This window comes from Nonomuraea sp. NPDC049607, from assembly GCF_040675375.1.
Classification (GTDB): Bacteria; Actinomycetota; Actinomycetes; order Streptosporangiales; family Streptosporangiaceae; genus Nonomuraea.
This window is the reverse complement of sequence record NZ_JBFAOV010000048.1, coordinates 1-53,082: the sequence shown is the minus strand read 5'-3', so window position 1 is coordinate 53,082 and position 53,082 is coordinate 1. Positions and strand designations below refer to the sequence as shown.

The window sequence follows — 53,082 nt, the reverse complement described above, 5'->3', positions numbered from 1 at the left end:
CGGGCTGCGGCTCTCATTCTGGGTGCGTCCACACTCAAGAATCATGGAACTGACCACGCCTCGGCTGCTGCTGCGTGACTTCCGTACCAGTGATCACGCAGCCGTGCACGCGTTCGCCGGCGACCCAGAGGTGACCCCCTGCACCGACTGGCCCGGGATGCACGCGTCGCACGAGAAACACCAGGTCGCAGACTGATCACCGGGCCATTAGCGGGCCGTTAAGAGGGGTGACGAGGGGTCAACCACGGTCACTCAGGACCAGCCTTCCGCCCAGCTCAGTGCCCCAGCGGGCCCTGATCGATGCAGTTCCCAAGCTGACAGCGCGGGTTCGATTCCCGTCACCCGCTCGAGGACTTGGAGGGGATGCGCCCATCTCGACCTGGAGTGCAGCAAGTCGCCTGGGTGGCGTACCACCAAACCGGCTCCTCCGATCACCGAAAAATCGAAAGCTCACCGCCCGGCAGACAGACGAAGCGCAAATCATCAGGCCCGCAGGTGCTCCACGCCTCGTATTGGGAATCGGGTTTCACGTTCAGGTGCATCCCGGTGTCGAAGACCAACCGCAGCGCACCGGACTTGAAGGCAACCGATGACACGAGCGTCGCGCCGAAGAGCACCAGGGCCGGGGCCACCTCCTGACGCTCAGGGGCCAGCTGGACCGGCTCCGCGTCCGGAGCACTCAGCGGGCCTCTGGTGAGCGTCGCTGCGGACTCGATGTTCACCTGGGCATCGCCGTCGAGGAGCAACGTCAGCTGATAGCTCACCCGGACTTGGACCACCTGCATCCCTCGGCACGGCAAAATCCACCGGTCCTCCAGCTCAGTCAGATCCGCCGATGTGGTCACAATGCCGTCCGTGCGCATGATCGCTTCCCGAATCAGCGGGTCGGCAGCCGCATAATCCTTCCTCAGGTGGTTCACCGAGACCACCATCCGAAGCGTCTCGTCGCCGTGCGGAAGCACATAGGCGAGGACTTTGTACTCCTGACCGTCCTCTCCGGTGACGTTCTTCCAGTCCTTGTCACCGTTCTCTTCCATCACAGCAAGCTCGTCGTAACGTGCGACACGTCGCCAACGGTCCAGGTGCTCCTCCGCGATCCTCGCCGCGGTCTTCTCGCTCAGCTTCACCAGTTCATCCTGTCGCTCGTGCCATTAGCGTGCCATTAGAGAGGGTGACGAAGGGTCAACCACTGTCACTCACGACCGGCCGAAAGCCCAGCTCAGCCGCTCTACGACACGTGATCAATGCACTTCCCAAGCTGACAGCGCGGGTTCGATTCCCGTCACCCGCTCCACCTCCTCAGCACTCCGCCTCTTCGAGGGCTCCCCCGGCAGACGCCACCCACCCGTTGCCCGGTTACCGGGTGGGGCTGCCGATGCCCACCCCTGACCGGCCTCGCTTCGCTCGGACTGTCTTCCTGAGGCTTCGCCAGATGGCGAGGGGCTACCGCCCCTCGAACTCCCCACCGCGCGGCCTGCGTCCTCGCTTCCTCCACGAGCTTGCTCAGAGGTTGACGATGGGCCCGGCACGCTCCGTCGCAATGCCTTGTCGATCAATGCATGTAGTCCGCGAGAGTGGCCTGACTGCGCAGTGACCAGTCAGGTGCACCAAGCAGAGGGTCGCCGAGTCGGGACTCCGACGCACCCGACCAGGACCCACGGAAGCTACGCCCTGATCGGAAAGACGCCCATGAATGCTTGCATCCTGTAACCCGGATGCCGCCCACGGCCATCTCACCTGCGCATGGCCGTCGCGTACACCTGAGGAGGGCCTTTGCCCGAGTACCGGTTCAACTCTCCCCCTGGATGGCCGGTTCCACCCAGCGGGTGGAAGCCGCCGCAGGGATGACAGCCGGATCCGTCGTGGCCACCAGCTCCCGTCGACTGGGAGCACTGGGTTCTCGAGGAGATGCCCACAGGACCTCCGGACACACCGCAGCTGGCCGAACGCAGGAGCGGCGGCCTGTTCGGCAGCAAGAAGCGACTCGAACAGGAGAACGCCCAGCTACGGCAATGGGTGGAGCGCCTGGGCAACCCGACATCGACAGGCCCCCAGTAGCTTGGCGTCCGTGGAGGAAGAACATCCGGGCAGACAACCCGTGCAGTGGCCAGAGCGACGCAAGGACGTGCTCGAATCACTGCGAGCCCTGAGTGACCGCGATTACCAGGACCAACACTGGCGATCCGGGAAAGGACGGCCGGACCTCACCGCTGCCGTGCACTGGCTCATCGACGACACCTTCATCGACCAACACGGCGCACGAGCCCTGATCCCCCATCTCTTCTTCGATCAACGAGAAGCCGACCTCGTGCAGACGGTGGTCGGCGCCCTCTTGCACGTACTCGACGACCTCGGCCCAACCGCTCCGGACAACGCGTATCTCGACCATCCTGAATGGACCAACGTCCAGAACTCGGCTGGCGCCGCCTACCTCGCCTTGTCCTCCGACCAGCACGGCTCGAGCCGAAACTCCGCGCAACGCCCTTGCACATAGGAGCGTCAGGCAGGGGAGGTGCGCGCGGGCCGCAACAAATCTACAGTGGCGGAGCTTCACACCCTACGTACTGAGGTCTTCGCGTGGACAACCTGATCGGAATGCTGTATCAGACAATCCCCCTAACGCTGGGTGGAGTCATCTTCGTCGCCTTCTTCTTGGCGTTTCGACGCACGCAGCGGCACGCCCACTATCTCCTGTGGCCGGCAGCCGCCTGGTTCCTGGCTGCGCTGGACGAGTGGTACATGAGTACCTACCAGCCGGAGATGAACATTCGAATCGACGCACCACCCTGCTTAGCGCTGATGGCCATCAGCACGTTGACTTGCGTTCCGATGTCCTTCATTCGTCGGCGGGCGTAGTCAATTCGCACCACAGGCCCGGCAGGGCAGGATCGGCAAGCAGGCAGACAGACACACAGGCGGTGAAGCGGGTTGGTGATCGGGAGCTACCGGGAGCTGTTCTCCGCGCTCCGTAAGCAGCCACTTAGGTTTCTGCCTCGGGCGGATTTCACCAGCGTCGTTGCGTTTGTCGCAGGCTGTGATCAGGGAAACGCCGGCACCCTGCTCACCGGCTTCAGGGAATGGCTGGTGACCCGTGTCGGGTGTGGGGACAACCTGGTCTGGTGGAGCCTCGTTCTGCGTCTGACCGAGCCGGAGGGCCCGAAGAGCACGCGCGACATGGACGCCGACACTGACGTCCGCGCCGTCGAGACGCTGCTGCAATGCCTGGATGACTTTCTGGCATTAAGCGAGGAGCACGACGGACTGCGCAGGATCTACGCCGCTCACCAGGCATGGCTCGACGCTCGTGTGGCGAATCGCACGAGGCCCAGACGGTGTGTCTTGGACGGCTCGGTGATGGTGGCATCCGCGGAAGACTCCACTGCGGGAAGCTCCGGCGGAGGGTCCTCCACGCCGCCGGCGGGGATGCTCCTGCTCCCAGATGATCGCAGGGTTCGCTGTATGGGTCGTGGGTGGCGGAGGGGGAAGTCGGATCACCTCCGCCGCCATCGCCCTGGACGAGCCGAGCAGACCAGGGCCACGGGGACAAGGTCGTTCCTCCTGTCGGGGCTGCACGTTTGTCTCCGTGACCCCAGGTACCCGCCGTCGTCCCAACGCGGGTGAACGATCGCGCTGTGGCTTGTCGCCGTACGGGGTTGAGGGCGATCGAAGGGCTGGGCTGCTTGACGTCGGCGAGTGGGCCGGGGCGTCTCATGGCCGCTCGGCGATCAGCAGAGCCCACCTGGCTCCCGGCGGCGCCTTCACCACCAGTTGGCGGGGCATCGCTTCCTGCCTGGGGAAACCGCCGACCTTCACCACATTGAATCCGGTCGAGCACTTGCGGGGGAATGATGAAGAATCGATCGAGAGCTCCAGCTGCCCGACAGCTCCGACGCAGTCGACGGCCACCTGGTAGTTGTTTCCCACCTTTACTGACGTCCGCCATTCGCCATCCTCCTCGCCGACGTGGTGCAGAATTATCCGTTGCTTCACCACTTCGGTCAGATCGGTTAAGGATGACCTCGGGCTCGCTAATCGTGACCCGGCGGGTTTGGCCGGCGTCCTCGTATCAGCGACACTGTGCATCGAGCAGCCTGCCGCGAGCGTCGCGGCCAAGACTGTTGCCGCGAATCTGTGTATCTGTTCTTTTCGTATTGTGCCCACCAGGTGATCGTATGAGCTCCGTCCCCAGCTCGCGTGCGCCGCAAGCGGAGGTGTATGCCACCGTAAAGCAGCCCGCGATCGCCATTTATGGGCTTGGCCTTCCGCCGTCTGGGGGTGCTCGACGATCTGGATTGCCGCCTGCCCGTACCTTCGGGCGCATCTCCGAACCCCTGGCGTGCCATCAGCCGGATTCACGATCACACCCTCGTCCCAGGAGCGTAGGCATGAGCGCCATGCACGACTACTACCGCGCACCCGATCGCGCCACAGCCACCTGGCGGCCGGGCCAGTTACGGGCACCGGCCAAGCCCCTACCGGACGCTCCAGTGTTCGATGTCGTGGAGACCAAGTGGATCGATCCCACTGGATGCCTCGGCGACCTCGTGGCCGCCATCAGAGAGGTCCCCTACTCCAACGACCTGGTCGAGACCATCACCTTGTACCCTCCGCCGGAAGGGGCGCCAAAGACCGAGGACGAATGGCTGGCGCTGCCGGAGGGCTCTCTCTACCGCGACGGACCCGAGATCCAGGAACTGTCGATGAGCGCACGGGACACACTCGCCGAGGTCGATGACGCCCGGCTACCCGAAGTGGCCCAGAAATGGCTGAATGAACATCCCTTCGGCCTCGACGATGAGCACGCGCTCGACCTGGTCAGAGAGTTCGTCGCGCTGGCGTGGAGAGCCAAGGAGAGCGACCAACTGCTCTACTGCTGGTGGATCCCCGGCTAGTCGACATCCCGAACAGTGGATCTGGAAACGCCCGGCAGGCCAAGATTCCTGTAATTCCCGGGGTGACAGCAGGATCGAGTGCTCTCATGGATGAGCATGAGGGCTCTGACGCACCCAACGAAAAGATGCGGCTCAGACGAGGCAACCTCCGAACCGCCTCCGTCGGATTTCGGGAACTCCACGAAAGCCCCGTGGGATGGGGATCGCTCTGGTCCCTGTGGCCACGCCTTGCCATGGCGTCGTAGACGCCCTCCTGTTCGCCGGTGGCCTCTTCGTAGGCTCCGGCGGCCACGTAGCTCAACGCCTCCCACTCCGGCCACTCACCGGTCCACTCCCGCATGGAGCGCTCTGCCAGTCGTCGGACCTCGGGCACGTCGGCGAGATTGTCGGGATCGGTTACAACGAGGTCGAAGGTGTCGCGGCCGAGCCCGATCAGCCATGCCTGGAAGTACCAGAAGCCATCGGTGGAGCAGTCGCCTCCGAAGATCAGGTTGGCCGCTTCCCACATGTCGTAGGTGTCGGATCGTCGTCGTATCTGGTTGAGAAGGATCTGGAAGTCGACGATCCGGGACAGCGGACTCCGCGCAAGGTGGACGCCGAGCCACCGTAGGCGCTCATCAGGATCACTGGTCACCTCCCGGGACCGCTGAAGGAAGAGCCAGAACTCGTCGACGTCCATGACGCCGCATGGTGCCAGGCTCGGCTGACAACACGGTGTGGAGAAGTCGTGCACATGATGTGTGGGTGTGTCGGTAGATCTGGTCGCGTCTCGCCGGCAGCCACAAACTGCATCCATGCTTCCCGTGATGAAGGAGCCCCTCTGGGCCAAGTGGACAGTCATCATGGCGGTACTCGGATGGCTTGCGCTGACCGTCGCGTCGTACCTGTCGTTGCCGATGTTCCAGACGATCTGGTGGTTCAGCAAGCTGGTGACCACAGCAGCCTGGTTGTGGGCCGCTCTATGGTCCTTCACTGCGGTGATGGCCAACCTGTCGCTCAAGGCGCATGCCCGGTCCTTCGTCATGCTGACGATCACGGTGTTCCTGGGAGCGGTCATCTTCAGGGCCGACTGGCAGACCCTCTACATCGACAGTCAGTTCTGGCTGCACGGGGACGAGTTCGCCGCTCTTGTGGCGGAGAACGAGAACGGCCGACCACTCACGGTGCCATGGTGGATGGAGTACCTGTCGATGGATGGCCAGGTGCGGCAGCAAGGAGAAGTCCTTTACCTGCCGGTGTTCGAGGACTGGCGCGCGGAGAGCGGCCGCGGGATCGCCCATCTACCGGCCCCACCGACCCCGAAGACCATCGTCCAGACCGCCGCCGGTGACCTGGGCTTCCCCGTACGAGATCTGGGCGACGGCTGGTGGTGGGTGGAGTAGGTCAGACGCGGCAGCACGCCGCGAAGCGGTGCTTGTGGCTGCTACTTCTCCGTACCGTCGAGGGGCGCGGCCTGCGTCCTCGTCGGCCTTGCCCAGGGTTTGGCGATGGCCCGTCACGCTCCATCGCGACGCCTGGCCGATCAATGCTCGAAATCACTTCGCAGGTAGCCGTGGAAGAGCGAGAAGGAGCTGTATTTTGATCGTTCTTCCTGGTCGAGGAACAGGTAGCCGGCGCGCACGTGGCCGGAGAAGTGGTCGTTTCCAAGAAGGAAGGTCACGCCGTCCGGATCGTCGTCGTTCGTGCGCTCGATGTCCACCACGAGCCCGTCCGGCATCATCGCGGGCAGGTTGATCTGGCGCACATCCTGGAACAGCAGCTCGATGTGCGGCGTATTCGGCTCGAACTCCGTCCGTAGAACGAGCCCGCTGTGCGTGGGCACGTAGCTCCAGATCCGGAAACGGCGGTTCGGGAAGCGCAGGGGGAAGGAGAGCCGGCCCGGATAGCGTTCGTGACTCACAACGGAAGCGCACCACGTCCGGGAAAGCCGAAGCAAGAGTCACCGCGTGATCGTCGCGATTCCAGGCTGACGGCGCGGGTTCGGTTCCTGTCGCTCGCTTCGAGAACGAGAAGCCAGGTCAAGGGGTGGTCCTCGACCTGGCTTCGATCGTTTCCACTGGCTCTCGTGGACGCCGACTCAGGTCAGCTCTTGTTGCCGCTCTTCCAACTCGGGTCATCGATCGCGACGCATGGTCCGACCTGCCCCTTGATCATCGATCCCGTCAGTCGCCACAACGTGTTCTGCTTACGCGTCTCGTTGGTTTCCTTGTCGTTGCCGGCGAACTCCAGCACCAGCGTCTGGTCCTTGCCGATGTTCCGGGGATCGATGTCGAGGCCGCCGTCGCGCATGCGGGCGGCCGCGTCGGCGCCCGGTCCCAGGGCCGTCACCGCGCCCACCGTCTTCCCTCTGCCGGTCTTGCACTCCTTGCCGGGCGGGAGGTAGGTGATGTCGGCCGTGACGCCTGCCGCGCCCAGGTCCTGCTCCAGCTGGTCGGCGTCCTTGAACTCGTTGATCTCCACTCGCACTGTGCCGTCGGCGTTCGTGCTCACGGCGTACGCGGAGGTCTCCGTCCCCGTCAGCATGGGGACGGCGAACGCGGCCGCCGCGGCGAGGAGGCCCACCACGCCTCCTGCGTACAGTCGTCGGGTGACGCGGCGGTGTCGCTCGGTGCGGTCCGCGATCTCGGCCTTCAGTTCCATCAGCAGGTGCTCCTCGAATGTCATCCTGATGCTCCACTCATGACGAAGGGCAGGTTCCGCAATGTCCGGCGAGCGCGGTGCAGGCGTACCTTGGCGGCGCTCTGCCGAATACCGAGGGCGAGCGCTGCCTCCGTGACCGTGAGCTGGTCGATCACGACCAGCTCCAGTACCGCGCGCTCCCCCTGCGGCAACTCGGCCATGGCCTCGAACACCTGCCTGGCGTTCCGCTCCGCGTCTATGCGCTCCTCAAGCCTGGTGACGTCGTCGGTGGCCAGCGTGCGCCGCCCGCTCACCCGATCCGTCAGCTGGTACTGCTTGTACGCCCTCCGCCGCTCGGCGGAGATCGTCTTGCGTGCCACGCCATAAAGCCAGGCGATCTCGGAGCCCAGCTCGCCTCGGTAGGTGTGGGCCGAGTCGAGCACTGCCACGAACACCTCGGCCACCAGGTCGGCGACAGTGTGCGGGTCGTCTACGCGGCGGGCGAGGAATCGGGTGACCGCATCGACATTCCGCCGGTAGAAGGCCTCGAAGGCCACAGGATCTGTGGCGATCTTCGCCTGTTTACGACGCACCGGTCATGCTCCCTTCATCGATTCGCCCCTGCTTGGTGAGAACCGACAAAAGGGTTACATCCGCAGGTCAGACGTCCTCATGACCTACCGGCCTTCTCGTGGACAGCCTGAGTGCCACGAGACGCCCCTTCACGAGGAGCCTGCCCTCCGGATACTCAGTGAAGGTCCAGCACGCCGACCTTCTCGCCGCCGCTCTCCTCGCCGGTGAGCTGGAATCCGAGCTTCCGGTAGAAGTCTTCGGGGCCGCCTTCTCCCGGCTCCCACGTGACGAACATCTGGCCGCCACCGCGACGCCTGACTTCGGCGGCCACGGCTCTGACGGCGAATCGTCCGACGCCCTGTCCCTGCGCCTCGGCGGACACGTTGAGGCGCCACAGGCCTGACCGGAAGTCGACCCCCTTGCCATTCCAGTCGATGTCGAAGAAGGCCATGAGGAACCCGACGGGACGATCACCGCCCAGGATGAGGCGAGGCCAGGCCACCTGTGGCTGCACGTAGGCCTCTGCGAGGGAGTTCGCCACCGGCGAGACGAAACGCTCCTGGTCGGGCCGGACCTTCACAGCGATGGCCAGCTCAACGTTCGCCGGGGTGATCGGCGCCAGCCGTAGCGACTCGTTCATGGGAGAACCATAGGGGCGAGACCGTCATATCGGACGTCCCGGACACCGAGGGGCTCGGCGCGCGGGGTCAGCCGTGCAGCAGCTCCGTGAGCGGCCCGCGCACGTCGGCGGGGTACAGGTTCAGCTGCTCGAACTCGGCGGCGCTCGCCCATCTGAGCTCGAAGGTGTTGTCCGGCCCGTGGTCCAGCGCCTCCTCGCCGGAGAGCGAGGGAACGCCGTTGACGTCCCGCATGAGGAAGTAGAAGGCGGGCCGGTCGGCGTGGAGGCCGGTGAGGAGCAGCCGGTCGATCTCTCCGGTGAGGGTCGTCTCCTCGTGGAGTTCACGCACGGCCGCGCTCTCCGGCGACTCGCCGTCCTCCACGTGGCCCCCTGGAAGAAGCGCGTAGTGGTGCCCTGGACACTGCGCCTCCCGACGGCCGCGGGCCTCGCAGATGCCGCAGGTGACGCCTGGTTCGCGCCGGAAGAACCGCTTGATGACCAGGACTCGTGTGCCGTCGACGACCACGGCGACCGCTCGGGGGATCGGCATGAGACGGATCATACGATTCGGGCCGGCGGACACGGGCGCGTTCAGGTGGGCAAGGTCGCGGCCAGGGGGGCGCCGATCTGGATGTCGAAGTACCCCACCAGATCGCCTCTGCCGAAGAAGTTCGTTCGCGCGTCGATGATCACGATGGTTCCGGCCACGATGCCGACGAAGCCCGTACCGGACCTCCGGGACTGTTCGATGCGCTCCGTGACCGGACGGCGGACCGCCTCGGTCAGGAAGGTGAGGCCGTGCGGGAACTCCTCGGTGAGGCGGTGTCGTTGCCGCCCGGACTTCAGCCGGCTGCCGATGCCGAACCGCGCCATGACGATCTGGTCGCCACGGAGGTTGACACGGAAGTCCCCGTTCGACTGAGGGCGGTTGCAGCTCGTCTGAGGGGGATAGAAGCAGTCGTAGCCACCGGCCAGAAGATCGTCTACGGCCGAGCTCATCGTGGTCGCGTAGTGCTCGGACCCGAACGGCCAGCGGCGCAGGGAGGCGTCCTGGGAGGTGACGACGAGTCCGTCGAGCGGGTCGTAGCTGTAGTCCGCGTACGTGTCCCGCCACCCTGTCCGGGGATAGTCGTCGTCCGGTCGCGGTATGGCTGTGCGGAGATCGCTGTCGAAGTCGTCGATCTCCTCCCGCACCTCGGTGCCGGGCCAGATCGCGGTCAGCGCCAGCGCGGCGGTGACGGCGATCGGGTTCCCCTCGTAGTCCGCCTGGGTGGTCGGGAACCACGCCCAGGCAAGCCGGTCATTGCGGTCGAGCAGGAAGTGCGCCGTCTGCGGGTGGACCGTGCCCTCCTCGTTACGACGCCCGATCCGGCACCACACGGCACGCCCGTCCGCATTGGCCCGGACCTGTGCGCAGAACCAGCCGACCTCCCTCAACGGCTTGGTGAGAGCCCAGGCCGTACCGCTGGCCCGGACCGGCTCGGCCCGCGAGTTCTCACTCGCCGCGTCGTGCTCGTAGACACCGGCGGGCGGCAGCGACGGCGACTCGTCCGATCCGGTGCAGCCCGTCAGCGCGAGCGGTCCGAGGCACGTGATCAGGAGAACGAGGACGAGCGCTCGATGTCGGCCTACGGACACGGAGAACGGTCGGAACACGGAGTTCATCGAAGCCCCTGATCCCGAAGTACGCAATTCGACCATCACGCACGGCGGTCCTGGTCTCAGCTGAAGTCCGCACAGCGGGTCGGGCCCGTGGTCGGAGACCTCGACGGCGACGTCCTGGCCGGTGGCGCGCACCCGGACGGTGACGGGCCGCGCGCCCTTCCTCCTGCGGGGACGGAGGGAGGGTTGGTGGGACCTCGGGCCGGCCCCGGCGCGGGGCTACGCTGGGCGCATGGGTCATGCGAAGACGTCGTTCGTCTGCCTGCCGTGCCGCGCCTCGTACAAGCAGCCTTATCCGCTTCCTGGCGACAAGGGCCGGTCGTGCCCGCGGTGCGGCGAGTCGCTGATCCATGTGGGTTCCGCCTTCGCGGCGCCGCGAAGGCGCGACACCGCGGCCTGGCGGGTGCTCTCGCTGTTGCTGCACGCGGGCGTCGGGTTCCACAAGAGTTGTTGCGGCGGGCCCGGCTACCGGCCACGCACGCTCGGCGAGGCTCGCGCGCGAATGGCACACGCACGGGCCGCCGGGGAGCCGTTCGCCACGGCCCTGGTACGCCGCGAGCTGCCTTGACGACGGCGACCGGACACCTGCGTGAGAGCGGAGACAGCTGAATGAGCATCGACGTCCGGGCGCTGCTGCCCTTCGCCGAGCGGGCCGCGACGATCGCCGGCGAGATCATCACGACCAGGGCCCCCGGCGTCGTCACCGCCAAGGGCGACCGCGACATGGCCACCGAGGTCGACTTCGCCGTCGAGCACGCCGTACGGGAGTTCCTGTCGCGCGAGACGCCCGAGGTGGGCTTCCTCGGCGAGGAGGAGGGCGCCGGCCGGGCGGGCGAGGGCCTGACGTGGGTGCTGGACCCTGTGGACGGCACGGCGAACTTCCTCCACGGCATCCCCCTGTGCGGCGTCTCCCTGGGCCTGATCGACGGGGACCTTCCCGTGCTCGGCGTCATCGGGCTGCCGTTCCTGAACGTCCGCTACTCGGCCGCCGAAGGCGTCGGGGCGACGGCCGACGGATCGCCCATCCAGGTCAGCGGCGCCCGGAACCTGCGGGACGCCATCGTCGCCATGGGCGACTACGCGGTGGGCGAGGACGCACCGGAACGGAACCGGCCCCGATTCGCCCTCACCGAGGAACTGGCCGCTCGCGTCCAGCGCGTCAGGATGCTCGGCTCAGCCGCGATCGACCTCGCCTGGGTGGCCGACGGCAAGGTCGACGCCAACATCATGCTCAGCAACAACCCGTGGGACACCGCGGCGGGCGTCGTCATCGCCCGCGAGGCCGGAGCCCTGGTGGTCGACCTGGACGGCAGCCCCCACACCATGAGCTCCCAGGCGACGATCGCGGTGAGCCCCGCCCTCGCCGCCGACCTCCTGAAGCTGCTCAGCACCGCCCTTCTCCACGGCGGGACTTCCGAATAGGTCCAGCTTCAGCCGCCTGCCCGAGCCCCGTGTTGCGCGTACAGCGCGCCGAGTCGCCGGCCGATCTCCTCACGCACCGGGTCGTGTCGCGGGCCGAGGGCGAACCGCTGGTCGGTCCAGCTGTCGGGCGGATACAGCCAGACCGGCCGGCCGACCAGGTGGGCCGGTTCCCATTCGTAGCGCGGCCAGACGTGAGCGTGCAGGAAAGGGTCGGTGTTGCCGAGGATCTCCAGGTTCACCCGCCGGAACGCCGGGTCCAGCGCGCCGCAGGCCCGCTCGACCGCCTCGCCGAGCAGCTCCATGTCCGACAGGAACGCCATCCGCCTGGCCCGGGGCAGGTCGGACAGTCGTTGCACGCCGGGCTCGTCCGTCAGGAGAACCGAGTATCCCGGCAGGAACTGGGTGTCGCCGATCACGGCGAAGCCGGCGTCCAGCCGCCTGAGCACCGTGGGATTCCCGCCCGCCAAGGCACTGCCGATCCTGTCCTGCCGCCATTCACCACTCATGCCGCCCGACCCTACAAGTGAACGATCAAGAGCCGCTCGGGCGGAAGCGGGCCCCGGGTCTCCTACGGCACGACGATGGAGCCGCTCCACTGCGTTCCGGCGTCCGAGTAGACCGAGGCCAGTTCGCCGTCGAAGTACGGCGAGAAGCTCCTGTCGTAGCGCAGGTCGAGGTCGGTGTCGGCGACGCTGATGGTGATCGTGTTGAGGTAGCCCGCGCGGCTGCTCTTGTCGTAGCGCAACAGCCAGGAGGAGCCGAGGGAGCCTTCACCGGCGAACGTGGAGTCCACGGTGTTGAGCTCCTCGGCCTTCAGGGCGGGTGCGCGTGCGACGGACATGCGTCCCTTGTAGCTTTCGAGCGTGTCGCCCGTTCGCGGGTGTGTGCCGTCGGGATGGGCGCCGGCCGGGAAGCCGAAGATGTCGACCGAGGAGTCGCGTGGCTGGTTCCAGGCCAGGCCCTGTGCGCCCACCTTGTCGACCAGCCTTCCGGTGTCGACCAGCCCGCCCGAGGAGGAGGGGACGACGCCGTTGTACACGGTGACGAAGGTGTAATCGCGGTCGTAGTCGTTGTACGACGAGAAATCGTAGTGAGTGAAGGCCGTCTTTCCGACGTAGAGGCCCGAGGGGGCCGTGCCGGCGGAGTACCCGGGGATGAAGACCCACTTGTCGAGGCCGCCGCCGGGTCCTTGTGTGTCGTACGCGCAGTGGCCGGCGGTGGCCACGAGGTTGCGGTACTGCGACTGTACGGCCGTGCCGGTGCACCAGTGCGGCTGGCCGTCGGCGCCGACGAAGAAGACCTTGCCCGTGCCGGCGGGCCCGTCGCCGGTGCCCCCGTCGTCGTCGGGTGGGAGTACCGGCGGGACGACGCCGGCTTTGCCGTCGGCGCTGTAAGGCCCGCCGAGAATGACCTTGTCGATGACGGTCTGGACACTGTAGGGGGTGGCGTTCGTCAGGTTGGCGCCGCTGTCGCCCAGCCAGAACTCGGCTACTTCGACGGCGGACGTCTGCGTGGTGGCCAGGAGATGGAAGTCCGTGCTGGCCGACGCGGCAACCGGCGCGGCCATGAGGCCGGAGGTCAGGAGGCCGACGGCTAACACGCCCAGTGTTGTCTTCATCTTGCCCTCTCCACTACTTAGGGGGCGACTTTTCGAACATACGATCGCCACCGAGGGCTGACGTTACCTGCCGGCCCCATGATGATCAACACTTTTAACAGCGGGCTGTCAAAACGTCCGCCGGAAGTAGGGACGCTCGTCAGGGTGTGTCCTGGAGGTGGGAGAGCATTGTGCGGGCCGGGTGGCCGAGGATGTGCTCCAGGTCGGGGGTCTGTCGTTCCAGGGAGCCGGCGCGGATCTGGGCGTTCAGCCAGGCCATCGGGCCGGGGGCGGCGTCAGGGACCTCGCGGTAGGGCACGCCCAGCGCCTCGGCGACCTCCGGATGGGTCCACAGCGGTCCGGTGAAGTCGTAGGCGCGGCCCTCGTGGCCTTCGCCGGTCAGCACGTTGGCCGCCGCCTCTGCCAGGTCGGACCGGAACGCGGTGTTCAGTCCGCGCCCTCCGGCGCTGCCCGTCAGCTCGCCGTCCGAGACCCTGGGGACGAACGCGTCGCCGTAGAACGGGTGGCGCAGGATCGTGTACGGCAGTCCGCTGCGCAGGAGGGCCTGCTCGGTGGCGTGGTGTGCCTCGGTCATGCCGGTGGCGACGGTGTCGGCGTCCAGGAAGCTGGTGTAGACGACGGCGCCGACGCCCACGTCCACGGCGGCGGCGAGGGCGGCCAGGTGGTGGCCGATCCTGCGTCCGGGGTCGAGCTCCGGCGAGGAGATCAGCAGCAGCCGGTCGGCCCCCTCGAACGCCGTACGCAGGCCCGCCGGGTCGTCGTAGTCCCCGCGCCGCGCCGGTACGCCCTCTGGCGCGCGGGCGGGGTCGCGGACGGCGGCGACGACGTCCGCCCTGGTACGCAGCCGGTCGACGACCAGCCGGCCGAGCGCGCCCGATGCGGCCGAGATCACGATCATGGAGCTCCCTCCGAGCAGGACAAGTGATCAAAGTGAACTGCCGGCACGCGACATGACGCCACTGCTTTTCGACGGGTCCGCGGACGACAGGCTCCAGCAAGGCATTCCTGGAGAAGGCTCCCGGCCCGGCACGGGTTAGCGTGATCGTGGACCCCTGGAGAGAACATGGACGAGCTCATCACGTACGGCAAATGGGCGTCGGTACGCGGCTCGCTCAAGACGACCGCCGACCGGTTCGCGAAGCTGATCTCCATCGTCGATCCCCAGGCCATGGCGACGAGGGAGTGGACGGTCGCCGAGACCGCGGCCCACGTCACCGCGATCGCCTCGCTCTACACCTCCGTGGTGCGCGGCGACGTGGCCTCGCCGTTCCCGGAGCTGGCGGAGGCGATACTCCAGGCCAACGTCGACACGGTCAGCGCGTTGAACGAGCTGGCGTTCGGGCATTTCGCCGAGCGTGACCCGCTCGTCCTGGCCGAGCGGCTGCGCGCCGACGTCCGGGAGATCCTGAGCGCCGGCGCGGAGGTCGATCCGGCGACGCCGGTCCCGTGGCTGGGCGACGCGCGGGTGCCCGTCGCGGGCGTGCTGGCCCACCTGCTGAACGAGCTGCTGCTGCACGGCTGGGACGTCGCCCGCGCGACCCGTACCCCCTGGTCGGTGCCCGCGCGGGACGCCGGCCTGTTCTTTGACCTGTTCCTCATCGGGATGATCAGGAACGACTACGGACGCCTGATGGACACCGGCTCGCCCGCCCCGCCCCGCCGGATCACCGTCGGGTTCCACTCCGCGCACACCGCGCCGGCGGCGCTGGTGCTCGACCGCGGACGGGTGTCGGTGGCGGAGGCGGGGGCGCGGGTGGACGCGCACGTGGGGTTCGACCCGGCGGCGCTGAACCTTTTACTGTTCGGCCGGATGTCCAGGACGCGGGCCGCGCTCACGGGCAAAGCGGCGGTCTGGGGGCGGCGTCCGTGGCTGCTGCCGGCCTTTCTGCGGTTCGTACGCCTGCCCACGACGACCGCGCCACGCGCACGTGTCGAGTCCATACAGGTGTGAACGCCACAAAGTATTCACGCAGTGGGCGCATACTGGAAGAGATGAAGCGAGCCAGCGGCGATTCTCGTCGTCACCTGCCCACAAGTCCCTTCAAACCGCCGCCTCCGGCGCCACCCGCCGAGCAGTTCGACATGAACGACCGGGTGAGCCATGACCGATACGGCCTCGGTGTCGTCATCGGGGTGGAGGACGATGTCGCCGTTCTGGTCGACTTCGGATCCCGGCAGGAGAGGATCACTACGCCGTTCAACAAGCTGTACAAACTCTGACAACCGGTCCGGACGCCCGTGTGCCATGACGGCCGCATGGGCGGGACCCGTCGTCGTGACATCCACCACACCAAGCAGGGCCGCGGTCTCGCGGCCGTGCTCGTCATGGTGCCCGTCATGGTGCCCGTCGTCATGAGCACCATCGGGCTCATGGCTCATGGGGTCACGATGGCGAAGTCGCGGCCCGGTGAGTCGAGCACGGCGACCAGCCGCTGCAGCGCCGTGATGTCCCCCTCACGCTCCACCCCCTCCACGCCCTTCCCCGCCAGCAGGCCGAGAAGCTGCGCCCGGGTCAGGCGGAGCGTCAGGTCCACGGGCTCCTCGGGCGGGTTCAGCCGCTGGACGAGCACGCCGTTCGACAGGGTGGTGCGGTGCAGCTCCCCCAGGTCCGTCAGGTGCCAGTCGATCGACAGGCTCTCGTGCCACGCCTTGGGGCCGTCCACGCGGATGGCGAGCGAGTCGAAGATCTGTTCCACGGTCAGGGCCGCGAGCAGGTCGGGCGCGGTGGTGGTGACCGGGGTGGGCACGATGCCGTCGGTCAGTTCCATGGCCCCGGTCAGGTACGAGTTCCGCCAGGTCCCGTTCTCCGCGCCCTGGCCGAGCCGGGTGTAGACCTCGGCCAGCAGGTCCCTGGCCGCCTTGTTGCCCTCGTCGGCGAAGACGGCGTGGTTCAGGAGCTGGACCGCGAAGCGCAGGTCGTTCTCCTCGACGTACCTGCGGGCGAAGGCGACGACGGCCGCGCCGCCGCCCATGCACTCGACGTACCGGATCGCGCTCTCCCTGGGCGGGTGCTCCCAGAGGTGGGCGGGGTTGCCGTCGTACCAGCCGAGGTAGCGCTGGTAGACGGCCTTGACGTTGTGGCTGACCGAGCCGTAGTAGCCGTGGGTGTGCCAGACCTGCTCCAGCGCGGGCGGCACGCGCATCTGCTCGGCGATCTCGGCGCCGGTCAGGCCCTTGTTGAGCAGGCGGAGGGTCTGGTCGTGCAGGTAGGCGTACAGGTCTCGCTGTTCCTGGAGGAACCGGACGATGTTGGCCTTTCCCCAGGTGGGCCAGTGGTGGGAGGCGAAGGCGACCTCGGCCCGGTCGGCGAGCAGCGTGAGGGTCTCCGACAGGTAGCGGGCCCAGATGCGGGCGTCGCGCACCTGGGCGCCGCGCAGCGTGAGGATGTTGTGCAGGTTGTGGGTGGCGTTCTCGGCCAGGCAGAGGGCGCCGCGGTCGGGGAACAGGAAGTTCATCTCGGCGGGGGCCTCGGTGCCGGGGGTGAGCTGGAAGACGAACCGCACGCCGTCGACGATCTCCTCCTGGCCGGTGCGGCTGACGTCCAGGGTGGGCGGGATGAGGGACGTGGTGCCGGTGGAGGAGGTCATGCCGAGGCCGCAGCCGATCTGGCCGTCCGGGGCGTGGGGCAGGGTGAGGCCGAACATGTAGCCGGCGCGGCGGTTCATGGCGGGGCCGGCGTAGACGTTCTCGGAGACCGCGTGGTCCATGAAACCGGCGGGGGCCAGGATCGGCACGTTCCCGTCGGTGACGCCGCGTACGCCGCCGAAGTGATCGATGTGGCTGTGGGTGTAGACGATCCCGGTGACCGGGCGGTCGCCGCGGTGGCGGCGGTAGAGCGCGAGCGCGATGGCGGCGCACTCGGTGGAGACCAGCGGATCGATGACGATGACACCGGTGTCGCCCTCGACCAGGGTCATGTTCGACAGGTCCAGGCCGCGTACCTGGTAGATGCCGTCGGCGACCTCGTACAGGCCCTGCTTGGCGCAGAGCTGGCTCTGCCGCCACAGGCTGGGGTGAGCCGTCTCGGGGCATTCGGCGTTGAGGAAGGCATAGGAGTCGTTGTCCCAGACGACCTGGCCGTTCCTCGACTTGACCACGGCGGGGGTCAGCTTCGCGATGAAGCCGCGATCCGCATCCTCGAAGTCGCCCGTGTCATGAAATGGAAGGTCTGCCATGTCTGCTCGCATGCCCCTGAATGGACGCTCGTAGCTCAATAACCAGCCCCAATAGCATGAAACTCGGGCAATAAGGGCAGGAAACGTCGGCACAGCGGCTCGGACGGTGTGATTGGGTGGATCCAGTCTGATCTCTTGGGGGTGGCCATGGAAGCGTGCGTGTTCGACCTCGACGGCGTGCTCGTCGACTCCGAGCCCGTCTGGGAGCAGGTGCGGCGCGCCTTCGTCGCCGACCACGGCGGCACCTGGCAGCCCGACACGCAGTCCAGGCTGATGGGCATGAGCACCGGCGAGTGGGCGGCCTACCTGCACGAGCTGGGGGTGCGCCTGACGCCCGACGAGATCGCCGAGGGCGTGGTCGACCAGATGGCCGAGCGCTACCAGGACGGCGTGCCGCTGCTGCCGGGCGCCCGCGAGGCCGTTCGCCGGCTGGCCGCACGGTTCACGCTCGGCCTGGCCAGCTCGTCGCCCCGGCGGCTGATCGACGTGGTGCTGGACGCGTCCGAGCTGCGCGAGTACTTCGTCACCACGGTCTCCACCGAGGAGGTCGCGCGTGGCAAGCCCGCCCCCGACGGCTACCTGGAGGCGGCCAGGCGGCTGGAGATCTACCCGAAGGACTGCGTGGCGGTCGAGGACTCCAGCAACGGGCTGCGTTCGGCGCACGCGGCCGGCATGCGGGTGATCGCCGTGCCGCATCCCGGCTACCCGCCCGACGACGACGCCCTCGCCCTCGCCTGGCAGGTCCTCCCCGACCTCGACGCGCTCACGGTGGAGGCGCTGGCGTGACGACCGACGGCATGAGCGTCCGCCTCCGGACGCCGGCCGATCTGGACGCCTGCGCCGCGGCCCTGAGGCTGGTCCACAACGCCGACCGCTACCCCGTCGACTGGCCGGCCGACCCCCACGGCTGGCTGACCCCGCAGGGCCTCCTGAGCGCCTGGGTGGCGGTCACGGAGGACCGGGTGCTCGGCCACGTCGGCCTGGCCGACACCCCCGGGGGCCCGGAGGTCACCCGGCTCTTCGTCGCGCCCGCCGCCCGGGGCCGCGGGCTGGCCCCCCTCCTGCTGGACACCGTAAGGAAGGCCGCCGACGGGCCCGTCCTGCTGGAGGTCTCCGACGAGGGCCGGGCGGCCGTCGCGCTCTACGAGCGGCTGGGCTGGCGCCGCGTCGGCAGCACCCGCGCGCGATGGCTCAACGCCGCGGGCGAACCCGCCCTGCTCCACCACTACGTCAGCCCGTGAAGCTATCCTTTGGAAATCGTGCGAGACATCACGGTTTTCAGTGGCAGCGCCCACCCCGAGTTGGCCGAGGAGATCTGCTCCCACCTCGGCACCCCGCTCCACCCCGTCAAGGTCGCCCGCTTTGCCAACGACGCGCTTGAGGTGCAGCTCCAGGCCAACTGCCGCGAGCGCGACGTGTTCCTCATCCAGCCCCTCGTGCCGCCGACCCAGGAGAACCTGGTCGAGCTGCTGCTCATGATCGACGCGGCCCGCGGCGCGTCCGCGGCCAGGACGACCGTCGTCCTGCCGCACTACGCCTACGCCCGGTCGGACAAGAAGGACGCGCCACGCATCTCCATCGGCGGCCGGCTGGTCGCCGACCTGATGGTGGCCGCGGGCGCGAACCGGGTGCTGGCCATGACGCTGCACTCGCCGCAGGTCCACGGCTTCTTCAGCGTGCCCGTCGACCACCTGCACGCGCTGCGCGAGCTGGCCGCGCACTTCCGCCGCCACGACCTGTCGAACACCGTCGTCGTCTCCCCCGACCTGGGCAACGCCAAGGAGGCCGCGCACTTCGCCCGGCTGCTCGGCACCGGCGTCGCGATGGGCGCCAAGCAGCGTTTCCCCGACGACCGCGTGGTGATCAGCTCGGTCATCGGCGAGGTCGCGGGCAAGGACGTGATCATCCTGGACGACGAGATCGCCAAGGGCAGCACGGTCATCGAGCTGCTGGGACGGCTGCGCGAGCAGGGCGTCAACTCCGTCCGCCTGGCGTGCACGCACGGGCTGTTCGCGGGCGGGGCGATCGAGCGGCTGAGCGCGTTCCCCGAGGTCATGGAGATCGTCTGCACGAACACCGTGCCGCCGCCCAAGCCGAGTGACAAGCTGACCGTGCTGTCGATCGCCCCCGCGCTGGCCGAGGCCATGCGCCGGATCCACGACGGCGAGTCGGTGAGCGCTCTGTTCAGCACCTCCTGACGGCTCGCCCGGTGATCTTCCGGGACGGCCGGGAATGGATCATAGTGGACATCATGCATGCGGCCACAGACGTCCTGCTCCGGCGGTTCCGTGACGGCGTGGGGGAGGTCGTGCCCCTGGTGTCGCTGTGGGCGCACGGCTCGCTCGGCGCCGGCGACTACCAGCCGGGGCGCAGCGACCTCGACCTGATCGCGGTCGTCGAGACGCCGGTCACGATGGAGCAGTGGCGCCGGATCAAGGCGCTGCACCGGGGGCTCGACCTGCCGCTCGCGGACCTGCTCCACTGTTCCTACCTGCCGGTGGAGGAGCTGGCGGACCCGCGGGTCGAGCACGTGACATGGGCCCACGAGGAGATCTTCCGCCGCCCGGTGACGGCGGTGACCCGCCGCGAGCTGCACACGGCTCCCCTCGTGCTGCACGGGCCGCCGCCCGCCGAGCTGCTGCCGTCCGTCTCCGACGCCGTCCTGGCCGACTTCGTCCGTACGGACCTGCGCGAGTTCTGGCTGGACAAGACCAGAGGGCGCCGGCGCTGGCTGCGGGAGGTCTGGGTGGATCTCGGCCTGCTGACCGTCGCCAGGGCGTCGGTCACGCTGCGGGAGGGCCGGTTGATCACCAAACGAGAGGCCCTCGACGTGCTGGCCGGGATGGGCGCGCCGGAGGTCGTGCTGGCCGACGTGCGCGCCCGCCGGTACGGCACGCCGCGTCCCGTGCTGAGCCGCTTCAGAAGGGGCACGCTGACCAGGGCCTTCGTCAGGTCCGCCCTCAGGAAGGTGCTGGCGGAAGGCCACGAAGGGACCTGAGCGCACCCCCGTCTCAGTGGGCAGGACGGCGGCCCCCGGCGGATCGCCGAGGGATAGTCTTGGCCCCGAGCTACCACCTGAACCGGGGAAAGGGCGGCATATGGGGGAGATCAGGCAGTCCTATCTGGTGGCCGCGGCGTCGGCGATGTCGCTGCTGCGCGACCCGGCCGTACGGGCGGCGTGGGAGAAGCCGAGCGCGCTGACCGAGTTCAGCGTCGCGGGCCTGGCCGGGCACCTGGCCCACCAGATCGTCAGGGTCGTCGACGTGCTCGACACCGGCGAGGAGCCCGGGGAGCCGATCCCGCTCATCGAGCACTACACGAGGTCGCCGTGGGTGCAGGCCGGCCTCGACCACGAGAGCAACGTCAGCATCCGGCGGGGCGGCCAGGCGGCCGCCGCGGACGGGCACGCCACGCTGGTCGACCACACGCAGGCGCTGCTGGACCGCCTCCTCGTCGAGCTGCCCGCCGAGCCGGCGGACCGGGTCGTGCGGCTGCCGTGGGCGGGCTGGTCGCTGCTGCTCGACGACTTCCTGCTCACCAGGGTGATGGAGCTGGTCGTGCACTCCGACGACCTGGCCGCCAGCGTGGGCATCGAGACGCCGGAGCTGCCGCCGGCGATCATCGAGCCCGTCGTGGAGCTGCTGGCCCGCCTGGCGGTGCACCGGCACGGCGCGACGGCGGTCATCCGCACCCTCAGCAGGGCCGAACGCGCGCCTGCCACGATAAGCGCCTTCTGACCTTCCCCCACGGGCCGTCCTACGACCCGCCGCCCACCATGCGCAGCGCCTCGGCCACCTCGCGCCCCGACAACGCGCTGTCCGGGTCGAGCAGCCACTGCGCCAGGAACCCCGTCAGCATGGCCTGGTAGAGCGAGCCCACCAGCCGGGCCCGTTCCGGGTCGCTCTCGGCCCGCACGTCCTGGAACAGCTCGGCGAGCCCCACGCGCGCGTCCGTGATCGCCGAGGCGAGCCGCTCCCGCACCTCGGGCAGATGATCGATCTGCCCGAGCAGCTCAAGCTGGGTGATCCAGAGCGGCCGCAGCCGGTCGAACGACTCCACCACCCGGTCCCACGCCCGCGCGAACCGCTCCAGCGGTGACGCGCCCTCCTTGACGTCGGCGGCGAGCGTCAGCGCCAGGTCGTCGCCCCATTCCTTCATCACCTCGAACAGCGCCTCGTTCATCAGCGCGTCCTTGGACCTGAAGTGGTAGCCGATGCCCGCGAGGCTCACACCCGACGCGTTGGCGATGTCGCGCGCGGTGGTACGCGAGTAGCCCTTCTCGATCAGGCAGCGCGTTCACGGCATGAAGAACGTCCTCATCTCCGGCGCGAGCATCGCCGGCACCTCGCTGGCCTACTGGCTGCGCCGCCACGGCTTCACCGTCACCGTCGTCGAGCGCGCCCCCGCCATCCGTACGGGCGGCTACAAGGTCGACGTCCGCGGCGCCGCCCTCGACGTGATCCGGCGCATGGGCCTGCTGGACGCGGTCACCGCCCGCGCCACCGGCATGCGCGTCGCCACCCACTACGACGGCAAGGGCAGGCCGGTGGCCACCATGGACGCCGACCTGTTCGGCGGCCGCGAGGGCGAAGACGCCGAGATCATGCGCGGCGACCTCAACGAGCTCCTGTACGACCTCACCCGCGACGACGCCGAATACCTCTTCGGCGACTCCGTCACCGCCGTCGCCGACGACGGCCTGGTCACCTTCGAGCACGCCGAGCCGCGCCGGTTCGACCTGGTCGTGGGCGCGGACGGCATGCGCTCCAACATCCGCAGGATCGCCTTCGGGGCGGACGACCAGTACGTCCGCGACCTGGGCTACTACGTCTCGATCTCCACCGTCCCCAACACGCTCGGCCTGGACCGCGAGGAGGCCGTGCACGCCGCCCCCGGCCGGACCGCCAACGTCTACAGCACCCGCCGGGACGGCGCCGCCAAGGCCCTGTTCATGTGGGCGTCGCAGCCGCTGTCCTACGACCACCGCGACGTCGGCCGCCAGAAGGACCTGCTGGCCGAGGCCATGACGGGCGTCGAGTGGGAGGTGCCCGCGCTGCTCGGCGCGGTGCGCGAGGCCGACGACTTCTCCTTCGACTCGGTCAGCCAGGTGCACATGGACCAGTGGTCGAAGGGCCGGGTCGTGCTGCTCGGGGACGCCGCGTACTGCGCCTCGCCGGCCTCGGGGCAGGGCACGAGCCTGGCGATCGTGGGGGCGTACGTGCTGGCCGGCGAGCTGGCCCGGGGTGGCGGCGCGGCGGGCTACGAGCGGGAGATGCGCGAGTTCGTCCGGGTCAACCAGGAGCTCGGCCCGGCGAACGTGCGGGGCATGGTGATCGGCTCACGCCTGGCGCTGTGGTTCCAGCTCAGGATGCTCAAGCTGATGCCGCACCTGCCGGGCAAGGACAAGGTCATCGAGCGCGTCGCCGGGGCGATCCACCGGGCGGCCACGGCGATCCGGCTCAAGAGCTACGTGGAATGAAGTGTTCCGTTCTGCTATAGTAAGAGCAGAACGTTCCGTTCCGAAAGAAGTGGGGTTCAACATGACCATCCTCGTCACCGGTGCCACCGGAACCGTCGGCCGCCTCGTCGTCGAGGAGCTCCTCCTGGCCGGGCAGCAGGTCCGCGCCCTGACCAGGAACCCCGCCAAGGCCGCCCTCCCCGAGGGCGTCGAGGTCGTCGGCGGGGACCTCGCCGAGCCCGCCTCCCTGGCCGCCGCCTTCGAGGGCGTCACCGCGGCGCATTTCATCAACTTCGCCGGCGACGACTACGCGCCGCTCCCCGACGGCGCCGGGCTCGCCGAGCTGGCCGTCAAGGCGGGCGTGCGCCGGGTCACCGTGCTCGGCGGGCGTGAGGACGGCGAGCTGGAACAGGCGCTCGCCGCCACCGACCTGGAGTGGACGCTGCTCCACCCGGTCGAGTTCATGTCCAACACGCTCCAGTGGTGGGCGCACACCATCAAGACCGAGGGCGTCATCAAGGAGCCGTTCGGCGACCGGCTGAGCGCGCTGGTGCACGAGCGCGACATCGCCGCGGTGGCCGCCAAGGTCCTGACCGAGAGCGGGCACGGCAGCCGGACGTACGTGCTGACCGGCCCGCGCGCGATCACCCTCAAGGAGAAGGTCGCCGTCCTGGGCGAGGCCATCGGCAAGGACGTCGAGTTCGTCGAGCTCACCGTGGACGAGGCGCGGGCCAAGTGGCGCGCCGACGGCATGGGCGAGCAGACCATCGAGTTCCTCGTCGGCGCGCTCGGCAACACGCCGGAGGTCGGCTACACGGTCGTCCCGACCGTCCGGGAGGTCACCGGCCGGGACGCGCGTGACTTCGCCGAGTGGGCGCGCGAGCACGCCGACGCGTTCCGCGGGTGACCTACCCGGAGACCGCCGCGTAGTGGCAGGCGGCCTGGGCGTCCGGCACGGCGGGAAGGATCTTCAGCACCTCCGACCGGCAGGCCGCGTCCACGCCCGCCTCCGCCGCCCTGCCCGAGGCCAGCACGTGGCAACGGGGGTGGAACCGGCAGCCACCCGGCACCCTGGTCGGGTCCGGCGGCTCACCGGTCAGCACGATCCGCTCGGGCGACTCCGGCAGCACCGACATCAGCGCCTGCGTGTACGGATGCCGCGGCGCCGTCAGCACCTGTTCGACCGGCCCGGACTCGACGATCCGTCCGAGGTACATGACCGCGACCCGGTCGGCGATGTTCCAGGCCAGGCCGAGGTCGTGGGTGACGACCAGGGCCGACAGGCCGAGATCGGCCCTGAGCTTGAGCATCAGCGCCAGGATCTCGCCGCGTACGGAGGCGTCGAGCGAGGCCACGGGCTCGTCGGCGATCAGCACCTTGGGGTTCAGGGCGAGCGCGCCGGCGATCACGACCCGCTGCCGCTGCCCGCCGGACAGCTCGTGCGGATAGCGCAGGAAGAAGCGCTCGGGCGGCCGCAGCCCGGCCCTGGACAGGGCGGAGGCGACCAGCTCCTCCTCGTCGGGCAGGCCGTGGATGCGCGGCCCCTCGGCGACCGCCTCGTAGACGGTCTGGCGGGGGTTGAGCGAGCCCATCGGGTCCTGGAGGACGAGCTGGACCTGACGGCGGTAGGCCTTGAGCGCCTTGGAGCCGTAGTTCAGCGGGGAGCCGTCGAAGCGGACCTCGCCGGACGTGGGGCGTTCGAGGCCGAGCAGCGTGCGGGCCAGGGTGGTCTTGCCGCAGCCCGACTCGCCGACCAGGGCCACGATCTCGCCCTGGCCGATCGCCAGGTTGACGCCGTCGACGGCGCGGGCGCTGCGGCCCCTTGAGGAGAACGCGACGTGCAGGTCACGGGCCTCCAGCAGCGCGCCCTTGCCCGTCGAGACGGTCTCGGCGGCGGTCTGCGTCTCGGTCATGAAGCCTCGACCTCCTCCTTGGAGCGTACGTGCACGCAGGCGGCGGCGTGGCGGGGGCCGGCGGGCCACAGCTCGACGTCGAGAAGCGCGCATTCCTCCAGCGCGACCGGGCAGCGCGGGTGGAACGCGCAGCCGGCCGGGAGCTGCATCGGGTCCGGCGGGTCGCCGCCGAGCCCCTTGGGGGCCAGCCGCGAGACCGGGTCGCCCACGGTCGGGAACGCGGCGGCCAGGGCCCGGCTGTAGGGGTGCCGGGCGTCGTGGAACACCTCGCGGGAGGGGCCGTGCTCGACCACGCGGCCGGCGTACATGACCGCGAGCTGGTCGCAGACGTCGGCCAGGACCGACAGGTCGTGCGAGATCATGATCAGGGAGATGCCGTGCTCGGCGATCAGCTCCTTGATCAACGTGAGGACCTGCGCCTGGACCATCACGTCGAGCGCGGTGGTCGGCTCGTCGGCGATGATCAGGCGCGGCGAGCAGGCCAGCGCCATCGCGATCATCACGCGCTGCCGCTGGCCGCCGGACAGCTCGTGCGGGTAGCTGCGGGCCCGCCAGGCGGGCAGGCCGACCTGTTCGAGCAGCTCGCCGACGCGCTTGCGGGCGCCGTCCGGCTTGGCCAGGCCGTGGACGAGCAGCGGCTCGGCGATCTGCTCGCCGATCCTGCGCACGGGGTTGAGCCCGTGCTGCGCGCCCTGGAACACGATCGAGGCCTCGGCCCAGCGCACGGCCCGCATGCGTCCCCACTTCATGGTGAGGACGTCGTCGCCGTCGAGCAGGATCCGGCCGCCGACACGCGTGCTCTTGGGCAGGAGCCTGAGCAGCGCCATGGCCAGCGTCGACTTGCCGGACCCCGACTCGCCGGCGACTCCGAGCGCCGCTCCGGAGTCGAGGGTCAGCGACACACCACGCACCGCGGGCACCTCGCCCGACGCGATGCGGTAGGTCACCGACAGGTCGTCCAGTTCGAGGAGACTCATGCCGCCCTCCTGAGCCTTGGGTTCAGCACGGCCTCCAGCGCCCGTCCCACCAGGGTGAACGCCATGACGACCACGAGGATGGCCAGACCGGGGAGGATGATGTACCACCACGCGCCCTCGTTGGCCGCGCCGTAGTCGTAGGAGCCGCGCAGCATGGTGCCCCACGACGTCTTGTTCGCGCTGGCGCCGAGGAAGGCCAGCGTGGACTCGGTGACGATCGCGCTGGCCACCTCCAGGGTGGTGCTGGCCAGCAGCAGCGGCGCCACGTTGGGCAGCACGTGCCGGGTGGTGATGTGCCAGTGGCCGCCGCCGAGCGCCTTGGAACGTTCGATGTAGGGCCTGGCCTCGACCGCGAAGGTCTGCGCCCTGATCAGCCGGGCCGTGGACGGCCAGGTGGTGACGCCGATCGCCATGATGATGGTGAACGTGCTGCCGCCGAGGATGGCCGCCAGCACCAGCGCGGTCACCAGCGAGGGCAGCACCAGGAACCAGTCGGTGACCCGCATCAGCGTGCCGCCGACCCAGCCGCCGAAGTGCCCGGCGGCGATGCCGATGACCATGCCGATCACGATGCTGAGCAGCGCGGCCAGGAAGCCGATGAGCAGCGAGGCACGCGACCCCCACCAGATCATCAGCAGGATCGACCGGCCCGACTCGTCGGTGCCGAAGGGGAAGTCCAGGCCGGGGGCCTGGAACTTCTCACCCGGCGCGTCGATGACGCTGGTCACGCCCTCGTCGATGAACAGCGGGGCGATCAGCGCGAGCACGACGGCGGCCAGCAGGACGACCGTCCCGATCACGCCCGCGCGATGCCGGCGGAAGTCGGTCCAGAAGTTGCCCAGCGCCTGCCGCCTGCGCGTGGCAGCGACACTCGTCATGCCGACCTCACCCTCGGGTCGAGAACGTGGTAGAGCACGTCGGCCAGTGTGTTCATGAGGATGACGGCCACGGTGATGAGCATGAACGTGCCCTGCATGAGCGTGAAGTCCGGCACCCGGACCGCCCGGTAGAACAGCTGCCCGAGGCCCGGCCAGGTGTAGATCGTCTCCACGGTGACCGCGCCGCCGACCACGAAGCCGATGCGCATGAAGACCAGCGTCACCGTGGGCAGCAGGGCGTTGGGCACCGCGTGGCGGCGGCGTACCTCGTCGTCGCGCAGGCCCTTGGCGCGGGCCACGGTGATGTAGTCCTGGCTGACCTCCTCCAGCAGCGACGACCGCATGACCAGGAGGTACTGGGCGTAGATCACCGCCACGAGGGTCAGGCACGGCAGCACCATGTGCGAGGCCACGTCGAGCAGGTACGCGAACCCGTCGGGCGCGTCGACGCTCTCGATGCCCCGGAACGGGAAGATGCCGGGGATCGGGCCGATGCCGACGCCGAGCACCATCATCAACAGCAGGCCGAGCCAGAACGTCGGCACCGACCACAGCACCAGCGACAGACCGGTGGAGAAGCGGTCGAACCGACTCCCCCGCTGCCAGCCCGCCCTGGTGCCCTGCCAGAGGCCGAGGCTGACCGCGATGACCAGACCGGTCCCGGCCAGCAGCAGCGTCGGGCCGATGCGCTCGCCGATGAGGTCGAGCACCGGCCGCTTGTACTCGTACGACGTGCCCAGGTCGAGCCTGAGCGTCTTGCCGACGAAGTCGATGAACTGGTCGAGCACCGGCTTGTCGAGACCGAGCCTGTGACGTTCCATGTCGAGCTGCGCCGGGGTCATGTTGCGGCCCTGCGCCAGGTTCCGCACCGGGTCGCCGGGCAGCAGGCGGAAGACGAAGAACGTCCCGGCGATCACCGCGGCGATGCTGAACAGCGCCCCGCCCGCCTTCGACAACGCGTACTTCAGCGTGCCGCGGCGAGCGGGGCGGTCCTCAGCAGGGCCCGCCGCCTGGACGGCGGCGGGCTCTGCCGCTTCGAGCGGTGTTGTCATTCGCGCTCGTCCGCGACGCTCTTACGCCGCCTGGTCAGGAAGAAGGCCGCCAGACCGATGACGACCACGCCGCCGACCACGCCGACGATGAGACCGGTGTTGGAGCCGGAGTCGCCGCCCGCGCCGGAGCCGCCGGCCGCGGACGCCTTGACGTCGGCCGTGTAGAACGGCCAGTAGCCGCTGCCGCCGTACAGCAGGCCCTTGTCCTCGGGGATCGGGGTGATGCTGGTGACCCGGTCCTTGCGGTAACCCTCAAGGTCGTTGGGGTAGTAGATCGCGATCACCGGGGCGTCGGTGTAGAGCCGCTGCTCCATCTGCTTGATGATCTCGGCGCGCTTCGGCCGGTCGAGCTCCTTGAGCTGCTCCTGGTAGAGCTTCTCGAAGGTCGGGTCGCAGTAGAACGACTCGGTGCCGCCGCCCTCGCCGCCCGGCGCCGGCCGGCGGCTGCACAGGTGGGTGGCCAGGATCTCCTCGGGGTCGGGGTTGACCGACCAGCCGCTGATCGCGATGTCGAACAGCGCCGTGACGCCGGTCTCCTCGCCGAACTTGCTGGAGTCGAGCTTCCTGGTGGTCAGCGTGATGCCGACCTCCTTGAAGAAGCCGGTCAGGTACTCGGCGAGCTTGTCCTCGACCGGCGTGTCGGTGTGGATGCTGAAACGGAACTCCAGCTTGCGCTTGCCGTCGGGCATCGTGCGGACGCCGTCGGCGCCCTTCTTGTAACCGGCGTCGTCGAGGATCTTGTTCGCCTTGGCCACGTCGTAGGTGACCTTCTCGTCGCCCGTGGCCTCCCAGAAGAAGTCCTTGAACATGGGCGGGATGATCGAGCCGTCGGCCGGCTTGGCCAGGCCGCCCTGCACCTCGTCGACCAGCTTCTGCTTGTCGATGGCGAAGTGGATCGCCTGACGCACCTTCGGGTCCTTCAGCGCCGGGTGGCCGTCGCCAATGGGCTTGTTGTCGGTGGTGGTGGCGCCGTGGTTGATCTGCAGGTACGCGGCCCGGCGGCCCTGGGTGTTCCACGCCTCGATGTTCGGGTCGTTCTCGATGGCCTGGAACTCCGGCGGCGTCATACGGCCGAGCAGGTCGATGTCGCCCTTCTTCAGCCCGGCGATGGCGGCCTGCGGGTTGTCGTAGAAGATGAACTGGAGCTCGTCGACCTTCGGCTTGCCCCGCCAGTAGTTGGGGTTGGCCTCCAGCTTGACGAACTGGTCCTTCTTCTGCTCGACCGCGATGTACGGGCCGCTGCCGACCGTCGGGTACGTCTCCGCGTCGTAGTTGGCCATGTCGGTGACCTTCTCCCACACATGCTTGGGCATGATCGGGATCGGGTTCTCCAGCATGGACGCCTGCGGGGCCTTGGTCTTGATGACCAGGTCCTGGCCGTTGGCGGTGACGCTCTCGAAGTTCTCCACGGCGGGGCCGTTGGCCGTCTTGGCCGCCTCGTCCGTCATGATCTTGTTGAACGTCCAGGCGGCGTCCTCGGCCGTGACCGGCTGGCCGTCGGACCACTTGGTGCTACGGATCTTGAACGTCCACGTGAGCCCGTCGTCGGACGTCGTCCACGACTCGGCCAGGTCAGGGCTGGGCTGGAGCGTCTTGGAGTCGGGGACCGTGAGGTAGCCGTACATCGTGCGGTGGATCGCGGTGGAGACCAGCCGGACCGCCAGGAACGGGTTCATCGAATCCATCGCCTGGGTGGCGCCGACGCGTAGGACCTTCTTCCCCGCCGCAGGTTCCTGGGCTTGGGCCGCCGTGGCGCCTTGGCCGGCCACCAACATCGCGACGCCTAGCACAGCCAGGCGTGCGAACCATTTCCTCATGATGCCTCACCTTCAGGCGGGGGATTCCTGTGTAGATGAAGGCACACCATAGAGAGACCGCGTGTCAACGCAGCACGGAGAATTGTTTCATTCTCGTTTCATTTTGCGGTGTAAATTTTCAGCAGCCCTGGCGCTACCGTGATCTGGTGCCTCGCCTGCCCGTTCTCCTCGCTGCCGTCGTGACCGTGGTGGCGGGGCTCGGCGTCCGGCTGCTGTGGGACGGGCCCGTGCCCAAGTACGCGGGCGACGCGCTCTACACCGTGCTGATCTACGCGCTCGTCGTCCTGGCCCTGCCGCGCGTGCGGCCCTGGGTCGCCGCGGTGGGGTCGGGCGGGCTGAGCTGGGCGATCGAGTTCGCCCAGCTCGGTGAGATCCCGGCAGTCCTGCGGCCACTGCTGGGCAGCACCTTCAACCCGCCCGACCTGCTCTGGTACGCCGTCGGCGCGGCCACCGCATGCGCCGCGCACACTCTGTGGAGCTCCCGGCGCCGATCCCCCTGAGGGGTCAGTGGCAGCCGCCCGAGCCGCAGCACGACCCGGCCTGCGGCAGCAGCTCCCGGCCCCCGCCCAGCTCGTAGCCGGCCTCGACCACGGCCGACTCGATGACGGCGGCGTCGATCGGGGCGCTGCTGGTCACGACCATCTCCTTGGCCGCGAGGTCGACCTCGACGGCCTGGACCCCGTCGACCTTGCCGACCTCGGCCCGCACCGAGCTGACGCAGTGGCCACAGGTCATGCCCTCGACCTGGTACGCGGTGATCACCATGTCCGAACTCCTCACTGTCCCGGCTTCCCGGCCACTATATACCCCTGGGGGGTAAGAACGCATACTTCCTGATCGCCCGGATAGAGGGAAGGGAAAACACGAAGGGGACCGTCATGTTGAACGGCAAGACCATCGCGTTCCTGGTCGCTCCGGAAGGGGTCGAGCAGGTGGAGCTCACCGAGCCGTGGAAGGCGGTCAAGCAGGCGGGCGGCACGCCCCGGCTGGTCTCCACGTCCTCGGGGAAGATCCAGGCGTTCAACCATCTGGACAAGGCCGACACCTTCACCGTGGACGCCACGGTGGACGACGCCGACCCCGGCGACTTCGACGCCCTGCTGCTCCCCGGCGGTGTCGCCAACCCCGACTTCCTGCGTACGGCGCCGCCGGCCGTGGAGTTCGCGCGGGCCTTCTTCGACGCCGGCAAACCGGTGGCCGCCATCTGCCACGCCCCCTGGACGCTGATCGAGGCGGACGTCGTCCGCGGGCGTACGCTCACGTCCTGGCCGAGCCTTCAGACCGACCTGCGCAACGCGGGCGCGACCTGGAAGGACCAGGAGGTCGTCGTCTGCACGGACGGCCCGAACACCCTGGTCACCAGCCGCAAACCGGACGACCTCAAGGCCTTCTGCCAGGCCGCGACGGACGCCTTCTCGGCCTGACCACGCGAGCCCGCCCCGATCCCGCCCGGGGCGGCGCGAGCCCGCCTGAGACCGCCTCAGCCGCGCAGCAGGGCTTCGGCGACGCCGCGCACAGAGGCCCTGAGCCGGTCGGCCCCGCCCTCGGCCATCACGTGCCGGGCGAGGTCGGCGTCGAAGGAGGCCAGGAGGGTGTGGGCGGCGAACGCGGCGTCGAGCCCCGGCGCCGCCGCCGCGACCAGCGCCGTCACGTGGGCGTGCCAGCGCAGATAGGTGGGATCGCGGTATTTGTCGGCCGCGCAGGCCCGTTCGTGCGCGGCGAACAGCGCCAGGTTGCGTTCGGCCAGCCCGGCCAGCTCGTCCAGGAACGCGAGCAGCCGATCCCGTGGCGGCGCCCCCGGGCCGAGCGGCGAGCCGGGCGACTCGATGGCCTCGGCCAGGGCGGCGGCCCGCTCGGCCAGCAGCTCCTGGAACAGGCCGGTCCTGCTGCCGAAGCGCCGGAACAGCGTGCCCTTGCCCACCCCCGCCGCCGCGGCCACCCGGTCGAGCGAGATGTGCTCGGCGCCGTGGGCGGCCAGGAGCTCTTCGGTGGCCCGCAGGATCGCCTCCCTGTTGCGGGTCGCGTCTGATCGCACCAACGCCCCTCCCTTGCAAGCGGACTGTTGGTCCCCATAGTATCCCGGCAACGAAGCGGACCGCCGGTCCGCATGGTTGCAGGAGGACTTCCCATGCACGCATTGGTGGTCGGCCCCGGGGCCGCAGGACGGCTCGCCGACGTTCCCGAACCCGTTCCGGAAGCCGGGCAGGCGCTCGTCGAGGTGCACAGGACGTCGGTCAACTTCAGCGAGCTGCGGCACATGGGCCGACTGCCGGAGGGCACGGTGCTCGGCTACGACGCCGCCGGGGTGGTGCTGCGGCCCGCCGCGGACGGCACGGGCCCGGCCGAGGGCGCGCGGGTGGCGGCGTTCGGGGCGGGAGCGTGGGCGGAGCGGGCGGCGTTCGACACCGGCGCGCTCGCCGTGGTGCCCGACGGGGTGGATTTGTCGACGGCCGCGGCCCTGCCGATGCCCGGCCTGACCGCCCTCCGCTCACTACGCGCCGCCGGCGTCTCCCCCGGGCCACGCGGACTCCCCACCGACGTCCCGCCGGAACCGCACGGACTCTCCGTCAGCCCGCCGTCGGAGCCGCGCGGACTCATGACCGGGGCGTCGGGATCGCGGGTGCTCGTGACCGGGGCGTCGGGGGCGGTGGGGAGGCTGGCGGTGCAGCTCGCCGGGCTGGCCGGGGCGCACGTCGTCGCCTCGGTGAGCACGCCGGACCGCGCCCGCGCCCTGGCCCTCGGCGCGGACGTGGAGGTCGTGACCGGCCTGGACGGCGTGACCCCCGTGGACGTCGTCATCGAGGTGGTCGGCGGCCCGACCCTGGTGGCGGCGTGGGGCCTGCTCGCACCTGGCGGCAACCTCCAGAGCATCGGCTGGGCCTCCGGGCAGCCGGCCGTCTTCCCGCCTGGCTCGACCTTCTCCCTCGGCCCCGCGCGTTCGATGAACTCGTTCGGCGACGTCGACTCCCCCGGCCCCGACCTGGCCTTCCTGCTCGGCCTCGTGGCGGCGGGCGACCTGTCCGTCGAGATCGGCCGGCGCCTGCCGTGGGAACGCCTGGAGGAGGCCGCCGCGGCCCAGCTCGACCGCACGGTCACCGGCAAGGTCGTGCTGGACGTCGTCCCGGCGGGCCACGTTCTTTCCTGACCACATCGAAACTCATCTGTCACGCCTTGTCCCTCGGGGAGAAATGGTCTAGACCTAGACCAAACAGAGCGTCCTCCGCGCCCCCCAGGGAGACCTCATGTCACTCGAAGAGGATTCCAGGCGACTCGCCGAGCTCGGCTACAAGCAGGAGCTGGCCCGGACCTGGAGCGGCTTCTCCAACTTCGCGATCTCCTTCTCCATCATCTCGATCCTCGCCGGCTGCTTCACGACCTTCGGGCAGGCGTGGAACAACGGCGGCCCCATCGCCATCTCGTGGGGCTGGCCGCTGATCTCCGTGTTCATCCTCATCATCGGTTTCTGCATGTCGGAGCTGGTCTCGGCGTTCCCGACGGCGGGCGGCATCTACTGGTGGGCCGCCACCATGGGCAAGCCGATCCACGGCTGGTTCACCGGCTGGCTCAACCTGATCGGCCTCATCGCGGTCACCGCGTCGGTCGACTACGGCTGCGCCACGTTCCTCAACATCACGATCAGCCGCCTGACCGGCGGCGCGTGGGAGGGCACGCTCCCCCAGGCGTTCCTGCTGTTCGTGATCATCCTCATCCTGCACGCGCTCATCAACATCTTCAGCCACCGGCTCATCTCGCTGCTGCAGAACATCAGCGTGTGGTGGCACGTCGCGGGCGCGGTCGTCATCGTCGCGATCCTGGTCTTCGCGCCGTCCGAGCACCAGTCGCTCGGCTTCGTGTTCGGCGGCACGATCAACAACTCCGGATTCGGCGACGGCGACGGCGGCCTGCCCTTCTGGCTGTACGTGCTCCCGCTCGGCTTCCTGCTCACCCAGTACACGATCACCGGCTTCGACGCCTGTGCCCACGTGTCGGAGGAGACGCAGGGCGCCGCCAGGACGGCCGCCCGCGGCCTGTGGCAGTCGATCTTCTACTCGGCGATCGGCGGCTGGGTCCTGCTGCTGGCCTTCCTGTTCGCCGCGACGAACGTGGACGAGATCAACAAGCAGTCCGGCTTCGTCGGCGCCATCTTCGAGACCGCGCTCTCCTCCCCGCTGGCCACCGCGATCTTCGCGATCTCCACGATCGGCCAGTTCTTCTGCGGGATGAGCTGCGTGACCTCGATGTCGCGCATGACGTACGCGTTCTCGCGCGACGGCGCGGTGCCCGGCTGGCGGCTGTGGTCGAAGGTGGACCGCAACCGCACCCCGGTCAACGCGATCCTCGCCGGCTGCCTCATCGCCGCCCTGATCACCCTCCCCGCCCTGTACGCCCCGGCCGGCTCGACGACCCCGGTCGCCTTCTACGCCGTCGTGTCGATCGCGGTCATCGGCCTCTACCTGGCGTTCCTCATCCCGATCTGGCTGCGCCTGCGCATGGGCGACGCCTTCAGGCCCGGCCCGTGGACGCTGGGCCGCAAGTACCGGGTGCTGGGCTGGATCGCCTGCGTCGAGATCGTCATCGTGTCGATCTACTTCATCATGCCGTTCTCCCCGGCCGGCGTGCCGGGCAACAAGGACTTCGCCTGGACGTCGGTCAACTACGCGCCGATCGCGGTCGGGGTCGTGCTGATCGGCATCTGGTTGTGGTGGAGCCTGTCGGCCAGGCACTGGTTCACCGGCCCGCGCCGCACGATCGACGAGGTCCCGATCTCCTGAACTCCCCCTGTCGGCGGGCACGGCTGATCCAGCCGTGCCCGCCTTTTTTCGACGCTTGACACTCATCGGCTAAAGAGTTTAGCTTTACGGCTATAAGGGTTAGCCGAGAGGGGTTGGACATGACGGAGTTCCTGACGGTCGAGGGCGGGCAGCTCGCTTACGACGTGACCGGCGAAGGGCCGCTGATGGTGCTGGCGCACGGCATGGGCGTCGGGCGGCAGTCGTTCAGGTTCCTGGTGCCCGAGCTGGTGGCGGCGGGCTTCCGGGTGGCGACCACCGATCTGCGCGGCCACGGCGAGTCCAGCCTCGACTGGCCCTCCTACACCCGCGCCGACGTCGCGGACGACCTCCTCGCGCTGGTCCGCCACCTGGGCGGCCCGGCGGTCCTGGTGGGCCACTCGTTCGCGGGCGGGGCCGTCACGATCGCCGCCGCGCAGGCGCCCGAGCTGGTCAGCGCCGTGGTGGAGATCGGCCCGTTCACCCGGGCGCAGAAGATCGACGGCGGCGGCCTGCTGCGCAACGCCCACCATCGCAAGGGCGCCATGCTGCTGCTCGGCGCGGCGTTCCTGCGCAACATCGGGATGTGGAAGAAGTACCTCGACCACGCCATGCCCGGCGCCAAGCCCGCCGACCACGCGGAGCACATCGCGGCGCTCGAAGCCGACCTGCGCCGGCCCGGCCGGATGGCCGTGGTCTCCAAGATGGGCCAGTCCGCCCCCACCGACGCCGGCGACAGGCTTCCCGACCTGACGCGTGACGTGCTGGTCGTGATGGGCACGCTCGACCCCGACTGGGCCGACCCGCGCGCCGAGGCGGAGGGCGTCGTGGCCGCCATGCCCGCCGGGCGCGGCCGGGTCGCCATGATCGAGGGCGCGGGCCACTACCCGCACACCCAGTTCCCGGCTCAGGTGGCCGCCGAGGTGCTGTCGTTCGTCAAGGGGCGCGTCCATGCCTAGGGCGGCGCTGTCCCCGGACGCGGTGGTCGACCTGGCGGTGTGCATCGTGGACGAGAGCGGCCCCGAGTCCCTGACGCTCTCGGCGCTGGCGGCTCGCGCCGGGGTCGCGACGCCGTCGCTGTACAAGCACGTGCGCAACCTGGCCGAGCTGCGCGAGCTGCTGTCGGTGCGGATCGCCGACGAGATCGCCGGCGAGCTGGGCCAGGCGGTGCTGGGCCGTTCCCGCGACGAGGCCGTCGGCGCGCTCATGGACGCCTGGCGCGCCTACGTCACCCGCCACCCGCACCGCTACGCGATGGTCATCCAGCAGCCGCACCCGGCCATGCGGGCGTCGGGCGAGCGCCTGGTGGACATCATGCTCGCGGCGCTGCGCGGCTACGGGCTGGCCGGCTCCGACGCGATCCACGCGGCCCGCTGCCTGCGCGCGGCGGCGCACGGGTTCGCGGTGCTGGAGGCGTCGGGCGCGTTCGGCCTGCCGGAACTGCTCGACGAGAGCTACGGCCTGCTCAAGCACATGATCGTGGCCGGGGTGAGCACCCCCCGCTGACGGGTCAGGACGCCTCGAAGGCGGCCGCCACGGCGGCCCGCACGTCGTGCATGGTGATGTCGCCCAGCTCGCGCTTGAGCGAGGTCATGTCCACGTCGGGCATGCCGCAGGCCACCGCCCAGTTCCAGGGCGTGAGGTCGCCGTCGACGTTGAGCGCGAACCCGTGGCTGGTGACGCCCCTGCTCTGGCGCATGCCGATCGAGATGATCTTGCGGCCGGTCGCGGACGTCCAGACGCCGGTCAGCAGCTCCGAGCCCGGCGGGGTGTCGCGCCGCTCGGCGGCCAGGCCGAGCTTGCCCAGCGCCTCCACCAGGCGCAGCTCCACCTCGCGCACGTAGTCGACGATGCCCTGGTCGTCGCCGAGCTTGACGATGAGATAGCCCACGAGCTGGCCGGGGCCGTGGTAGGTGAGCTGCCCGCCGCGCCCGGTCTCCAGCACGGGGATGCCGCGCGAGGGGTCGGGCAGGTGTTCGGCCGGGGTGCGCCGGCCGACGGTGTAGACCGGCGGGTGGCTGAGCAGCCAGAGCGTGTCCGGCCGTTCGTCCTGCTGGCGCTGCCCGACGAGGTCGGTCATGCGCTCCATCGCCGTGTCGTAGTCGACGAGATCGTCCTGGACGAGTGTCAGCGGCCTTGCCCTCATCCTTCGAGGATAAGACGCATCCCGGACACCAGCGCACGCAGCCCGAACTCGAAGTCGCCGTCGGGATCCTCCTCCGGCCGCGCGTCGAGCGGCACGGCGGCGCCGCGCTCGTCGATCGCCGAGCCGAGCGCGAACCTGCCGACCGAGATCAGGGCCCTGATCGCCTGCTCCCCGGTGAAGCCCGCCTCGGTCAGCGGCCTGATGAGCTCCGGGACCTCCGCCAGCCGGCGCGGAGTGGGCCGGGAGCCCGCGTGCACGAGCGCGCCGTCCCGGTACGACAGCAGCGTGCGGCGGATCACCCGCCCGCGGGACATGAGCCAGTTGTCCCATTCCTGGCCCGGCTCCGGCACGTCGAGACGCTCCAGGGTGTCGGCGAGCATCTCCTCGGCCATCTCGTCGAGCAGCTCCTGCTTGTTCTTGAAGTGCCAGTAGAGGGCCGGCTGCTTCACGCCCAGCTCCTCGGCCAGCCTGCGGGTGGTCAGCCCGTCGATGCCCACCTCGTTGAGCAGCCGCAGGGCCGCGCGTACCGCCGTCCGCCGTTCCACGCTTGACAACTTATCAAAGATAAGGCTTTATCAGTGATAAGCATTTATCGTTGATAAGGAGACGCGGATGGACGTCGTCATCGCCGGGGCCGGCCCGGCCGGGCTGATGCTGGCCTGTGAGCTGCGCCTGCACGGCGTGCGCACGCTCGTGCTCGAACGGCTCGCCGCGCCCACGGGGCTGTCCAGGGCGCTCAACCTGCACCCCCGCTCGGTCGACACCTTCGCCATGCGCGGGCTGCTCGACCGGCTCGAAGACGCGCCCCAGCTGGCGTTACAACACTTCGCCGGCATGCGGGTGCTCGACCTCACGGCCACACGGACCCCGCACCCGTACGGGCTGCTGGTCCCGCAGTCGCGGGTGGAGGAGATCCTGGAGGCGCGGGCGCTGGAGCTGGGCGCGGAGATCGTCCGGGGCCGGGCGGTGACCGGGCTGGCCCAGGACGGGTCGGGCGTGACGGTCGAGACCGGCGACGGCACGACGTACCGGGCGAGCTGGCTCGTCGGCTGCGACGGCGGCCGGAGCGCGGTGCGCAAGCTGGCCGGGATCGCCTTCCCCGGCACCCCCGCCACCGTGGCCGCCTACGTCGGGGACGTCACGGTCGTCGGCGGCACGCCGACCGGCTGGCTCCGCACCGGCCACGGCCTGTTCCAGTGGCCGTTCGTCCGGCCCGACGGCTCGACCAGGATGCTGACCGTCGACTACGGCCGGGTGCACGAGGACAGGGACGCGCCCGTGACGATCGAGGAGTTCGCGGCGGGCGTACGCCGGCACCTCGGGGACGCCGCACCCGAGATCACCGGCGCGACCTGGTTGTCCCGCTTCTCCGACGCGGCCAGGCAGGCCGAGCGATACCGGGCCGGCCGGGTGTTCCTGGCCGGGGACGCGGCCCACGTGCACATGCCGTTCGGCGGCCAGGGGATGAACACCGGCCTCCAGGACGCCGTCAACCTGGGCTGGAAACTGGCCCTGGCGGTGCGCGGGACGGCCCCCGCCGGGCTGCTCGACAGCTATCACGCCGAACGCCACCCGGTCGCCGCCGACGTGCTGGCGAACACGCTCCAGCAGGTCGAGCTGGCCGCGCCGGACGCCGGGACGACCCGGCTGCGCGACCTGTTCGCCCAGCTCATGACCGTGCCGGAGGCCAACAGGAAGCTGGCCGAGGACGTGAGCGCGGTGTCGGTCCGGTACGCGCCGGGCCCGAACCCGCTCGTCGGCGCCTTCATGCCCGAGGGGCTGCGGCTGGACGACGGGCGCGGGCTGCTCGTCACCTCCGACCCGGCCCTGCTCGCCGCCGGGGCGCGCTGGGCCGATCGGGTGGACGTCGTACGCGGTGACCGCGGGCTGCTGGTGCGCCCCGACGGTTACGTGGCCTGGGCCGAACCCTGCGCGGAGCCCGCCGAGGCGGCGCTCACGCGGTGGTTCGGCGGCCCGGCCGACGCATCAGTGGGCGGAGTAGCCCCTCGGCTCCTCCGGGATGAGGATCCACATGGCGACGTAGACCACCCACAGCGGCCCGGGGATGAGCGACAGCAGCAGCCAGAGGATCCGGACGAGGGTGGGGGGCAGGCCCATCTTGTCGGCGAGCCCGCCGCAGACGCCGGCCAGAATCCTGTGCTCCCTTGAGCGGTACATGCTGTTCCTCCGTGTCGTGATGACCTACCGGTGAAACGGACAGCAGTGCCGCCGATATCCCGCTAGGGACCCTGAGAAAACCCTGTAAGGGTCAGCCACTCATGTGCCATTCCCAGATGTTCCCTGGTCAGTCCATGTCTGGGGTCGACGTGGACCAGGAGGAAATTCTCCAGACCCTGATGCACCCTGAGGTACTCCTCGTCCTGGGCCCACACCTGGTCGTCGAACCACACGAACGGCCGCCGCCCGGCGTACGCCGCGACGTACGGCGTCTTGAACATCTCGCCGTGCTCGGTCCGGGGCTGGTCGGGGTTCATGGTGATGACCGGGAGCGCGGGCAGGCCGATCCTGGGGGCGATCCACTCGTTGGCGTGGTGCTCCCAGGTGGTGGCCCAGACCAGCTCGGCGCCCGTGGTCAGGGCCAGGTCGAGGAGCCTGCGGCCGTGGCGGGGGTTGAGGTGCACGGTGTAGACGTCGGTGCCGATCGTGCAGCGGTAGCGCCGGAAGTCGGGCGTGGGGCGGCCCATCGGGTTGAGCACGCCGTCGACGTCGAGCAGCAGCAGGGGCTTCATCTCGCCGCTCCGGTGCGATGCTCCTGGGGGCTGATGCCGCGTACGCGCTTGAAGGCCGCGCTGAGCGCGAACGGGCTGCCGTAACCGACCTTCCTGGCCACCGAGCCGATCGTGGCGTCGGGCTCGCGCAGCAGGTCGGCGGCCAGCGCCAGACGCCAGTCGGTGAGGAAGGACATCGGCGGCTCCCCCACCAGGTCGGTGAACCGCCTGGCCAGCGCCGCCCTGGAGACCCCCACCTCGGCGGCGAGCGCGGCGACCGTCCAGGGGTGGGCGGGGTTGTTGTGCAACATCCGCATGGCCCTGCCCACGATCGGGTCGCCCATCGCGCGGTACCAGGCGGGCGCCTCGTGCGTGGCGAACCACGACCGCAGCACCGCGATCAGCAGCAGGTCGAGCAGCCGGTCGAGCACCGCCGACTGGCCCGGGTCGTCCTTGACGATCTCGGCGCCGAGCAGCGCGATGATCGGCCCGCCGGGCTGCACGAGCAGCTGGGGCAGCGCGTCGAGCAGCCGCCTGCTGACCTCGCCCTCCATCGTGTACGTGCCGGTGATCAGCACGGTGCCGCCCTCGGCGTCGTTGCCCCAGGTGCGCACGCCAAGGTCCATCGACTGGTACAGCGACTCCCCGTTGACGGTGGCGCAGCGCTGGCCGGGGTGGATGACGATCTGCGGCGCGGTGCCGGGGTCGTCGGCCACCACGTACGGCTCGGGCCCCCGCAGGATGGCCACCTGCCCGGGGGCGAGGCGGGTAGGCCCGCCCTTGTCCGGCATCACCCACGCCTCGCCCGACACCAGTGCCACGAGCGTGAGTGGGGCCTCGTCCTGGATGCGCATCGACCACGGCGGGTCGAGGACCGACCGGAGCAGGAAGGCGCTCCGCGCTCTCGGTCCGTCGAGCAATGCCGCGAGCTGATCCATGGGCTAGACGATCGCATATGGCAACGCGCTTCTCAACCATGGAGAGTCTTATGGGTATGACGGCTTACTAGATGCATGACGATTTTGGTTCTGGGCGGGACCGGCAAGACCGGCCGCCGCATCGCTGACCGGCTCACCTCTCTCGGCCTCCCCGTGCGGATCGGCTCCCGCTCGGCCACCCCGTCCTTCGACTGGGCCGACCGCTCCACCTGGGCCGCCGCGCTCGACGGCGTCGAGGCCGTGTACGTCGCCTACTACCCCGACCTGGCCCTGCCCGGCGCGTACGAGGACGTCCGGGAACTCACCCGGCTCGCCGCGGAGGCCGGAGTGCGGCGGCTGGTGCTGCTGTCGGGCCGGGGCGAGCCGGGCGCCGAGGCGAGCGAGCAGACCGTGCGGGACTCCGGCCTGGAGTGGACGATCGTGCGCTGCGGCTGGTTCATGCAGAACTTCAGCGAGGGCTTCCTCTTCGACCAGGTCCTCGACGGCGTGCTGGCGATCCCGGTGGCCGACGTGGCCGAGCCGTTCGTGGACGCCGACGACATCGCCGACGTGGCCGTGGCCGCCCTCACCCAGGACGGGCACGGGGGCCGCCTGTACGAGCTGACCGGCCCGAGGCTGCTGACGTTCGCCGACGCGGCGGCCGAGCTGTCGAAGGCCACGGGCCGCACGATCATCTCGATCCAGGTCACGCCGGAGGAGTACGTGGCCGGGGCGGTGGCGGCGGGCGTGCCGAAGGAGGAGGCCGAGGGGCTGACCGGGCTGTTCACCGAGGTGCTCGACGGCCGCAACGCCCACCTGGCGGACGGCGTCCGGGAGGCGCTCGGCCGTCCGGCCCGCGACTTCGCCGACTACGCCGGGGCCAACGCCGCGGCGTGGGCCGGACGCTGAGGGCGGGCCGGCTCCGGCCGACCCCGCTCAACGTTCCGGGCGGGCAACTGCACGGCCTCCGTTTCCGCTAACCTCACCCTGGTCACTCCCGTAACCGGAAGGTGTAGTCGTGATCGGCTGGCTCGAAGCGGTGGTGCTGGGGCTCGTCCAGGGGCTCACGGAGTTCCTGCCGATCTCCTCCAGCGCCCACATCCGTGTGGTCTCGGCCTTCTTCGGCTGGCAGGACCCGGGGGCGGCCTTCACGGCGGTCATCCAGCTCGGCACCGAGGCCGCGGTGCTCATCTACTTCCGCAAGGAGCTGTGGGAGATCGTCTCCACCTGGGTCCGCTCCCTGTGGGACAGAGAGCTGCGCGGCCACTGGGCCGCGCGCATGGGCTGGTACGTCATCGTCGGCACGCTCCCGATCGGCGTGCTCGGCCTGGCGTTCAAGGACCAGATCGAGACCGTCTTCCGCGACCTGCGCGTGGTCGGCACGACGCTGATCGTCTTCGGCTGCATCCTGTGGTTCGCCGACCGCACCGCGCGCAACAAGCTCACCCTGGAGAAGCACCTCAGCTTCACCCACGCCGTCGTCTACGGCTTCGCGCAGGCGCTGGCCCTCATCCCGGGCGTCTCCCGCTCGGGCGGCACGATCACGGCGGGCCTGCTGCTCGACTACCGCCGCGAGGACGCCGCCAAATACTCGTTCCTGCTGGCCGTCCCCGCCGTGCTGGCCTCAGGCGCGTTCGAGCTGAAGGACATCGGCGAGCACCAGGCCCCCGCCTGGGGGCCCACCATCCTGGCGACGCTGATCTCGTTCGCCGTCGGCTACGCGGCGGTGGCGTGGTTCCTGAAGTACATCAGCACCCACCGCTTCACCGCGTTCGTGATCTACCGCATCCTCCTGGGCTTCTTCGTCATCCTGGCGGTCACCCTGAACTGGATCCCGGCCTAGTCGATCTAGGCCGACTGGGCCGGGACGGCCGTCCGGTCGAGGGCGGGCGAAGGGTAGTAGGACGCCCAGGCCTCGTCGCCCATGCGCAGCACCTTCAGGCCGGTCCAGCCGAGGCCGACGACGGGCAGGGCCCAGAACAGCACGGTCAGGGGGCCGTACTCGATGGGGAAGGAGACGACGTACCCGACGAGGACGAGCAGCGGCACCCACCAGCCGACGAACCCGGTCCGCCACACGGCGGCGACCAGCAGCGGCAGGCCGAGCAGCCCGAAGAACATCCACGGGATCTGGAAGCCGAAGATCACGCCGGGCAGGTTCAGCATCTCGTCGAGGATCTTCTGCGCCTGGTCCGGCGGGTTGTGGCGGCCCAGCCACCACTCGACGGGGTCCATCATCAGCAGGGCGGACATCGAGATGTAGCCGACGACCGTGGCCGCGCCCGCGATGTGCCCGAGCACCGTGACCCGGCGCCTGGTGAGGTGCACCAGGCCGAGGGCCGCCAGGGCCATGAGCAGCCAGCTCCAGTGGTAGAGCGCGGACTCGGCCTGGGCGAGGGCGGGGTTGTCGCCGTAGCTGACCGCCTCCCGGGAGTCGCCCCACGTGCCGGGGTCGAGGACGACGGCCACGGTCTGGAGGAGCGGGGCCACGATGAGCAGCGTGCCCGCCGCGACGCGGCGGAAGGTCACCTGATTCCTGAACATGCCGGCGACGGTACGTGCCGGCGCCGCCACCCGTCGTCCGCCTGCTGGGCGACCGGAGGTCACCTCCGAGGCGGAGAAGATCAGGCCGCCACCGGCGTGCGCGGGACGGCGGGAGCCGCCTGCGCCCGGCGTCCCGGCAGGGCGAGCAGGACCAGGCCGAGCAGCGCCCACAGGGCCAGCACCCCGATCGGCGTCCACAGGGCGGCCCCGCCGAAGAACACCGTGTTGCGCACCGCCTCGGCGGCCGGGCCGACGGGCAGGACGCGGCCGACGGCGGCGTACCACTCGGGGATGTAGCGGGCGCCGAGCGGCCCGCCGCTCGCCGGCAGCCCGATGGGGACGAACAGCAGCGCCGCCACCCCGACGCCCGGCGTGCCGATGACCTTGACCAGCCCGGCGACCACCAGGCCGACCGCGAGCGCGATGCCCGCCGAGACCGCCACCAGCGGCCCGAAGCTGCCCGGCAGCGCGCCGAACACGACGTCGGCCAGCCACGCGTTCGCCGTGCCCGCCACCAGCGAGCCCGCCAGCAGGACGCCGGCCCGTGCCGCCAGGCCCAGCCCCGGCGCGACCCGGGCGAGCAGAACGGACAGCGCGATCCCCGGCAGGATCACGCTGAGCACGTAGAACATGCCGGAGATGCCGCCGGCGTCTCCGGGCGGCAGCGGCACGGCGTCCTCGACCTTCAGGGTGCGGCCCTGCGCCTGCGCGGCCACCTGGAAGGCAGCGGTGATCACCGTCGCCCCGGTGCGGCCGCCCGCGCTCGCCACCACCAGCCGGCCCTCCGCCGGGACCAGCACGGCGTCGACCTCCCTGTCCAGCAGCGCGGCCCGCGCGGCCGCGGCCGAGCCGTACGCCCTCAATGTGAACGCCCCGGCCCGCCGCCCGTCGATGCCGCCCTGGAGCTGCCCGACCTGCTCGGCGGGCGCGACGACGGCGACGGGGACGCCGTGCGGTTCGGGCGCGTGGAAGGCCCCGAGGAACGACCCGGCGAAGAGCATCCCGAGCAGGGCGACCCCGATGACGAGGCCAATGATCCTGCGCATTTTTCACCACCTGATGAGTTCATCGATGTTGAATTTGAGGGTAGATGAATTCCACGTGGTTGAATAGCCCCATGGCCGAGGAACGCGGAAGACGACCGGGAAACCCGCAGACCAGGCACGAGATCCTGGAAGCGGCCATGGAGTCCTTCGCCGCCCACGGCTACGGCGGCACCACGATCAGGGCCGTGGCGCGGGCCGCGGGCGTCGATCCGGCCCTGGTGATGCACTTCTTCGGCAGCAAGGACGGCCTGTTCGAGGCCGCGATCAAGGCCAGCATGCCGGTCGCGCTGATGGTCGGCGCCCTCGACGGCGACGTGCCGGGCATGGGCGAGCGGCTGGTGACCCGCTACCTGGAGCTGTGGGAGCACCCGGAGCACGGCCCCCGCCTCTCCGCCCTGCTGCACGCGGCCGCCGCCACCCCGGCCACGGCCGCGCTGCTGAAGGAGCTGCTGGGCAGGGAACTGCTGGCCCCGATCGCCCGCCGGCTGCCCGGCGGGCAGCCCGAGGTCCGCGCGCTGCTGGCGGCCTCGCAACTGCTCGGCCTGGCCATGATCCGCTACATGCTCAAGCTCGACCCGCTGGCCTCGCTGCCCGCCCGCCAGGTGGCGGCCCTGACCGCGCCCAACGTCCAGCACTACTTGACGGGCACGCTCCCGCTCGACGAGACCGCCGCCACCCGGGGGTAGGTGACCAGGGTGAACACCAGCGCCACCAGGCCCAGCCCGGTGGCCAGCACGACCACCCCGGTCCTGCCGTAGGCGTCCAGGGCCACGCCGCCCGCGATGCCGGCCGCGAAGAGGCCCACGTACTGGGCGGAGGCCAGCAGGCCCAGCCCGATCGAGACGTTGCCCGGCACCGCGGCCACCGTCCTGAACTGCTGGGCCGGCGCGATCAGCCAGCCGAGCGCGCCCCACAGGAGCGCCCAGACCAGGGCGATCGGCAGGGCCAGGTTGGCGACGGGGATCAGGGCCAGGAACACCGTGGAGGCGGCCAGGCCGATCAGCACCATCCTGCGCGGCCCGTACGCGTCGGTGAGGCGCCCGCCGAGCTGGTTGCCCACGATGCCGCCGAGCCCCCACGCCCACAGCACGGCCGGCAGCGGCAGGTCGAACAGCGACCCGATGTAGGTGTAGGCGGTGAACCCGGCGCCGAACATCAGCAGCTGCGTGACCAGCACCACCAGCACCCGCCGGTCGGCCAGCGGCGCGAACCGCTCGCCGAGCCGTCCCGACACGGCGATCCGGACGTCGGGCACGAGGGCCGCCACCCCGGCGAACCCGACCACGCCCAGGCCGACGACCAGCCACAACGTCGCCCGCCAGCCCGAGACCGAGCCCAGCCAGGTGCCCAGCGGCACACCGACGGCCGAGGAGACGGACAGCCCGCCCATCACCAGCGCCAGCGCCCGCCCGCGCCGGTCGGGCGAGGTCAGCGCGTTGGCCACGCCGGAGGCGGTCGGCGTGAACATCGCCGCGCCGGCCGCGGCCACCACCCGCGTGGCCATGACCAGCGGGTACGTCGGAGCCAGCGCGGTCAACACGTTGCCCGCGACGAACACGGCCAGCGCCGTCAGCAGCAGCCGCTTGCGCGACAGCCGGGCGGTGAGCGCGGCCAACAAGGGCGACAACACCGCGTACGCCAGGGCGAACACGGTCATGAGCTGCCCGGCGGCGGACGTGGAGATCCCGAGGTCTCGGGAGATGGGGGTGAGCAGCCCAGCGGTGACGAACATGCCAGTACCGATGGCGAAATTTCCGGCAGCAAGGGGATAGAGCCGGGAACTCATGGAACCTCCAGTCAAACAGTTGGACGCCCGTCAAACTGTCATTATTGTTGGATAGTTGTCAAACAATGAGAGGGAGGTAGGGTGCCACCATGCGCCTGCTACCGCACCCCGCGAAGGAGGACATCCAGCTCACCGAGGTCCTGCGTGCGCTCGCCGACCCCGTCCGGCTGGAGATCGTGGTCCGCCTGGCCACCCTGGGCGAGATGACGTGCACCGCCGCGGGCGACCATCTCGGCGTCCACAAGTCGACGGCCTCCCACCACTACCGCGCGCTGCGCGAGGCGGGCGTGATCGTCTCCAAGCAGGAGGGCCGGCTCAAGTACATCAGCCTGCGCCGCGGCGACCTCGACGCACGTTTCCCCGGCCTGCTCGACTCCGTGCTGTCGGCCTCGCATGCCACGACCTGACCGGCTGCCGATCCACGACGCGCTGCCCGAGCTGCTCGCCACGCTGGACCGGCACGGCACGGCGGTCCTCACCGCGCCGCCCGGCACGGGCAAGACCACGGTCGTGCCCCTGGCGCTGGCCGAGACCGGGCTGCGGGTGCTGGTCGCCGAGCCCCGGCGGCTGGCCGTACGCGCGGCGGCCCGACGCATGGGCGTCAGCTACACGATCCGCGGCGAGCGGCACACCGGGGCGAACCCCATGGTCGAGGTCGTCACCACCGGCGTGCTGCTCCAGCGGCTCCAGCGCGACCAGGAGCTCGCCGGGGTCGACGCGGTCGTGCTCGACGAGTGCCACGAACGCCACCTCGACGCCGACACCGCCCTCGCGTTCCTGCTCGACGTGCGCGAGACCCTCCGTCCCGATCTGCGGCTGCTGGCCACGTCGGCCACCGCGGACGCGGCCCCCTGGTCGCTGTTGCTCGGCGGGCCGGTGGTGGCCGCCACGGGTTCGGCCCATCCGGTGGAGACCGTGTGGGCGCCGCCGGAGCGTCCGGTCGCGCCGCCCCACGGCCTGCGCGTCGATCCCGCGCTGCTGGCGCACGTGGCCTCGGTCGTCCGGCGGGCGTACGCCGAGCGCGACGGCGACGTCCTGTGCTTCCTGCCGGGGGTGGGCGAGATCGGCAGGGTCGCGGGCATGCTGGGCGACCTCGACGTGCTCCAGGTGCACGGCCAGGCGCCCGCCCGCGTGCAGGACGCCGTCCTGTCCCCCGGGGCCGGACGCCGGGTCGTGCTGGCCACGTCGGTGGCCGAGTCGAGCCTGACGGTGCCGGGTGTCCGCGTGGTGGTGGACTCGGGGCTGGCCCGCGAGCCCCGTACCGACCACGCCCGGGGGCTCGGGTCGCTCACCACGGTCAGGGTCTCGAAGGCGTCCGCCGACCAGCGGGCCGGCCGCGCCGGGCGGGAGGCCCCGGGCGCCGTGTACCGCTGCTGGTCGGCGGCCGAGCACGAGCGCCTGGCCGACCACGCGCGGCCGGAGATCGCACTCGCCGACCTGACCGGGTTCGCGCTCCAGGCGGCCTGCTGGGGCGACGCCGACGCGGTCGGCCTGGCCCTGCTCGACCGGCCGCCGCCCGCCGCGATGGCGGCCGCCGTCCGCACCCTGGAGGCTCTGGGCGCGCTGGAGGCCGGGCGGGTGACCGGTCGCGGGCGGCGCATGGCGCTGGCGGGCGTGCATCCCCGCCTGGCCAGGGCCCTGATCGACCTCGGCCCGCGGGCCGCCGAGGTGGTGGCGCTGCTGTCGGAGCAACTGCCCAAGGACGCGGGCGACGACCTCGCCGAGGTCTGGCGTACGGCCCGGAGGGGCGGCACGGGCTTCGCCGCCCGCTGGCGCCGGGAAACCACCCGCCTCACCCGAGCCGCCACGCAGCCCCCGGCCGCCCCGCCCCCCGCGGGCCCCCGCTCCTCCGGTACCGGCTCCTCCCCGACGCCTGCGGGCCCCCGTTCCTCCGGTGAAGGGGCCGGCGGCCGGGAGGTGAGTGACGACGTGCTGGCCGGGATGGCGGTGGCGTTGGCGTTCCCGGAGCGGGTGGCGCGGCGGCGCGGCGGCGGGTACCTCATGGCGTCGGGCACGCAGGCCCAGCTCGCCGAGGGCTCCAGGCTGTCCACCGCGCCGTGGCTGGCGATCGCCGTCGCCGACAGGCCCACGGGTTCGGCCTCGGCCCGCGTGCGCCAGGCCGTGGTGATCGACGAGGAGGTCGCCAGGCTGGCCCTGCCCACGACGGTCGAGGAGGAGGTCACCTGGCGGGTCCCGCCGGGCGAGCGGCGCGGCGACGTGTCGGCCCGCGTGGTCGAACGCCTGGGCGCGATCGAGCTGTCGTCCACCCCGCTCAAGGACGCCGACGTACGCCCCGCCATCCTGCACGGCCTCCGCACCGAAGACCTGCTGACCTGGACGAGACCCGCCAGAGAACTCAAGGACCGCCTGACCTTCGCCCACCGCGCGATCGGCCCCCCGTGGCCCGCCACCGACGACCTGATCGCCCTGGCCGACCAGTGGCTGGAGCCGGAGCTGTCCAGGGCCCGCCGCCGGGCCGACGTCGAGCGCATCGACGTGGCCGCCGCCCTGCGCCGCCTGATCCCGTGGAGCGAGCGCCTGGAGAACGTGGCCCCCGAACACGTCGAGGTCCCCAGCGGCTCGCGGATCAGGGTCGACTACTCCGGCGAGCAGCCGGTGCTGGCGGTGAAGTTGCAGGAACTGTTCGGCTGGGAGGAGACGCCGCGGATCGCCGGGGTGCCCCTGCTGGTCCATCTGCTGTCCCCGGCGGGCCGTCCGGTGGCGGTGACCGCCGATCTGGCGTCGTTCTGGCGGGACGCCTACCGGTCCGTACGGGCCGAAATGAGGGGACGTTACCCTAAGCACCCATGGCCGGAGGATCCACTCACCGCGCCGCCCACCCGCCGCGTCAACCGGAGCCGACCTTGATCGACGAAGCCGTCCGCAACAACGCCGCCTGGTGCGACACGATGTGCCGGACGCACGGCCGTCCCGGCGTCTTCGGCCCGCTCGCCTGGACCAACCCGGCCAGGACCCCCGTCCTCTATCCCGACGCCGTCACGCTCTCCCCCGGCGCCGGGGCGGCCGACGTGCTCGGCGGCATCGACGCGGGCTCGGGCGCCTCGGTCAAGGACAGCTTCGGCACGCTCGACCTGCCCGGCTTCGACGTGCTGTTCTCCGCCCAGTGGATCGGCCGGCCCGCTCCGGACGCGCCGCGGCGTCCCCTCCGGGCGGCCACCGGGGACCCGGTCGTGTGGGAAGTGGCCGGCGACCCGCGAACGCTGGAGGAGTGGGCGGCGGCCTGCTTCTCCGGCGGCGCGCCCGGCCTGTTCCCGCCCGCGCTGCTCGACGATCCCGACGTGCGGCTGGTGTGCGGCCGGATCGGGGGTGACGTGGTCTGCGGCGCGGCGCTCAACGCGAGCGGCACGGTGACGGGCGTCTCGAACGTCTTCGCGGCCGGCTGCGACGAGTCCGCCGCCTGGGAGGGCACAGTGGCGATGGCGGCCGAGCTGTTGCCCGGCCGCCCGCTGGTCGGCTACGAGAGCGACCCGTCGGCCGCCCTCGCCCACGGCTTCACCACCCTCGGCCCTCTCCGCATCCTGCTCAAGCCCTGAGGGGTAGGGCCGGGCGCAAGAGGGCCGAGGGCCGGGGGCCGAAGGCCGAGGGCCGGGGGCCGAAGGCCGAGGGCCGGGGGCCGAAGGCCGAGGGCCGGGGGCCGAAGGCCGAGGGGGCGGCGGGCAGGAGGCGTCAGTCCGTCAGGTCGGCCAGGGTCAGACCCGTGCGGGCCGGGTGGGTCTCCTCGCCCACCCCCAGGTCCTTGAACCCGCTCGACGTGCCCACGCACACCACCGGCCCGTCGAAGTCCCGGCGCAGCTTCCGGTAGGCCGCCAGGCCCGCCGCCCCCGACAGCTCCTGCCACACCCCCTGCCGCGCCAGGTCCCGCTGGGCCGCGCGCATCTCGTCGTCCGTCACGAGCACCGCCTCGCCGCCGCTGTCGCGCACCGCCAGCACGCCCCGGTGCCCGCCGACCGACCCCGCGATCCCGTACGCCGCGCTGGCCCCCAGCTCGACGATCGCCGCGGGCGCCCCGTCGGCCAGGGCCCGCGCGTTGGGGCCGCCCGCGGCCGGCTCGCAGGAGAACATCCGCGGCACACCCCCGGCCAGCCCGAGCAGCCGCAGTTCGGTGAAGCCCTTCCACACCCCGAACAGCAACTCGGCGTAGCCCGTGGGCGCGAAGACCGCCGCGGGCACCCGTCCGAGCTGGAGGAACAGCTCGTACGCGATCGTCTTGTACCCCTCGGGCCCGTACGGATGGCCGGTGTGGGTCACGGTCTGGTTGCTGACCGGGTGGTATCCGAGCCGGTCCACGATCTCCCGCAGCAGCGGCCACCGCTCGTCGGCCGGCATGGAGAACACTTTGGCCCCGTACGCCCGCACGAACGCCTGCACCGCGGCCGGCGACTCCGCCGAGGCCAGCACGATGGCGGGCAGCCCGGCGCGGGCGGCGTACGCGGCGGCCGAGGCGCCGTGGTTGCCCGACGAGGCCACCACCACCCCGGCCGCCCCCTCCGCCACGGCCGCGCTGACCGCAACGCGGTTCAGCCGGTCCTTGTGCGACCAGGTCGGGTTCTGGGACTCGTCCTTGAGGTGGATCCCGTCGAACTCCAGCAGCGGGGTGCCGCCCTCGCCCAGCGTGGGCGCCTCCAGGGACGGCAGCAGCGGCGACCAGCGCGCGATGTCCGGCCCCGGCTCCTGGTCGAACAGGACCTTGTCGACGCGGCCGTAGTCGTAGACGACCTCGACCGGATAGGCGATCTCGTCGGTGCTGGTACGCGGACAGCCCTTCGTGAGCGGCGGGGACAACGGGAACTCGATCGAGGGGTCGCCCAGCGAGCGCTGGCCGACGGCAAGTGAAGATCCGTTCACGCGCATGGAGTTTATATGGCTATCATGGTGATATCACTTCGATAGCAAGGAGTCGCGATGGAACGTCGTGCTTTCCGGATCAACGGATTCCTGGTCCTGCTCGTCCTCCTCCTGCTGGCGGGCGGCGCGGCGCTGGTCTCGTTCGAGACGCTCGGCATAGCCTGGATCGTGCTCTTCGCGCTCATGGCCTCCGGCTTCACCGTGGTCAACCCCAACGAGGCGAAGGTCGTGCAGTTCCTCGGCCGCTACGTCGGCACGGTCGACGTGGCGGGGCTCCAGTGGGTGGCGCCGTTCACCACCAAGCGCCGGATCAGCCGCCGGGTCCGCAATTTCGAGACCGCCAAGCTCAAGGTCAACGACGCCGACGGCAACCCGGTCGAGATCGCCTCGGTGGTGGTCTACAAGGTCACCGACACGGCCAAGGCCGCCTTCTCCGTCGACGACTACGAGCAGTACATCGCGATCCAGTCCGAGGCCGCCGTGCGGCACCTCGCGACCACCCACCCGTACGACTCGCACGAGCCCGAGCGCACCAGCCTGCGCGACGGCGCCGAGGTCGCCGGCGAGCTGACCGCCGAGCTGCGCGAGCGCACCGAGCTGGCCGGGATCGAGATCCTGGAGGCCCGCATCACCCACCTGGCCTACGCGCCGGAGATCGCCCAGGCGATGCTCGTGCGCCAGCAGGCCGGCCAGGTGGTCGCCGCCCGCACCAGGATCGTCGAGGGCGCGGTCGGCATGGTCCAGCTCGCGCTCGACCGGCTGGCCGCGGAGGGGGTCGTGGAGCTCGACGAGGAGCGCAAGGCCCAGATGGTCTCCAACCTCCTGGTCGTCCTGTGCGGCGATCGGGCGACCCAGCCGGTGGTGAACGCCGGCAGTCTGTATGCCTGAGCGCAAGAAGCTCCTGCTCCGCCTCGATCCGGCCGTCTACGACGCCATCGCCAAGTGGGCGGCCGACGACCTGCGCAGCATCAACGCGCAGATCGAGTTCGCGCTGCGGCTGGCGTTGAAGGAGGCCGGGCGGGAGCCGGGCAGGAGCTCTCGCAAGGAAGAGTGAAAACCTGCACACTCTAGACATGTTGTGGGCAGGCAGGACCGCCATCGAGATCGCGACGGCCGTCCGGCGCGGCGAGGTGACGGCCACGACCGTGGTGGCGGAGCACCTTCGCCGCATCTCCGAACGGGATTCCCAGGTGGGCGCGTTCCGGCTGGTCAGGCAGCGGGCGGTGGACGAGGCGCGGGCGCTGGACGACCGCCGCGACCTGGCCGACCTGCCGCTCGCCGGGGTGCCGGTGGCCGTCAAGGACAACCTGGAGGTGGCCGGCGAGCCCACCCGCGGCGGCTCGGCCGCCACCCCCGGCACGCCCGCCCCGGAGGACCATCCGGCCGTGGCCCGGCTGCGCGCGGCGGGCGCGGTGGTCGTCGGGCTGACGAACCTGCCGGAGCTGGGGCTGGTCGGCTTCGGCGACGGCCCGTACGGCGTCGTCCGCAACCCCTGGAACCTCGCCCGCACCGCCGGCGGCTCCTCCTCGGGCAGCGCGGCGGCGGTGGCGGCCGGGATGGTCCCGATCGCGCTCGGCAACGACGGCATGGGGTCGCTGCGCATCCCGGGCGCCTGCTGCGGCGTGCTGGCCGTCAAGCCGGGGACCGGCCTGGTCCCCCCGCCCGCCGACGACTGGGACGGGCTCACCGAGAACGGCCCCCTGGCCACGACCGCGGCCGACCTGTCGCTCGCGCTGTCCGTGCTGGCCGCCGACCCGGCGCTGGCCGAGGCGTGGCGTACCGGCCACCGGGTCGAGCCGAAGCCGCGCATGCTCCGCTCGGTGTGGGCCGACGACGACGAGGTGTGGGAGCCGCAGCCGCCCCAGGACAGCCCGGAGCCGTTCGACCTGCGGGTGGCCTACGCCCCGCAGCCGCTGCCGCCGGGCCTGCCCGTCGACCGGGAGTTCCAGGGGGCGGTGCGAGCGGCGGCCGAGACGTTGCGGCAGGCCGGGCACACCGTGGTCGAGCACCCGCACCGCCTGCCCGCCTGGCTCGGCCCCGCCGCGGTGGCCACCTGGCTGGGCCGGGCCGCCGCCGCGGCGGACGGCCTCGACCCGCGCGGTCTTGAACGCCGCACCCGCGCACTCGCCCGCGCCGGACGCGTGCTCACCAGGATCGGTCTGGACGGCCGGCGCGGCCGCGAGCGCTGGAGCGGCTACGGCGCCGACACCTGGTTCGGCGACGCCGACGTGATGATCACGCCGGCGCTCGCCGCGCTCCCGCCGCGCGCCGACCGCTGGGCCGGGCGCGGCCTCCTGCCCAACCTGCTGGTCAACGTCAGGTACGCGCCCACCACCGGCCCCTGGAACCTGTGCGGCTGGCCGGCGATGACCGTGCCGGTCGCCACGCACTCCAGCGCGTTGCCGATCGGCGTGCAGCTCGTGGCGCCGCCGGGCGGCGAGCCGCACCTGCTGGCCCTGGCAGCCCAGCTCCAGGCGGCCCACCCGCCGCTGCGCCCGCCCGGTTTCTCCTAGATGAATGAGTCCAAGGCGTAGCTGCGGAGATAGGGCGAGGATGTCCATTCTCGGGTTGTGACGACCGAACTGGACACCCTCGCAACCGCAC

The 53,082-nt window shown here is 70.5% G+C and carries 62 protein-coding genes and 1 pseudogene; 32 read left to right on the top strand and 31 right to left on the bottom strand.

Annotation, left to right across the window (positions count from 1 at the left end; genetic code table 11):
• Positions 1–43 precede the first annotated feature (43 nt).
• Positions 44–196, top strand: a complete 153-nt coding sequence (locus AB0J97_RS46665; protein ID WP_364102418.1) for a hypothetical protein — start codon at positions 44–46, stop codon at positions 194–196.
• A 235-nt stretch (positions 197–431) separates the two neighbouring features.
• On the opposite strand, the gene AB0J97_RS46660 is transcribed toward AB0J97_RS46665, so the two are convergent.
• Positions 432–1,127 carry a DUF6188 family protein gene (locus AB0J97_RS46660; protein ID WP_364102415.1) on the bottom strand — a complete coding sequence of 232 codons (696 nt, stop codon included), beginning with the start codon at positions 1,125–1,127 and terminating at the stop codon, positions 432–434.
• 781 nt (positions 1,128–1,908) lie between these two features.
• On the opposite strand from AB0J97_RS46660, the gene AB0J97_RS46655 reads away from it, so the two are divergent.
• From AB0J97_RS46655 to AB0J97_RS46645, 3 genes are all read left to right on the top strand, one after another.
• A complete protein-coding gene (locus AB0J97_RS46655; protein WP_364102412.1) occupies positions 1,909–2,058 on the top strand; it encodes a hypothetical protein in 150 nt (49 codons plus the stop codon).
• A gap of 10 nt (positions 2,059–2,068) precedes the next feature.
• Entirely contained in the window at positions 2,069–2,494 is a 426-nt protein-coding gene (locus AB0J97_RS46650; protein WP_364102409.1) for a hypothetical protein, read from the top strand.
• Positions 2,495–2,577: 83 nt separating this feature from the next.
• Positions 2,578–2,856: a hypothetical protein gene (locus AB0J97_RS46645; RefSeq protein WP_364102406.1), complete on the top strand. Its 279-nt coding sequence runs from the start codon at positions 2,578–2,580 to the stop codon at positions 2,854–2,856.
• An 852-nt stretch (positions 2,857–3,708) separates the two neighbouring features.
• Here the strand turns inward: AB0J97_RS46645 and AB0J97_RS46640 are convergent.
• Positions 3,709–4,161: a hypothetical protein gene (locus AB0J97_RS46640; RefSeq protein WP_364102403.1), complete on the bottom strand. Its 453-nt coding sequence runs from the start codon at positions 4,159–4,161 to the stop codon at positions 3,709–3,711.
• 224 nt (positions 4,162–4,385) lie between these two features.
• Between AB0J97_RS46640 and AB0J97_RS46635 the strand changes: the two genes are divergently transcribed.
• Positions 4,386–4,892, top strand: coding sequence for a hypothetical protein (locus tag AB0J97_RS46635; RefSeq protein WP_364102400.1), 507 nt, complete (start codon positions 4,386–4,388; stop codon positions 4,890–4,892).
• On the opposite strand, the gene AB0J97_RS46630 is transcribed toward AB0J97_RS46635, so the two are convergent.
• Positions 4,816–5,571: a DUF4240 domain-containing protein gene (locus AB0J97_RS46630; protein WP_364102397.1), complete on the bottom strand. Its 756-nt coding sequence runs from the start codon at positions 5,569–5,571 to the stop codon at positions 4,816–4,818. The genes AB0J97_RS46635 and AB0J97_RS46630 overlap by 77 nt on opposite strands.
• 115 nt (positions 5,572–5,686) lie before the next feature.
• On the opposite strand from AB0J97_RS46630, the gene AB0J97_RS46625 reads away from it, so the two are divergent.
• Positions 5,687–6,274 carry a hypothetical protein gene (locus AB0J97_RS46625; protein WP_364102394.1) on the top strand — a complete coding sequence of 196 codons (588 nt, stop codon included), beginning with the start codon at positions 5,687–5,689 and terminating at the stop codon, positions 6,272–6,274.
• A gap of 140 nt (positions 6,275–6,414) precedes the next feature.
• On the opposite strand, the gene AB0J97_RS46620 is transcribed toward AB0J97_RS46625, so the two are convergent.
• From AB0J97_RS46620 to AB0J97_RS46595, 6 genes are all read right to left on the bottom strand, one after another.
• Positions 6,415–6,792, bottom strand: coding sequence for a hypothetical protein (locus AB0J97_RS46620; protein WP_364102391.1), 378 nt, complete (start codon positions 6,790–6,792; stop codon positions 6,415–6,417).
• A gap of 182 nt (positions 6,793–6,974) precedes the next feature.
• Complete coding sequence (locus AB0J97_RS46615; protein WP_364102388.1) at positions 6,975–7,556, bottom strand: hypothetical protein; 582 nt, start codon at positions 7,554–7,556, stop codon at positions 6,975–6,977.
• Positions 7,553–8,104 (bottom strand): sigma-70 family RNA polymerase sigma factor, encoded by a 552-nt coding sequence (locus tag AB0J97_RS46610; protein WP_357706421.1) that lies wholly within the window; start codon positions 8,102–8,104, stop codon positions 7,553–7,555. Before AB0J97_RS46610 ends, AB0J97_RS46615 begins: the two co-directional genes overlap by 4 nt.
• 155 nt (positions 8,105–8,259) lie before the next feature.
• Positions 8,260–8,724, bottom strand: a complete 465-nt coding sequence (locus tag AB0J97_RS46605; RefSeq protein ID WP_364102384.1) for a GNAT family N-acetyltransferase — start codon at positions 8,722–8,724, stop codon at positions 8,260–8,262.
• A 67-nt stretch (positions 8,725–8,791) separates the two neighbouring features.
• Positions 8,792–9,253: an NUDIX domain-containing protein gene (locus AB0J97_RS46600; protein WP_364102381.1), complete on the bottom strand. Its 462-nt coding sequence runs from the start codon at positions 9,251–9,253 to the stop codon at positions 8,792–8,794.
• Between the two features lie 41 nt (positions 9,254–9,294).
• Positions 9,295–10,359: a hypothetical protein gene (locus AB0J97_RS46595; protein ID WP_364102378.1), complete on the bottom strand. Its 1,065-nt coding sequence runs from the start codon at positions 10,357–10,359 to the stop codon at positions 9,295–9,297.
• A 238-nt stretch (positions 10,360–10,597) separates the two neighbouring features.
• Between AB0J97_RS46595 and AB0J97_RS46590 the strand changes: the two genes are divergently transcribed.
• The gene (locus AB0J97_RS46590) at positions 10,598–10,933 is read left to right on the top strand and encodes a hypothetical protein (RefSeq protein ID WP_357706412.1); all 336 of its coding nucleotides are present in this window, start codon (positions 10,598–10,600) and stop codon (positions 10,931–10,933) included.
• A 41-nt stretch (positions 10,934–10,974) separates the two neighbouring features.
• On the top strand, positions 10,975–11,787 hold the full coding sequence (locus AB0J97_RS46585; protein WP_364102375.1) for an inositol monophosphatase family protein: 813 nt from the start codon (positions 10,975–10,977) through the stop codon (positions 11,785–11,787).
• A gap of 8 nt (positions 11,788–11,795) precedes the next feature.
• On the opposite strand, the gene AB0J97_RS46580 is transcribed toward AB0J97_RS46585, so the two are convergent.
• From AB0J97_RS46580 to AB0J97_RS46570, 3 genes are all read right to left on the bottom strand, one after another.
• Positions 11,796–12,293, bottom strand: a complete 498-nt coding sequence (locus AB0J97_RS46580; protein ID WP_364102372.1) for a diadenosine tetraphosphate hydrolase — start codon at positions 12,291–12,293, stop codon at positions 11,796–11,798.
• 62 nt (positions 12,294–12,355) lie between these two features.
• Positions 12,356–13,405: a hypothetical protein gene (locus AB0J97_RS46575; RefSeq protein ID WP_364102369.1), complete on the bottom strand. Its 1,050-nt coding sequence runs from the start codon at positions 13,403–13,405 to the stop codon at positions 12,356–12,358.
• A 139-nt stretch (positions 13,406–13,544) separates the two neighbouring features.
• A complete protein-coding gene (locus AB0J97_RS46570; RefSeq protein WP_364102366.1) occupies positions 13,545–14,303 on the bottom strand; it encodes an NAD(P)H-binding protein in 759 nt (252 codons plus the stop codon).
• Positions 14,304–14,468: 165 nt separating this feature from the next.
• On the opposite strand from AB0J97_RS46570, the gene AB0J97_RS46565 reads away from it, so the two are divergent.
• Positions 14,469–15,356 carry a maleylpyruvate isomerase N-terminal domain-containing protein gene (locus AB0J97_RS46565; protein WP_364102363.1) on the top strand — a complete coding sequence of 296 codons (888 nt, stop codon included), beginning with the start codon at positions 14,469–14,471 and terminating at the stop codon, positions 15,354–15,356.
• A 14-nt stretch (positions 15,357–15,370) separates the two neighbouring features.
• Here the strand turns inward: AB0J97_RS46565 and AB0J97_RS46560 are convergent, their stop codons facing one another.
• Together AB0J97_RS46560 and AB0J97_RS46555 are read right to left on the bottom strand one after the other, a co-directional pair.
• The gene (locus AB0J97_RS46560; protein WP_364102360.1) at positions 15,371–15,784 is read right to left on the bottom strand and encodes a hypothetical protein; all 414 of its coding nucleotides are present in this window, start codon (positions 15,782–15,784) and stop codon (positions 15,371–15,373) included.
• Entirely contained in the window at positions 15,781–17,580 is a 1,800-nt protein-coding gene (locus AB0J97_RS46555) for an alkyl sulfatase dimerization domain-containing protein (RefSeq protein ID WP_364102357.1), read from the bottom strand. Before AB0J97_RS46555 ends, AB0J97_RS46560 begins: the two co-directional genes overlap by 4 nt.
• 159 nt (positions 17,581–17,739) lie before the next feature.
• On the opposite strand from AB0J97_RS46555, the gene AB0J97_RS46550 reads away from it, so the two are divergent.
• The 5 genes from AB0J97_RS46550 to AB0J97_RS46530 all read left to right on the top strand — a co-directional run bounded on the left by AB0J97_RS46550 (position 17,740) and on the right by AB0J97_RS46530 (position 21,317).
• Complete coding sequence (locus AB0J97_RS46550) at positions 17,740–18,366, top strand: HAD family phosphatase (protein ID WP_357706396.1); 627 nt, start codon at positions 17,740–17,742, stop codon at positions 18,364–18,366.
• Complete coding sequence (locus AB0J97_RS46545; protein WP_364102354.1) at positions 18,363–18,821, top strand: GNAT family N-acetyltransferase; 459 nt, start codon at positions 18,363–18,365, stop codon at positions 18,819–18,821. Before AB0J97_RS46550 ends, AB0J97_RS46545 begins: the two co-directional genes overlap by 4 nt.
• 18 nt (positions 18,822–18,839) lie before the next feature.
• Positions 18,840–19,778 carry a ribose-phosphate pyrophosphokinase gene (locus AB0J97_RS46540; protein ID WP_364102351.1) on the top strand — a complete coding sequence of 313 codons (939 nt, stop codon included), beginning with the start codon at positions 18,840–18,842 and terminating at the stop codon, positions 19,776–19,778.
• Between the two features lie 53 nt (positions 19,779–19,831).
• Positions 19,832–20,578 (top strand): nucleotidyltransferase domain-containing protein, encoded by a 747-nt coding sequence (locus tag AB0J97_RS46535; RefSeq protein ID WP_364102348.1) that lies wholly within the window; start codon positions 19,832–19,834, stop codon positions 20,576–20,578.
• 100 nt (positions 20,579–20,678) lie between these two features.
• Positions 20,679–21,317: a maleylpyruvate isomerase N-terminal domain-containing protein gene (locus tag AB0J97_RS46530; RefSeq protein ID WP_364102345.1), complete on the top strand. Its 639-nt coding sequence runs from the start codon at positions 20,679–20,681 to the stop codon at positions 21,315–21,317.
• A gap of 19 nt (positions 21,318–21,336) precedes the next feature.
• Here AB0J97_RS46530 and AB0J97_RS46525 read toward each other — a convergent pair whose 3' ends face one another.
• Positions 21,337–21,864, bottom strand: coding sequence for a TetR/AcrR family transcriptional regulator (locus AB0J97_RS46525; RefSeq protein ID WP_364102429.1), 528 nt, complete (start codon positions 21,862–21,864; stop codon positions 21,337–21,339).
• Positions 21,865–21,883: 19 nt separating this feature from the next.
• On the opposite strand from AB0J97_RS46525, the gene AB0J97_RS46520 reads away from it, so the two are divergent.
• Together AB0J97_RS46520 and AB0J97_RS46515 are read left to right on the top strand one after the other, a co-directional pair.
• Positions 21,884–23,059 carry an FAD-dependent monooxygenase gene (locus tag AB0J97_RS46520; protein WP_364102342.1) on the top strand — a complete coding sequence of 392 codons (1,176 nt, stop codon included), beginning with the start codon at positions 21,884–21,886 and terminating at the stop codon, positions 23,057–23,059.
• A 61-nt stretch (positions 23,060–23,120) separates the two neighbouring features.
• On the top strand, positions 23,121–23,945 hold the full coding sequence (locus AB0J97_RS46515) for an NmrA family NAD(P)-binding protein (RefSeq protein WP_364102339.1): 825 nt from the start codon (positions 23,121–23,123) through the stop codon (positions 23,943–23,945).
• A gap of 1 nt (position 23,946) precedes the next feature.
• Here AB0J97_RS46515 and AB0J97_RS46510 read toward each other — a convergent pair whose 3' ends face one another.
• The 5 genes from AB0J97_RS46510 to AB0J97_RS46490 are packed head-to-tail and all read right to left on the bottom strand — an operon-like array spanning position 23,947 to position 29,675.
• On the bottom strand, positions 23,947–24,951 hold the full coding sequence (locus tag AB0J97_RS46510; protein ID WP_364102336.1) for an ABC transporter ATP-binding protein: 1,005 nt from the start codon (positions 24,949–24,951) through the stop codon (positions 23,947–23,949).
• Positions 24,948–25,928: an ABC transporter ATP-binding protein gene (locus tag AB0J97_RS46505; RefSeq protein WP_364102333.1), complete on the bottom strand. Its 981-nt coding sequence runs from the start codon at positions 25,926–25,928 to the stop codon at positions 24,948–24,950. The genes AB0J97_RS46510 and AB0J97_RS46505 overlap by 4 nt, the downstream gene beginning before the upstream one ends.
• The gene (locus tag AB0J97_RS46500; RefSeq protein ID WP_364102330.1) at positions 25,925–26,806 is read right to left on the bottom strand and encodes an ABC transporter permease; all 882 of its coding nucleotides are present in this window, start codon (positions 26,804–26,806) and stop codon (positions 25,925–25,927) included. Before AB0J97_RS46500 ends, AB0J97_RS46505 begins: the two co-directional genes overlap by 4 nt.
• Positions 26,803–27,858 carry an ABC transporter permease gene (locus tag AB0J97_RS46495; RefSeq protein ID WP_364102327.1) on the bottom strand — a complete coding sequence of 352 codons (1,056 nt, stop codon included), beginning with the start codon at positions 27,856–27,858 and terminating at the stop codon, positions 26,803–26,805. Before AB0J97_RS46495 ends, AB0J97_RS46500 begins: the two co-directional genes overlap by 4 nt.
• Entirely contained in the window at positions 27,855–29,675 is a 1,821-nt protein-coding gene (locus AB0J97_RS46490; RefSeq protein ID WP_364102324.1) for an ABC transporter substrate-binding protein, read from the bottom strand. The genes AB0J97_RS46495 and AB0J97_RS46490 overlap by 4 nt, the downstream gene beginning before the upstream one ends.
• 146 nt (positions 29,676–29,821) lie before the next feature.
• Between AB0J97_RS46490 and AB0J97_RS46485 the strand changes: the two genes are divergently transcribed.
• Positions 29,822–30,175 carry a DUF2809 domain-containing protein gene (locus AB0J97_RS46485; protein WP_357706372.1) on the top strand — a complete coding sequence of 118 codons (354 nt, stop codon included), beginning with the start codon at positions 29,822–29,824 and terminating at the stop codon, positions 30,173–30,175.
• Between the two features lie 4 nt (positions 30,176–30,179).
• On the opposite strand, the gene AB0J97_RS46480 is transcribed toward AB0J97_RS46485, so the two are convergent.
• A complete protein-coding gene (locus tag AB0J97_RS46480; RefSeq protein ID WP_357706371.1) occupies positions 30,180–30,440 on the bottom strand; it encodes a heavy-metal-associated domain-containing protein in 261 nt (86 codons plus the stop codon).
• A gap of 113 nt (positions 30,441–30,553) precedes the next feature.
• Between AB0J97_RS46480 and AB0J97_RS46475 the strand changes: the two genes are divergently transcribed.
• Entirely contained in the window at positions 30,554–31,099 is a 546-nt protein-coding gene (locus tag AB0J97_RS46475; RefSeq protein ID WP_357706370.1) for a type 1 glutamine amidotransferase domain-containing protein, read from the top strand.
• 56 nt (positions 31,100–31,155) lie between these two features.
• Here the strand turns inward: AB0J97_RS46475 and AB0J97_RS46470 are convergent, their stop codons facing one another.
• Positions 31,156–31,710 (bottom strand): helix-turn-helix domain-containing protein, encoded by a 555-nt coding sequence (locus AB0J97_RS46470; protein WP_364102319.1) that lies wholly within the window; start codon positions 31,708–31,710, stop codon positions 31,156–31,158.
• 93 nt (positions 31,711–31,803) lie between these two features.
• On the opposite strand from AB0J97_RS46470, the gene AB0J97_RS46465 reads away from it, so the two are divergent.
• The 4 genes from AB0J97_RS46465 (at position 31,804) to AB0J97_RS46450 (ending at position 35,950) form a co-directional block, all read left to right on the top strand.
• Complete coding sequence (locus AB0J97_RS46465) at positions 31,804–32,820, top strand: zinc-binding dehydrogenase (RefSeq protein WP_364102316.1); 1,017 nt, start codon at positions 31,804–31,806, stop codon at positions 32,818–32,820.
• A gap of 97 nt (positions 32,821–32,917) precedes the next feature.
• Positions 32,918–34,447 (top strand): amino acid permease, encoded by a 1,530-nt coding sequence (locus AB0J97_RS46460; RefSeq protein ID WP_364102313.1) that lies wholly within the window; start codon positions 32,918–32,920, stop codon positions 34,445–34,447.
• A 119-nt stretch (positions 34,448–34,566) separates the two neighbouring features.
• Entirely contained in the window at positions 34,567–35,403 is an 837-nt protein-coding gene (locus tag AB0J97_RS46455; RefSeq protein WP_364102310.1) for an alpha/beta hydrolase, read from the top strand.
• The gene (locus AB0J97_RS46450) at positions 35,396–35,950 is read left to right on the top strand and encodes a TetR/AcrR family transcriptional regulator (RefSeq protein ID WP_364102307.1); all 555 of its coding nucleotides are present in this window, start codon (positions 35,396–35,398) and stop codon (positions 35,948–35,950) included. Before AB0J97_RS46455 ends, AB0J97_RS46450 begins: the two co-directional genes overlap by 8 nt.
• A 4-nt stretch (positions 35,951–35,954) precedes the next feature.
• Here the strand turns inward: AB0J97_RS46450 and lipB are convergent, their stop codons facing one another.
• Both lipB and AB0J97_RS46440 read right to left on the bottom strand, forming a co-directional pair.
• Positions 35,955–36,590 (bottom strand): lipoyl(octanoyl) transferase LipB, encoded by a 636-nt coding sequence (gene lipB, locus AB0J97_RS46445; RefSeq protein WP_357706363.1) that lies wholly within the window; start codon positions 36,588–36,590, stop codon positions 35,955–35,957.
• Positions 36,587–37,135 carry a TetR/AcrR family transcriptional regulator C-terminal domain-containing protein gene (locus AB0J97_RS46440; RefSeq protein WP_357706362.1) on the bottom strand — a complete coding sequence of 183 codons (549 nt, stop codon included), beginning with the start codon at positions 37,133–37,135 and terminating at the stop codon, positions 36,587–36,589. The genes lipB and AB0J97_RS46440 overlap by 4 nt, the downstream gene beginning before the upstream one ends.
• Before the next feature lie 67 nt (positions 37,136–37,202).
• Here AB0J97_RS46440 and AB0J97_RS46435 point away from each other — a divergent pair.
• Positions 37,203–38,555, top strand: a pseudogene (locus tag AB0J97_RS46435) (FAD-dependent monooxygenase); the annotation flags it as partial.
• Positions 38,556–38,576: 21 nt separating this feature from the next.
• On the opposite strand, the gene AB0J97_RS46430 reads toward AB0J97_RS46435, so the two are convergent.
• The 3 genes from AB0J97_RS46430 to AB0J97_RS46420 all read right to left on the bottom strand — a co-directional run bounded on the left by AB0J97_RS46430 (position 38,577) and on the right by AB0J97_RS46420 (position 40,257).
• A complete protein-coding gene (locus AB0J97_RS46430; RefSeq protein ID WP_125643413.1) occupies positions 38,577–38,768 on the bottom strand; it encodes a PspC domain-containing protein in 192 nt (63 codons plus the stop codon).
• 62 nt (positions 38,769–38,830) lie between these two features.
• Complete coding sequence (locus tag AB0J97_RS46425; RefSeq protein ID WP_364102302.1) at positions 38,831–39,340, bottom strand: HAD domain-containing protein; 510 nt, start codon at positions 39,338–39,340, stop codon at positions 38,831–38,833.
• Positions 39,337–40,257 (bottom strand): AraC family transcriptional regulator, encoded by a 921-nt coding sequence (locus AB0J97_RS46420; protein ID WP_364102299.1) that lies wholly within the window; start codon positions 40,255–40,257, stop codon positions 39,337–39,339. The genes AB0J97_RS46425 and AB0J97_RS46420 overlap by 4 nt, the downstream gene beginning before the upstream one ends.
• A 75-nt stretch (positions 40,258–40,332) precedes the next feature.
• On the opposite strand from AB0J97_RS46420, the gene AB0J97_RS46415 reads away from it, so the two are divergent.
• Both AB0J97_RS46415 and AB0J97_RS46410 read left to right on the top strand, forming a co-directional pair.
• Positions 40,333–41,145: an NAD(P)H-binding protein gene (locus AB0J97_RS46415; RefSeq protein WP_364102296.1), complete on the top strand. Its 813-nt coding sequence runs from the start codon at positions 40,333–40,335 to the stop codon at positions 41,143–41,145.
• Between the two features lie 109 nt (positions 41,146–41,254).
• Positions 41,255–42,079, top strand: a complete 825-nt coding sequence (locus AB0J97_RS46410; RefSeq protein ID WP_357706357.1) for an undecaprenyl-diphosphate phosphatase — start codon at positions 41,255–41,257, stop codon at positions 42,077–42,079.
• Positions 42,080–42,084: 5 nt separating this feature from the next.
• Here AB0J97_RS46410 and AB0J97_RS46405 read toward each other — a convergent pair whose 3' ends face one another.
• Together AB0J97_RS46405 and AB0J97_RS46400 are read right to left on the bottom strand one after the other, a co-directional pair.
• Complete coding sequence (locus AB0J97_RS46405; RefSeq protein WP_357706356.1) at positions 42,085–42,780, bottom strand: hypothetical protein; 696 nt, start codon at positions 42,778–42,780, stop codon at positions 42,085–42,087.
• An 80-nt stretch (positions 42,781–42,860) separates the two neighbouring features.
• Entirely contained in the window at positions 42,861–43,826 is a 966-nt protein-coding gene (locus AB0J97_RS46400) for a hypothetical protein (RefSeq protein ID WP_364102292.1), read from the bottom strand.
• 71 nt (positions 43,827–43,897) lie between these two features.
• Here AB0J97_RS46400 and AB0J97_RS46395 point away from each other — a divergent pair, with 71 nt between their 5' ends.
• Complete coding sequence (locus tag AB0J97_RS46395) at positions 43,898–44,512, top strand: TetR family transcriptional regulator (protein WP_364102289.1); 615 nt, start codon at positions 43,898–43,900, stop codon at positions 44,510–44,512.
• Here the strand turns inward: AB0J97_RS46395 and AB0J97_RS46390 are convergent.
• Positions 44,461–45,612, bottom strand: a complete 1,152-nt coding sequence (locus AB0J97_RS46390; RefSeq protein ID WP_364102286.1) for an MFS transporter — start codon at positions 45,610–45,612, stop codon at positions 44,461–44,463. The genes AB0J97_RS46395 and AB0J97_RS46390 overlap by 52 nt on opposite strands.
• An 89-nt stretch (positions 45,613–45,701) precedes the next feature.
• Here AB0J97_RS46390 and AB0J97_RS46385 point away from each other — a divergent pair, with 89 nt between their 5' ends.
• Genes AB0J97_RS46385 through AB0J97_RS46375 form a run of 3 tightly spaced genes read left to right on the top strand, consistent with a single transcriptional unit; the run spans position 45,702 to position 49,166 of the window.
• Positions 45,702–46,019: a helix-turn-helix transcriptional regulator gene (locus AB0J97_RS46385; RefSeq protein ID WP_357706352.1), complete on the top strand. Its 318-nt coding sequence runs from the start codon at positions 45,702–45,704 to the stop codon at positions 46,017–46,019.
• Positions 46,006–48,480: an ATP-dependent helicase HrpB gene (gene hrpB, locus AB0J97_RS46380; protein ID WP_364102283.1), complete on the top strand. Its 2,475-nt coding sequence runs from the start codon at positions 46,006–46,008 to the stop codon at positions 48,478–48,480. Before AB0J97_RS46385 ends, hrpB begins: the two co-directional genes overlap by 14 nt.
• Positions 48,477–49,166 carry a hypothetical protein gene (locus AB0J97_RS46375; protein ID WP_364102280.1) on the top strand — a complete coding sequence of 230 codons (690 nt, stop codon included), beginning with the start codon at positions 48,477–48,479 and terminating at the stop codon, positions 49,164–49,166. Before hrpB ends, AB0J97_RS46375 begins: the two co-directional genes overlap by 4 nt.
• 133 nt (positions 49,167–49,299) lie before the next feature.
• Here the strand turns inward: AB0J97_RS46375 and AB0J97_RS46370 are convergent, their stop codons facing one another.
• Positions 49,300–50,478, bottom strand: a complete 1,179-nt coding sequence (locus tag AB0J97_RS46370) for a pyridoxal-phosphate dependent enzyme (RefSeq protein WP_364102277.1) — start codon at positions 50,476–50,478, stop codon at positions 49,300–49,302.
• Positions 50,479–50,535: 57 nt separating this feature from the next.
• Here AB0J97_RS46370 and AB0J97_RS46365 point away from each other — a divergent pair, with 57 nt between their 5' ends.
• From AB0J97_RS46365 to AB0J97_RS46355, 3 genes are read left to right on the top strand one after another with little or no spacing between them, the layout of a single operon-like run.
• A complete protein-coding gene (locus AB0J97_RS46365) occupies positions 50,536–51,366 on the top strand; it encodes an SPFH domain-containing protein (protein ID WP_364102274.1) in 831 nt (276 codons plus the stop codon).
• Positions 51,359–51,532, top strand: a complete 174-nt coding sequence (locus tag AB0J97_RS46360; RefSeq protein WP_357706347.1) for a hypothetical protein — start codon at positions 51,359–51,361, stop codon at positions 51,530–51,532. Before AB0J97_RS46365 ends, AB0J97_RS46360 begins: the two co-directional genes overlap by 8 nt.
• A gap of 19 nt (positions 51,533–51,551) precedes the next feature.
• The gene (locus tag AB0J97_RS46355) at positions 51,552–52,991 is read left to right on the top strand and encodes an amidase (RefSeq protein ID WP_357706346.1); all 1,440 of its coding nucleotides are present in this window, start codon (positions 51,552–51,554) and stop codon (positions 52,989–52,991) included.
• The last annotated feature ends 91 nt before the right edge of the window (positions 52,992–53,082 follow it).

Coding starts and splice junctions, on each gene's coding strand:
- AB0J97_RS46665 (WP_364102418.1), top strand. CDS start 44: ATGGAACTGACCACGCCTCGGCTGCTGCTGCGTGACTTCCGTACCAGT.
- AB0J97_RS46655 (WP_364102412.1), top strand. CDS start 1,909: ATGCCCACAGGACCTCCGGACACACCGCAGCTGGCCGAACGCAGGAGC.
- AB0J97_RS46635 (WP_364102400.1), top strand. CDS start 4,386: ATGAGCGCCATGCACGACTACTACCGCGCACCCGATCGCGCCACAGCC.
- AB0J97_RS46630 (WP_364102397.1), bottom strand. CDS start 5,571: ATGGACGTCGACGAGTTCTGGCTCTTCCTTCAGCGGTCCCGGGAGGTG.
- AB0J97_RS46625 (WP_364102394.1), top strand. CDS start 5,687: ATGCTTCCCGTGATGAAGGAGCCCCTCTGGGCCAAGTGGACAGTCATC.
- AB0J97_RS46615 (WP_364102388.1), bottom strand. CDS start 7,556: ATGACATTCGAGGAGCACCTGCTGATGGAACTGAAGGCCGAGATCGCG.
- AB0J97_RS46605 (WP_364102384.1), bottom strand. CDS start 8,724: ATGAACGAGTCGCTACGGCTGGCGCCGATCACCCCGGCGAACGTTGAG.
- AB0J97_RS46600 (WP_364102381.1), bottom strand. CDS start 9,253: ATGCCGATCCCCCGAGCGGTCGCCGTGGTCGTCGACGGCACACGAGTC.
- AB0J97_RS46590 (WP_357706412.1), top strand. CDS start 10,598: ATGGGTCATGCGAAGACGTCGTTCGTCTGCCTGCCGTGCCGCGCCTCG.
- AB0J97_RS46585 (WP_364102375.1), top strand. CDS start 10,975: ATGAGCATCGACGTCCGGGCGCTGCTGCCCTTCGCCGAGCGGGCCGCG.
- AB0J97_RS46580 (WP_364102372.1), bottom strand. CDS start 12,293: ATGAGTGGTGAATGGCGGCAGGACAGGATCGGCAGTGCCTTGGCGGGC.
- AB0J97_RS46575 (WP_364102369.1), bottom strand. CDS start 13,405: ATGAAGACAACACTGGGCGTGTTAGCCGTCGGCCTCCTGACCTCCGGC.
- AB0J97_RS46570 (WP_364102366.1), bottom strand. CDS start 14,303: ATGATCGTGATCTCGGCCGCATCGGGCGCGCTCGGCCGGCTGGTCGTC.
- AB0J97_RS46565 (WP_364102363.1), top strand. CDS start 14,469: ATGGACGAGCTCATCACGTACGGCAAATGGGCGTCGGTACGCGGCTCG.
- AB0J97_RS46560 (WP_364102360.1), bottom strand. CDS start 15,784: ATGAGCCATGAGCCCGATGGTGCTCATGACGACGGGCACCATGACGGG.
- AB0J97_RS46555 (WP_364102357.1), bottom strand. CDS start 17,580: ATGGCAGACCTTCCATTTCATGACACGGGCGACTTCGAGGATGCGGAT.
- AB0J97_RS46535 (WP_364102348.1), top strand. CDS start 19,832: ATGCATGCGGCCACAGACGTCCTGCTCCGGCGGTTCCGTGACGGCGTG.
- AB0J97_RS46530 (WP_364102345.1), top strand. CDS start 20,679: ATGGGGGAGATCAGGCAGTCCTATCTGGTGGCCGCGGCGTCGGCGATG.
- AB0J97_RS46520 (WP_364102342.1), top strand. CDS start 21,884: ATGAAGAACGTCCTCATCTCCGGCGCGAGCATCGCCGGCACCTCGCTG.
- AB0J97_RS46515 (WP_364102339.1), top strand. CDS start 23,121: ATGACCATCCTCGTCACCGGTGCCACCGGAACCGTCGGCCGCCTCGTC.
- AB0J97_RS46510 (WP_364102336.1), bottom strand. CDS start 24,951: ATGACCGAGACGCAGACCGCCGCCGAGACCGTCTCGACGGGCAAGGGC.
- AB0J97_RS46505 (WP_364102333.1), bottom strand. CDS start 25,928: ATGAGTCTCCTCGAACTGGACGACCTGTCGGTGACCTACCGCATCGCG.
- AB0J97_RS46500 (WP_364102330.1), bottom strand. CDS start 26,806: ATGACGAGTGTCGCTGCCACGCGCAGGCGGCAGGCGCTGGGCAACTTC.
- AB0J97_RS46495 (WP_364102327.1), bottom strand. CDS start 27,858: ATGACAACACCGCTCGAAGCGGCAGAGCCCGCCGCCGTCCAGGCGGCG.
- AB0J97_RS46490 (WP_364102324.1), bottom strand. CDS start 29,675: ATGAGGAAATGGTTCGCACGCCTGGCTGTGCTAGGCGTCGCGATGTTG.
- AB0J97_RS46480 (WP_357706371.1), bottom strand. CDS start 30,440: ATGGTGATCACCGCGTACCAGGTCGAGGGCATGACCTGTGGCCACTGC.
- AB0J97_RS46475 (WP_357706370.1), top strand. CDS start 30,554: ATGTTGAACGGCAAGACCATCGCGTTCCTGGTCGCTCCGGAAGGGGTC.
- AB0J97_RS46465 (WP_364102316.1), top strand. CDS start 31,804: ATGCACGCATTGGTGGTCGGCCCCGGGGCCGCAGGACGGCTCGCCGAC.
- AB0J97_RS46460 (WP_364102313.1), top strand. CDS start 32,918: ATGTCACTCGAAGAGGATTCCAGGCGACTCGCCGAGCTCGGCTACAAG.
- AB0J97_RS46455 (WP_364102310.1), top strand. CDS start 34,567: ATGACGGAGTTCCTGACGGTCGAGGGCGGGCAGCTCGCTTACGACGTG.
- AB0J97_RS46450 (WP_364102307.1), top strand. CDS start 35,396: ATGCCTAGGGCGGCGCTGTCCCCGGACGCGGTGGTCGACCTGGCGGTG.
- lipB (WP_357706363.1), bottom strand. CDS start 36,590: ATGAGGGCAAGGCCGCTGACACTCGTCCAGGACGATCTCGTCGACTAC.
- AB0J97_RS46430 (WP_125643413.1), bottom strand. CDS start 38,768: ATGTACCGCTCAAGGGAGCACAGGATTCTGGCCGGCGTCTGCGGCGGG.
- AB0J97_RS46425 (WP_364102302.1), bottom strand. CDS start 39,340: ATGAAGCCCCTGCTGCTGCTCGACGTCGACGGCGTGCTCAACCCGATG.
- AB0J97_RS46420 (WP_364102299.1), bottom strand. CDS start 40,257: ATGGATCAGCTCGCGGCATTGCTCGACGGACCGAGAGCGCGGAGCGCC.
- AB0J97_RS46415 (WP_364102296.1), top strand. CDS start 40,333: ATGACGATTTTGGTTCTGGGCGGGACCGGCAAGACCGGCCGCCGCATC.
- AB0J97_RS46405 (WP_357706356.1), bottom strand. CDS start 42,780: ATGTTCAGGAATCAGGTGACCTTCCGCCGCGTCGCGGCGGGCACGCTG.
- AB0J97_RS46400 (WP_364102292.1), bottom strand. CDS start 43,826: ATGCGCAGGATCATTGGCCTCGTCATCGGGGTCGCCCTGCTCGGGATG.
- AB0J97_RS46395 (WP_364102289.1), top strand. CDS start 43,898: ATGGCCGAGGAACGCGGAAGACGACCGGGAAACCCGCAGACCAGGCAC.
- AB0J97_RS46390 (WP_364102286.1), bottom strand. CDS start 45,612: ATGAGTTCCCGGCTCTATCCCCTTGCTGCCGGAAATTTCGCCATCGGT.
- AB0J97_RS46385 (WP_357706352.1), top strand. CDS start 45,702: ATGCGCCTGCTACCGCACCCCGCGAAGGAGGACATCCAGCTCACCGAG.
- hrpB (WP_364102283.1), top strand. CDS start 46,006: ATGCCACGACCTGACCGGCTGCCGATCCACGACGCGCTGCCCGAGCTG.
- AB0J97_RS46365 (WP_364102274.1), top strand. CDS start 50,536: ATGGAACGTCGTGCTTTCCGGATCAACGGATTCCTGGTCCTGCTCGTC.
- AB0J97_RS46360 (WP_357706347.1), top strand. CDS start 51,359: ATGCCTGAGCGCAAGAAGCTCCTGCTCCGCCTCGATCCGGCCGTCTAC.
- AB0J97_RS46355 (WP_357706346.1), top strand. CDS start 51,552: ATGTTGTGGGCAGGCAGGACCGCCATCGAGATCGCGACGGCCGTCCGG.